This is a genomic window from Halorubrum xinjiangense (assembly GCF_900102375.1).
GTDB classification, from domain to species: domain Archaea; phylum Halobacteriota; class Halobacteria; order Halobacteriales; family Haloferacaceae; genus Halorubrum; species Halorubrum xinjiangense.
Window position 1 is genome coordinate 219,584 of sequence record NZ_FNBO01000004.1, and the last position, 43,173, is coordinate 262,756.

General features: G+C 63.2%; 42 protein-coding genes and 1 pseudogene (1 of these 43 running past the window's edge). 24 read left to right on the forward strand and 19 right to left on the reverse strand.

Going from position 1 to position 43,173, the window contains the following annotated elements; all coding sequences use genetic code 11:
* Both F3H13_RS07000 and F3H13_RS07005 read left to right on the forward strand, forming a co-directional pair.
* Positions 1–186 carry the end of an NOB1 family endonuclease gene (locus F3H13_RS07000; protein WP_007345155.1) on the forward strand. It extends 273 nt beyond the left edge of the window, so the window shows 186 of its 459 coding nt (coding positions 274–459); its start codon lies beyond the left edge, outside the window; it ends in the stop codon at positions 184–186.
* 95 nt (positions 187–281) lie between these two features.
* Positions 282–1,382, forward strand: a complete 1,101-nt coding sequence (locus F3H13_RS07005; RefSeq protein WP_149798320.1) for a DUF2891 domain-containing protein — start codon at positions 282–284, stop codon at positions 1,380–1,382.
* Here F3H13_RS07005 and uppS read toward each other — a convergent pair.
* Entirely contained in the window at positions 1,379–2,374 is a 996-nt protein-coding gene (gene uppS / locus F3H13_RS07010; RefSeq protein WP_149798321.1) for a polyprenyl diphosphate synthase, read from the reverse strand. The two genes, F3H13_RS07005 and uppS, sit on opposite strands and share 4 nt — an antisense overlap.
* 60 nt (positions 2,375–2,434) lie before the next feature.
* On the opposite strand from uppS, the gene lwrS reads away from it, so the two are divergent.
* Positions 2,435–2,818, forward strand: a complete 384-nt coding sequence (lwrS, locus tag F3H13_RS07015; RefSeq protein ID WP_149798322.1) for an LWR-salt protein — start codon at positions 2,435–2,437, stop codon at positions 2,816–2,818.
* 89 nt (positions 2,819–2,907) lie between these two features.
* Positions 2,908–3,561: an HAD family hydrolase gene (locus tag F3H13_RS07020; RefSeq protein WP_149798323.1), complete on the forward strand. Its 654-nt coding sequence runs from the start codon at positions 2,908–2,910 to the stop codon at positions 3,559–3,561.
* Positions 3,562–3,607: 46 nt separating this feature from the next.
* Here F3H13_RS07020 and F3H13_RS16515 read toward each other — a convergent pair whose 3' ends face one another.
* Complete coding sequence (locus F3H13_RS16515; protein ID WP_262488592.1) at positions 3,608–3,742, reverse strand: hypothetical protein; 135 nt, start codon at positions 3,740–3,742, stop codon at positions 3,608–3,610.
* A 228-nt stretch (positions 3,743–3,970) separates the two neighbouring features.
* On the opposite strand from F3H13_RS16515, the gene F3H13_RS07025 reads away from it, so the two are divergent.
* Together F3H13_RS07025 and F3H13_RS07030 are read left to right on the forward strand one after the other, a co-directional pair.
* Complete coding sequence (locus F3H13_RS07025) at positions 3,971–4,276, forward strand: PadR family transcriptional regulator (protein WP_149798324.1); 306 nt, start codon at positions 3,971–3,973, stop codon at positions 4,274–4,276.
* Between the two features lie 25 nt (positions 4,277–4,301).
* Entirely contained in the window at positions 4,302–4,823 is a 522-nt protein-coding gene (locus tag F3H13_RS07030; RefSeq protein ID WP_149798325.1) for a CopG family ribbon-helix-helix protein, read from the forward strand.
* 31 nt (positions 4,824–4,854) lie between these two features.
* Here the strand turns inward: F3H13_RS07030 and F3H13_RS07035 are convergent, their stop codons facing one another.
* The gene (locus F3H13_RS07035; protein ID WP_149798326.1) at positions 4,855–7,104 is read right to left on the reverse strand and encodes an AAA family ATPase; all 2,250 of its coding nucleotides are present in this window, start codon (positions 7,102–7,104) and stop codon (positions 4,855–4,857) included.
* A gap of 697 nt (positions 7,105–7,801) precedes the next feature.
* On the opposite strand from F3H13_RS07035, the gene endA reads away from it, so the two are divergent.
* Entirely contained in the window at positions 7,802–8,962 is a 1,161-nt protein-coding gene (endA, locus tag F3H13_RS07040; protein WP_149798327.1) for a tRNA-intron lyase, read from the forward strand.
* Between the two features lies 1 nt (position 8,963).
* Here the strand turns inward: endA and F3H13_RS07045 are convergent, their stop codons facing one another.
* The gene (locus tag F3H13_RS07045; RefSeq protein ID WP_149798328.1) at positions 8,964–9,461 is read right to left on the reverse strand and encodes a hypothetical protein; all 498 of its coding nucleotides are present in this window, start codon (positions 9,459–9,461) and stop codon (positions 8,964–8,966) included.
* 132 nt (positions 9,462–9,593) lie between these two features.
* Here F3H13_RS07045 and F3H13_RS07050 point away from each other — a divergent pair, with 132 nt between their 5' ends.
* On the forward strand, positions 9,594–10,196 hold the full coding sequence (locus F3H13_RS07050; protein WP_149798330.1) for an LURP-one-related/scramblase family protein: 603 nt from the start codon (positions 9,594–9,596) through the stop codon (positions 10,194–10,196).
* 108 nt (positions 10,197–10,304) lie between these two features.
* Positions 10,305–10,451 (forward strand): hypothetical protein, encoded by a 147-nt coding sequence (locus tag F3H13_RS16165; RefSeq protein ID WP_188128019.1) that lies wholly within the window; start codon positions 10,305–10,307, stop codon positions 10,449–10,451.
* A gap of 238 nt (positions 10,452–10,689) precedes the next feature.
* On the opposite strand, the gene F3H13_RS07055 is transcribed toward F3H13_RS16165, so the two are convergent.
* From F3H13_RS07055 to F3H13_RS07070, 4 genes and pseudogenes are all read right to left on the reverse strand, one after another.
* Positions 10,690–11,496 carry a CPBP family intramembrane glutamic endopeptidase gene (locus F3H13_RS07055; protein ID WP_149798331.1) on the reverse strand — a complete coding sequence of 269 codons (807 nt, stop codon included), beginning with the start codon at positions 11,494–11,496 and terminating at the stop codon, positions 10,690–10,692.
* A 319-nt stretch (positions 11,497–11,815) separates the two neighbouring features.
* A pseudogene (locus F3H13_RS16640) lies at positions 11,816–11,950 on the reverse strand (hypothetical protein); the annotation flags it as partial.
* A 135-nt stretch (positions 11,951–12,085) separates the two neighbouring features.
* A complete protein-coding gene (locus tag F3H13_RS07065; protein ID WP_149798332.1) occupies positions 12,086–12,538 on the reverse strand; it encodes a hypothetical protein in 453 nt (150 codons plus the stop codon).
* A 383-nt stretch (positions 12,539–12,921) separates the two neighbouring features.
* Positions 12,922–13,797: a DUF7351 domain-containing protein gene (locus F3H13_RS07070; RefSeq protein WP_149798333.1), complete on the reverse strand. Its 876-nt coding sequence runs from the start codon at positions 13,795–13,797 to the stop codon at positions 12,922–12,924.
* Between the two features lie 201 nt (positions 13,798–13,998).
* Between F3H13_RS07070 and F3H13_RS07075 the strand changes: the two genes are divergently transcribed.
* A complete protein-coding gene (locus F3H13_RS07075; protein WP_149798334.1) occupies positions 13,999–15,216 on the forward strand; it encodes an MFS transporter in 1,218 nt (405 codons plus the stop codon).
* A 636-nt stretch (positions 15,217–15,852) separates the two neighbouring features.
* On the opposite strand, the gene serS is transcribed toward F3H13_RS07075, so the two are convergent.
* From serS to F3H13_RS07090, 3 genes are all read right to left on the reverse strand, one after another.
* On the reverse strand, positions 15,853–17,223 hold the full coding sequence (gene serS, locus F3H13_RS07080; protein WP_149798336.1) for a serine--tRNA ligase: 1,371 nt from the start codon (positions 17,221–17,223) through the stop codon (positions 15,853–15,855).
* 124 nt (positions 17,224–17,347) lie between these two features.
* Positions 17,348–17,587, reverse strand: a complete 240-nt coding sequence (locus tag F3H13_RS07085; RefSeq protein ID WP_149798337.1) for a hypothetical protein — start codon at positions 17,585–17,587, stop codon at positions 17,348–17,350.
* Between the two features lie 95 nt (positions 17,588–17,682).
* Positions 17,683–18,210: a hypothetical protein gene (locus F3H13_RS07090; RefSeq protein WP_149798338.1), complete on the reverse strand. Its 528-nt coding sequence runs from the start codon at positions 18,208–18,210 to the stop codon at positions 17,683–17,685.
* A gap of 125 nt (positions 18,211–18,335) precedes the next feature.
* Here F3H13_RS07090 and F3H13_RS07095 point away from each other — a divergent pair, with 125 nt between their 5' ends.
* The 5 genes from F3H13_RS07095 (at position 18,336) to yciH (ending at position 24,827) form a co-directional block, all read left to right on the forward strand.
* Positions 18,336–19,712, forward strand: coding sequence for a dihydroorotase (locus F3H13_RS07095; protein ID WP_149798339.1), 1,377 nt, complete (start codon positions 18,336–18,338; stop codon positions 19,710–19,712).
* Positions 19,713–19,992: 280 nt separating this feature from the next.
* Entirely contained in the window at positions 19,993–21,036 is a 1,044-nt protein-coding gene (locus F3H13_RS07100) for an AAA family ATPase (RefSeq protein WP_149798341.1), read from the forward strand.
* 31 nt (positions 21,037–21,067) lie between these two features.
* On the forward strand, positions 21,068–22,198 hold the full coding sequence (locus tag F3H13_RS07105; protein WP_149798342.1) for a DUF58 domain-containing protein: 1,131 nt from the start codon (positions 21,068–21,070) through the stop codon (positions 22,196–22,198).
* Positions 22,195–24,480 carry a transglutaminase family protein gene (locus tag F3H13_RS07110; RefSeq protein ID WP_149798343.1) on the forward strand — a complete coding sequence of 762 codons (2,286 nt, stop codon included), beginning with the start codon at positions 22,195–22,197 and terminating at the stop codon, positions 24,478–24,480. Before F3H13_RS07105 ends, F3H13_RS07110 begins: the two co-directional genes overlap by 4 nt.
* 53 nt (positions 24,481–24,533) lie before the next feature.
* Positions 24,534–24,827 carry a stress response translation initiation inhibitor YciH gene (gene yciH / locus F3H13_RS07115; protein WP_004596695.1) on the forward strand — a complete coding sequence of 98 codons (294 nt, stop codon included), beginning with the start codon at positions 24,534–24,536 and terminating at the stop codon, positions 24,825–24,827.
* Between the two features lie 118 nt (positions 24,828–24,945).
* Here yciH and F3H13_RS07120 read toward each other — a convergent pair whose 3' ends face one another.
* Entirely contained in the window at positions 24,946–25,779 is an 834-nt protein-coding gene (locus F3H13_RS07120) for a geranylgeranylglycerol-phosphate geranylgeranyltransferase (RefSeq protein WP_149798344.1), read from the reverse strand.
* A 156-nt stretch (positions 25,780–25,935) separates the two neighbouring features.
* On the opposite strand from F3H13_RS07120, the gene F3H13_RS07125 reads away from it, so the two are divergent.
* The 3 genes from F3H13_RS07125 to F3H13_RS16170 all read left to right on the forward strand — a co-directional run bounded on the left by F3H13_RS07125 (position 25,936) and on the right by F3H13_RS16170 (position 27,936).
* Positions 25,936–26,979: a disk-shape morphogenesis protein volactin gene (locus tag F3H13_RS07125; protein ID WP_394349063.1), complete on the forward strand. Its 1,044-nt coding sequence runs from the start codon at positions 25,936–25,938 to the stop codon at positions 26,977–26,979.
* A gap of 114 nt (positions 26,980–27,093) precedes the next feature.
* Entirely contained in the window at positions 27,094–27,702 is a 609-nt protein-coding gene (locus F3H13_RS07130; RefSeq protein WP_149798346.1) for a helix-turn-helix domain-containing protein, read from the forward strand.
* Positions 27,703–27,768: 66 nt separating this feature from the next.
* A complete protein-coding gene (locus tag F3H13_RS16170) occupies positions 27,769–27,936 on the forward strand; it encodes a hypothetical protein (protein WP_188128016.1) in 168 nt (55 codons plus the stop codon).
* A gap of 30 nt (positions 27,937–27,966) precedes the next feature.
* On the opposite strand, the gene F3H13_RS07135 is transcribed toward F3H13_RS16170, so the two are convergent.
* Both F3H13_RS07135 and F3H13_RS07140 read right to left on the reverse strand, forming a co-directional pair.
* On the reverse strand, positions 27,967–29,202 hold the full coding sequence (locus tag F3H13_RS07135) for a TIGR04347 family pseudo-SAM/SPASM protein (protein ID WP_149798347.1): 1,236 nt from the start codon (positions 29,200–29,202) through the stop codon (positions 27,967–27,969).
* The gene (locus F3H13_RS07140) at positions 29,199–29,600 is read right to left on the reverse strand and encodes an Htur_1727 family rSAM-partnered candidate RiPP (protein WP_149798348.1); all 402 of its coding nucleotides are present in this window, start codon (positions 29,598–29,600) and stop codon (positions 29,199–29,201) included. Before F3H13_RS07140 ends, F3H13_RS07135 begins: the two co-directional genes overlap by 4 nt.
* Positions 29,601–29,890: 290 nt before the next feature.
* Between F3H13_RS07140 and F3H13_RS07145 the strand changes: the two genes are divergently transcribed.
* The 5 genes from F3H13_RS07145 (at position 29,891) to F3H13_RS07165 (ending at position 35,057) form a co-directional block, all read left to right on the forward strand.
* The gene (locus tag F3H13_RS07145; protein WP_149798349.1) at positions 29,891–30,577 is read left to right on the forward strand and encodes a hypothetical protein; all 687 of its coding nucleotides are present in this window, start codon (positions 29,891–29,893) and stop codon (positions 30,575–30,577) included.
* A 227-nt stretch (positions 30,578–30,804) separates the two neighbouring features.
* The gene (locus F3H13_RS07150) at positions 30,805–31,626 is read left to right on the forward strand and encodes a tyrosine-type recombinase/integrase (protein ID WP_223174385.1); all 822 of its coding nucleotides are present in this window, start codon (positions 30,805–30,807) and stop codon (positions 31,624–31,626) included.
* A gap of 269 nt (positions 31,627–31,895) precedes the next feature.
* Positions 31,896–32,585 carry a P-loop NTPase family protein gene (locus F3H13_RS07155; protein WP_149798351.1) on the forward strand — a complete coding sequence of 230 codons (690 nt, stop codon included), beginning with the start codon at positions 31,896–31,898 and terminating at the stop codon, positions 32,583–32,585.
* Positions 32,585–32,866: a hypothetical protein gene (locus F3H13_RS07160; protein WP_149798352.1), complete on the forward strand. Its 282-nt coding sequence runs from the start codon at positions 32,585–32,587 to the stop codon at positions 32,864–32,866. The genes F3H13_RS07155 and F3H13_RS07160 overlap by 1 nt, the downstream gene beginning before the upstream one ends.
* Positions 32,850–35,057: a type B DNA-directed DNA polymerase gene (locus tag F3H13_RS07165; RefSeq protein WP_149798353.1), complete on the forward strand. Its 2,208-nt coding sequence runs from the start codon at positions 32,850–32,852 to the stop codon at positions 35,055–35,057. Before F3H13_RS07160 ends, F3H13_RS07165 begins: the two co-directional genes overlap by 17 nt.
* Before the next feature lie 2,574 nt (positions 35,058–37,631).
* Here the strand turns inward: F3H13_RS07165 and F3H13_RS07175 are convergent.
* The 4 genes from F3H13_RS07175 to F3H13_RS07190 all read right to left on the reverse strand — a co-directional run bounded on the left by F3H13_RS07175 (position 37,632) and on the right by F3H13_RS07190 (position 41,562).
* Positions 37,632–38,330, reverse strand: a complete 699-nt coding sequence (locus F3H13_RS07175) for a TraB/GumN family protein (protein ID WP_149798354.1) — start codon at positions 38,328–38,330, stop codon at positions 37,632–37,634.
* Between the two features lie 287 nt (positions 38,331–38,617).
* Positions 38,618–38,800, reverse strand: a complete 183-nt coding sequence (locus F3H13_RS07180) for a ribbon-helix-helix domain-containing protein (protein WP_149798355.1) — start codon at positions 38,798–38,800, stop codon at positions 38,618–38,620.
* 53 nt (positions 38,801–38,853) lie between these two features.
* Positions 38,854–40,218, reverse strand: coding sequence for a restriction endonuclease (locus F3H13_RS07185; protein WP_149798356.1), 1,365 nt, complete (start codon positions 40,216–40,218; stop codon positions 38,854–38,856).
* A gap of 141 nt (positions 40,219–40,359) precedes the next feature.
* Positions 40,360–41,562, reverse strand: coding sequence for a HEAT repeat domain-containing protein (locus F3H13_RS07190; RefSeq protein WP_149798357.1), 1,203 nt, complete (start codon positions 41,560–41,562; stop codon positions 40,360–40,362).
* Positions 41,563–41,962: 400 nt separating this feature from the next.
* On the opposite strand from F3H13_RS07190, the gene F3H13_RS07195 reads away from it, so the two are divergent.
* Positions 41,963–42,286: a hypothetical protein gene (locus tag F3H13_RS07195; protein WP_223174386.1), complete on the forward strand. Its 324-nt coding sequence runs from the start codon at positions 41,963–41,965 to the stop codon at positions 42,284–42,286.
* Positions 42,287–42,299: 13 nt separating this feature from the next.
* Here F3H13_RS07195 and F3H13_RS07200 read toward each other — a convergent pair whose 3' ends face one another.
* Positions 42,300–43,121, reverse strand: a complete 822-nt coding sequence (locus tag F3H13_RS07200) for an IS5 family transposase (RefSeq protein WP_149798359.1) — start codon at positions 43,119–43,121, stop codon at positions 42,300–42,302.
* Positions 43,122–43,173: the final 52 nt, after the last annotated feature.

A 43,173-nucleotide genomic window follows, 5' to 3' on the forward strand; every position in this document is an offset into this window, starting at 1 on the left:
GACGACTACGCGATGCAGAACGTCGCCGAGCGGCTGGACCTCCCGGTCGAGGCCATCGCCCGCGACGGTATCTCCGAGGAGCGGGAGTGGCGCTTCCAGTGTGTCGGCTGTAACCGCACCTTCGACGAGAACAAGGAGCGCTGCCCGATCTGCGGGAGCGACCTCACGCGGAAGAACCCTGCCTGACCGCGTCCGCGACGCTTTCTGCGAAACGCGAACCCGCATGCTGGCGATTCGCACGCCACCGACCGATTGAACAGGCGCCCCGCAGACCCTTCGGCATGAACGCATTCGAGGAGCTGTCGCCGGGCGCGCTCCGGACCGGGCGGGCCGACGCGCTGGACGACGCGGTCGCGACCGCCCTGGCCGCCCACCCGCTCGACGGGGTCGAGACCGAGTACCCGCACTACCAGGGGACGGTGGAGGGACCGGAGGCGCCGCCGCGTCCCGCGGAGACCCACCCGGTCTTCTACGGCTGCTTCGACTGGCACTCGGCGGTCCACAGCCACTGGGCGCTCGTGCGGTCGCTGCGACTCGCCGCCGACCACCCGGACGAGGCTGAGATCGCGGCCGGAATCGACGAGCGGCTGACCCCGGGGAACGTCGCTCGCGAGGTCGACTACCTCGACGAGAACCCCGGCTTTGAGGAGCCGTACGGCTGGTCGTGGCTACTTCGTCTCGCCGCCGAGCTCGCCCTATGGGACGACCCGCGTGCCGACGCGTGGCGCGAGGCGCTCCGCCCGCTTGAAGACCGGGTCCGGCGCGGGACCCGCGAGTCGTTCCTCGACGTCGACCGCCCGCACCGCGTCGGCACCCACGGCAACACCGCGTTCGCGCTCGCCGGCGTCCTCGATTACGCGCGGATCGTCGGCGACGACGACCTCGAATCGGAGACGGAATCGACGGCGCACCGCCTTTACGCCGACGACACCGCCGCGGTCGTGGGCGCGGAGCCGGTCGGCTGGGACTTCCTCTCGCCCGCGCTCGTCGAGGCCGACCTCATGCGACGCGTCCTCGACCCCGACCCGTTCGCGGCGTGGCTCGACGAGTTCGTTCCCGACCTCACCGCGCCGCCCCACGACGCACTGCTCGCGCCCGTCGACGTCGAACCCGACGAGGGCGACGGGGCCGCGATACACCTGATCGGGCTGAACGTCTCCCGCGCGTGGTGTCTGGCCGGGCTGGCCGACGCGCTGGACGGCCGAGACGGATCGACGGCAACCCGGCTCCGTGACCCCCTCGACGCCGCCGCGCGCCGCCACGCCGAGGCGGGGGCCGCGGACGTGCTCACCGACGACTACGCGGGATCGCACTGGCTCTCGTCGTTCGCGCTGTACCTGCTGACGCGCAACGAGGGCGGGATCGCGCCGGACGCCGCTTAGTCGGCTCCCGACGAGTCCCGCGCGTCGCCGTCGATCTGACCGGCGGCGTCGCCGTCGGCCGAGCCGACCGGGTCGCCCTCCGCGATGCCGAGGGCGTCGTCGGAGAGGTCGCCGCGGTCGAGCCGTGGGACGCGATCGCGGAGCCGCGAGGCGGCGGCGCGGGCCTCCGCGAACTCCACCTCGGCGAGCGCGCGCACCAGCGCGATGGCCCGCTCCGCCCGGGCGCGCTGCCACGACTCCTCGCGCGACTCGTAAGTGCGGATCGCACGCAGGAAGTCGGCCTCGGAGAACTCCGGCCAGTACGGCGCACAGAAGTAGACGGCCGCCTCGTTGCCGTTCGCGTGCCACGGGAGGAAGTTCGAGGTCCGCTCGTCGCCGCCGGTGCGGACGATCAGGTCCACGTCGCGGATCGGCCGGTCGTACAGCCGCGACTCGACGGTCTCGACGTCGACGTCCTCCGGAGCCATCTTGCCCGCGTCGACGTCGCGGGCGATGGCGCGGGCGGCGTCGAGCAGCTCGGTCCGGCCGCCGTACGCCAGCGCGACGTTGAGCGTGAAGCGGTCGTTGCCGGCGGTGCGCCGCTCCGCGTAGTCGACCGCGTCGCGGACGCGCGGCGGGAGGCGGGGCACGTCGCCGATGGCCCGGACGCGCACGCCCTCCTCGTGGACGCGGTCGGCGTCGGCGAACTCGCGCAGCTTGTGCTCCAACAAGTCGAACAGGGGCTCTAACTCCTCGTCGGGGCGCTCGAAGTTCTCGGTGGAGAAGGCGTAAAGAGTGAGCTCCGAGACGCCGAGGTCGGCGCACCAGTCGAGGACGCGCTCGGTGGTGTCCGCGCCGGCGCGGTGGCCGTCGGGGGCGTCGCCGCCGCGCTCGCGAGCGTACCGCCGGTTCCCGTCCTGAATGACGGCGACGTGGTCGGGGACGTCGTCGATCTCGCGGCGGAGGTGTCGCCGGTACGCGCGCCCGACGAGGCCGCGAAGTCGCTGCCACATGGTCCGATATCACGCCCCCGAGCGGTATACCTTTATGGATCGATCCGGCGACCGGCGAACATGGAGGCCGCCTACGTCTTCCGCGTCGCCGTCCGGCTCGACCCGACGGACGCCGCCGTCGACCCCGACCGCTTCGAGACGACGATGGAACTCGCGGCGAGCGAGCCCGGGACCGACGGCTGGCTGTTCTTCCGCGACCGCCTGTGGCGCGGCGAGATCGGCGACGAGCCGGCGTTCCGGCGACTGGCGGCTGAGCGGCTGGGACTCGCGAGCGCGGCGGGCGTCGAGGTCGCCGCCGCCGACTTCCGGGAGCTGCGCACCGACGAGGCGTACCTCGACGCGCTGAAGGACGCGATCGCCGCGGACCTGAACCGCTTCAACGCCGACTCGGTCGACGAGGTCCTCCGCAAGTACCTCGGCTCGTCGGTCCACGTCCGGAACTGAGCGGGAGGCCTCGGAGCGGAGCGGAACCGGTCGACCGCCTCGCTCGAACCCGCAACGCACTTGCCCGCCCCCGGCGTACGGGACGATCCGTGACCGTCGCCGACTACGATTTCCACCTGTTTGACCTCGACGGGACCCTCGTCGACGCCGAGTGGGAGTACACCCGCGCGGTGTTCGACCGGGTCGGCGACCGGCTGGGCCGCGAGTTCTCGGACCGGGAGGCGCGCGTCCTCTGGCACGGGCTCGGCGGCTCTCGCGCCGAGACGCTCCGCGGGATGGGGGTCGACCCCGACGCGTTCTGGCCGGCGTTCCACGCCGTGGAGGACCCCGTCGCCCGCGCGGAGGCGACGTACCTCCACGACGACGCCGCCCGCCTGCTCGACCGTGTGCGCGAGGTCGGCGGGCCGACCGGGCTCGTCACCCACTGTCAGGAGTTCCTCGCCGAGCCGGTCCTCGACCGCGTCGACCTCGGCGGGCGCTTCGACGCGGTCGTCTGCTGTACCGACCAGACGGGGTGGAAGCCCGAGCCGGACCCGATCGAGGCCGCGATGGAATCGCTCGGCGTCGATCCGGGGCGACACCGCGGCTACTACGTCGGCGACGGCGAGAGCGACGTGGCGGCCGCCTGGAACGCCGGCCTCGACGCGGTCCACGTCGAGCGCGTCGGCCACGCCGAGCGCGGGCGGTGCGTCCTCGGCGACCGACGCGTGAGCCGCCTCGACGAACTCGTCGAGCCGAGCTGAGCGCCGGGCGGTGCCCCCTCTCCCGTCGTCGATCCGGCGACCGCTCTCAGGACCCCGAAGCGGCCCGGATTCGCTCTTTGCCGCACTTCGGGCAACGCTCGACGACCTCGTCGGGGTCGATCACCACCGCCCGCCGCTCGTACCGGTGCCGACAGACGAGTCGTTCGATCGTCGTCTTCATACGAGGAGGTACCCCCACCGCGAGGCAAGAAAGTTCCGTAACAAGTGTTTATACAAATATAATACACCAATCACTTGGGTATTTCTTCTTAATATAAACGAATATCTGATAAGTAGCCGAATATTTGATATATCTGATCGTATCTGATCGCATCTTCGGATTCACCGTCCGTCCGCGTCGGCGGGCCGCGACCGAAACGGTGGTGTGGCGGCGGCGAAAAACGGGCGTATGACGAAGTGGTTCCACAGCGGCCGGCGCCGCGACCTCTGCGCGCTGCTGTACGACCACGGCGAGCTGCGCGCGCAGTCGGCGAAGAGCCGGCTCGAGTCCCACTACGACGAGCGGATCGACCCGGGATCCTTCTACGGCACGCTCTCCGCGCTCGTCGAGGCCGGGTATCTCGACCGGCGGACCGAGGGCATCGCCGACGTGTACGCGCTCACCGACGCGGGCGAGACGGCGCTGCTCGACCACTACGCGTGGCTCGGCGAGCGGATCGAGGGAGGCGACGGAGCCTCGGACCTCAAGGATTAACAACTTCGCCGGCGTGAGTTAATACATGACTGTCGTTAGCGTCTCCATGCCGGAGGAGTTACTCGATCGGATCGACCACTTCGCGGACGAACACGGCTACACCGGCCGCAGCGAGGTCGTCCGCGAGGCGTCCCGGAACCTCCTCGGCGAGTTCGAGGACGCCAAGCTGGAGGACCGCGCCCTCATGGCCGTCGTGACGGTCCTTTTCAACTACGAGACGACGAACGTCGAAGAGCGGATGATGCGGCTTCGCCACGAGGACGAGGGGATCGTCGCCTCGAACTTCCACAGCCACGTCGGCTCGCAGTACTGTATGGAGCTGTTCGTGTTGGAGGGCGGCCTGGAAGAGATATCCTCGTTCGTGGGGAAGGTCCGCGCGACGAAGGACACGCTCACGGTCGATTACAGCGTTACGCCCGTCGACGAGTTCGGCGCCGGCGCGCTCGGCGAGGGACACGCGCACGCCGGACACGGGGGCGGCGAGTCCGGTGAGGGCGAGACGGAGGCGGACGGAACAGACGAGAGCGCGACCGCCGAGGACGACTAGGGCGGACCGAACGGAGCCGGCGTTCCCCTTCTCAGGCGGTCTCGGGGCGGACGGACTCGAGCGCCGCGTCGAAGTCCGCGTCGGTGACGCCGACCTCCTCGGCGTGGTCGTTGGCGGCCTCGCCGTGCTCGTCGGCGACGCGCTCGATGGCGCGCATCGCGGCCGCCCGCGTCAGCGAAGCAATCTCCGCGCCGGAGTACCCCTCCGTCTCGTCGGCGACGCGCTCGAGGTCGACGTCGTCGGTCAGCGGCTTCCCGCGGGTGTGGACCTCGAGGATCTTGCGGCGCGCCTCGCGGTCCGGCTCCGGCACCTCGACGTGCGTCTCTAAGCGCCCGGGCCGGAGCAGCGCCGGGTCGAGCGCGTCCCGCCGGTTCGTCGCCGCGAGGACGACGAGGTTCGGGTTGTCGCTGGCGCGGTCGAGCTCCGTCAGCAGCTGCGAGACGACGCGCTCGCTCACGCCGGAGCCGTCGCCGCCGGCCGCGTCGCGGTCGGTCGCGACCGCGTCGATCTCGTCGAAGAAGATGATTGCGGGCGCCGCCTGACGGGCGCGATCGAACAGCTCGCGGACCGCCTTCTCCGACTCCCCGACGTAGCGGTCGAGGAGTTCGGGACCGGCGACCTGGATGTAGTTGACGCCGCTCTCGCCGGCGATGGCGCGCGCGAGCAGCGTCTTCCCGGTCCCCGGCGGACCGTACAGCAGGACCCCTGTCGGGGGGTCGGCGCCAGCGGCGTCGAAGAGCGGGCCGTACGACAGCGGCCAGGTCACGGCGCGTTCGAGCTCCTCTTTGGCGTCATCTAAGCCGCCGACGTCGGCGAAGTCGGTGGTCGGCTGCTCGGCGACGTACTCGCGCATCGCGCTCGGCTCGACGTTGGCGTGGGCGGCCTCGAAGTCCGCTTTCCCGACCGTCACGTCGGTCAGCGCGCGCGAATCCGACTCACGGGCGCGCCGGAGCGCGGTCATCGCCGCCTCCTGCGCGAGCCCCTCGATGTCTGCGCCGACGAAGCCGTGCGTGCGGCCCGCGATCCGGTCTAAGTCCACGTCGTCCGCGAGCGGCATCCGGCGCGTGTGGACGTCGAGGATCTGCCGCCGGCCCGCCTCGCCGGGGACGCCGATCTCGATCTCGCGGTCGAACCGGCCGCCCCGTCGGAGGGCGGGGTCGATGGTGTCGACGCGGTTCGTCGCGCCGATCACGATCACGTCGCCGCGGGCGTCGAGCCCGTCCATCAGCGAGAGCAGCTGGCCGACGACGCGGTTCTCCACGTCCCCGCCGTCGTCGCGCTTGCCCGCGATCGAGTCGATCTCATCGAAGAAGATGATGGCGGGGGCGTCGTCGCTCGCGCGCTCGAACACCTCGCGGAGCCGCTCCTCCGACTCCCCTTTGTACTTCGACATGATCTCCGGGCCGTCGACGGTGATGAACGTCGCGTCGACCTCGTTGGCGACGGCGCGGGCGATGAGCGTCTTCCCGGTCCCCGGCGGCCCGTGGAGGAGGACGCCCTTCGGCGGGTCGATGCCGAGCCGAGTGAACACCTCCGGCTCGGAGAGCGGGAGCTCGATGGTCTCCCGTACGAGCTCCAACTCCTCGTCTAGCCCGCCGATGTCCTCGTAGGTCGCGCCCGCGGTGTGCTCGGCGGGCGGGGAGTCGCCGGCCTTCGGGCGGGCGTCGTCGCTGGCCGGGGCGCTCCGCGAGTCAGCGCCGGTCGCGGCCCCTCCGGCTCGGTCGCTTCCGGCGTCCGTCTGGGCGTCGGCGCGGTCGCTCGCGGCTCCGACGTCGCCCTCGTACTCGACCGACACGTCGGTCGAGGCAGTGATCCGGACGGTGCCCGCGGGCGCGGTCCGCGCGACGACGAACCGGAGGCCGCCCAGCCGCTCGACGTGGACGGCCTCGCCCTCGGTGACGGGGCGGTCGCGGAGCTCGCGGGAGAGCGCGCGTTCGACGACCTCGCGGCTCACGTCGACCTCGGCGAGGCGGCCGGGCGCGGCCACCGTCACGCGGTCGGCGTCGGAGACGTCGACGGGGGAGATAGTGACGGTGTCGCCGACCTTCACGCCGGCGTTCGCGCGGGTGTCGGCGTCGATGAGGACGGAGCCGTCGGGGGCGTCGGGGCCGCCCGGCCACACCTTCGCGACGGCGGTGCGCTCGCCGCGCACCTCGACCGTGTCGCCGCTGAGGAGGGCGAGCCGCTTGCGGGCCGACTCGGGGAGCCTGGCGATGCCCCGGCCCGCGTCCCGCTTCTCGGCGGCACGCACCGTGAGACGGAGCCCTGCGGTGTCGTTCATACCACCCGTTCTCGCCGGCGGCTCTTTATCCTTGTCCGGCGCCGTGGTGAGTCGGTTCCCGACCGTGAATGTGATCCAAAACGGCCGTGAGGGGTAACGGCGACTGCTTTTAAAAGCGGTTGCGGTGGCGCGTGCCTGCGAGGCCGCTCCGCGGCCGAGCAGCACGCGCGAGGGACGCCGCGAACGCCCGCAGGGCGTGAGCGGCGAGGCTGGGGAGGCGTGAGGCTGCGGTGCTGTGCGGTGCGGGTGGGACTCAAAGGGGCAGCCGGGAGGGCGGCGCAGACGACGTAAGCACCGGAGTGAGGGAACGAACGGAGTGAGTGACCGAGCGAGGAGCGCAACGAGTGTGCGCCGCCCTCCCGGCTGGGGCTTTGGAGGTGTTAGGCGTCGATCCACATTCAGTCATTTATAAGCGAGCGGCTGGGGCTTTGGAGGTGTTCGCCGCCGCTCCGTCAGCACTCATTTATAAGTAAGCGGCTGGGGGTTTGGAGGTGTTTGCCGCCGCTCCGATAGCGCTTATTTATAAGTAAGCGGCTGGGGCTTTGGAAGCGGTTCCGGTAGCGTCGCCGATCGATTATAAACAGTCGACGACATCTCCCATATTCATTTATAAATAGCCGCCTCTCTGACCAAATCCACCACAGTCGCGCCAGTACCGACCGCAACCCCCTTCCCTCGGCCGCCCGGCCTGACGGGTATGCAACCGACGGGACACCTGCGGGGCGACGCGGTCCGCGTCGGCGGGGACGCCCGCCAGCGCTTCTACGACGCCCGGGGGTACGGGCGGCCGCTCGACGGGAACGAGATCGCGCTCTCGCGGGTCGAGGCCGCGCACCTGCTGTTCCGCGGCGACCTCTCGGGGATCGAACTGGGCGAGAGTTCAGATCCGGTCGGCTTCGAGCGCTTCTTCGTCGCGAGCGCGGCCGCGGCCGACCGGTTCGCGGTGCGCTTCCTCGTCTACTCGGACCTGCGCGACCGCGGCTTCTACCTCTCGCCCGCCCGCGAGCCGTGGCCCGGCGGGAGCGACGCCCCGAGCGACGCGGTCGACTTCGTCGCCTACGAGCGCGGCGAGACGCCCGACACGGGGAACGTGAAGTACCCGATCCAGGTCGTCGGCGAGCGGGAGTCCGTCGCGGCCGCGGACCTCGCGGGACGCACCCTCGCGGTCGTCGATGAGGAGTCCGACATCACCTACTTCGCGGCCGAGTCCGGCGGCATCGAGGGCGCGACCGACTACGAGCCGCCCGCCGGCCTGACCGGCGTGCTCCTCGCCGACCGCGTCGTCGTCTGGGACGCCCCCGAGGACCTCTACGAGCGCGGCTTCTACGGGCGCCCGCTCACCGGTCGCGCGGCCGACGTCGAGGGCGCGCTCCAGCTCTCCCTCGTCGAGGCCGCGTCGCTGGCCGCCGACGGCCGCCTGTCGCTGTCGGCGTCCGTCGGGGTTGGGGACGTGGACGGGAAGACTGGTGACGCCGCCGCCCGGATCGTCGCCCGCGGCCGCGACGTGGAGGGCGAGCGCTTCGACCGCCGGCTCGCCGTTTATAAGCGCCTCCGCGCGGCCGACGCGGTGCCGAAGACCGGCTTCAAGTTCGGCGCCGACTTCCGGACGTACCTCGACGTGGAGACGGTCGAGGACCTCCCGCACTCCGAACACCTCGTGCGCGTGGTGGGGCCGGACCACGAGTTCTCGCCCCGCGAGCTCTCGCTCGACGTGCGCCTCGCGGGCGGCGTCCGCAAGGAGATGGTCTTCGCGCTGACCGCGGTCGGGGGCGGGCGCCCCGATAACGACGGTGACGACGGCGACGCGCCCCCGAACGCCGACGTGGAGTGGCTCTCGGTGGATCGGCTGACCCCGTAGCTCACTCCGCGATCTCGAAGGGGACGACGTAGGTTCGGTCGTTCGCCCGGAGCGAGAAGACGTACTCGCCCGACCGGTGTAGTACCGCGTCGCGGCGGTCCGACGCGTCGGGCGCGGTCGGGTCGTGGCGGAGCTCCCACGTCTCCGTCTCGCCCGGAGCCAGCTCCCGCACGGTCAGGTTGTGGGTGCCCGCCGGGGCGTTCGCGGCCGTCTCCCACTCGGGGGCGTCCGCTCCCCGTGCCGCGGCGTTCCGGAAGACGGCCCACCGGTCCGGATTGACCGGCACCGTCCCGTTCCCCGCGTTCGTGGCGGTGATCCGAACCGTCTCGGCGTCCCGTTCGAGGGACAGCGAGAGGCCGCCCGCCCGCTCGTCCGGACACACCGGGTCGTCGACCCGCTCGCCGTCCGGTCCAATCGCGGGACAGTCCGGGGCGCCGCCCGACAGGCAGCCGGCGATGACGACGAGGCAACCGATAGCGACGAGCGCGAGCCGTGACATCACCCGCACGACGGCCCGCCGTTCAAAAAGGGGTGTCGGAGGCTACAACGAACCCTTGAATCACGGCCTCCAAGCGCGGGCGCCGCCGAGAGAGCAGGAGGTTTTTTCGGTCGCTGACGCGCTTCGACACCCATGGACGATCCCTCCACGTCCGACGCCGAGTCGGCCAAGTACGACATCTCGACCGTCGACCTCAGCGACGACCGCTACGAGGTCAAACAGTCGCTGGTCCGGAACAAGTACACCGTCCGCGACAGCGCCGGCGACGTCGTCCTCCGCGGGAAACAGAAGATGTTCAAGCTGAAAGAGGAGTTCCCGTTCGTTACCGGCGACGACGAGGACGCCTTCTCGGTGAAGGCGGGCGGCATTATCGACGTGGGCGGGAACTACGCCATCGTCGACGCGGGCACCGGCGAGGAGGTCGTCGTCTTAGACGAGGACTACTCGCTGTTTGTCGAGAACTGGACGATCCGCGACCCCGAGACGGGCGAGGCGCTGGCGACGATTCAGTCGAAGAACAAGCTGCTGTCGGGGCTCCGCCACCTCGTCGGCGCCGCGAACCTGATCCCGAACAAGTACGAGATATTCGACGCCGGCGGCGGTCACGTCGGCGACATCGAGGGGCAGTTCTCGATGCGGGACGCCTACACGGTCACCGTCGACGACGCGAGCGACGTGCCGAAGGAGGCGGTGATCGCGGCCGCGTGTATCCTCGACGCCTTGGAGAACCAGTAGCGACGGTCGCGGCGTTCGAGCGGGATCGGTCGCTGCCCACGCAAGGAGACACACAGACGCGCTTCAGCGATAATAAACGAAATGGGAAAAGAAGAACACGCACGCGAGATGGTCGTTAGCCTGTACCTCAGCGAAACCATCGGCTTCGACGCACTCGCCGAATCTGTCGGCCGACAGGACGCGGAGGCCGTTCGAACCTCGAAGGAACTGCTCGACGACGGCGAGGCGCTCGCTGACGAACTCGCGGATATATAAATAATCGATTTTACGACCGAGGGCCGGATTCCCTCGTACCGGTTTGCCACCGATAGAATATTTATCTGTTTGATTTCGGAGATAGGATCTCCTTGAGGGCGTCATAGAACGGTTCACTACCTCACTGACCGACCCGTGAATCGCTCGGTACAGAGGCTACATTCAGCAGTCGCTCTCCGCGACAGAGTTGGACCGGTGGCCACCTCGTGCTGCTTCAATTACTCAATAATCCTCTGCTTCATCCCGGTGTAACGGCGGATGTCGGCACCATCGTCCGTCCGTGTAGGAGTGCAAGGGCCAAGACTATCACCCACCACAGACCTGCCCCAACGACGATGGGTATCAGCCCTGTTCCGTCCAGCACGCCACCAGAGCCGGCTATAATCGGACCTAAGTTCACGGTTCCATGCATCAGCATCAACGGGAGAACGCTTCCATCGGTGACGTTCACGAATGCCCCAAATACGATGGATGTACCAATTATGAACAGAGTATACTGGGCGAAGAAGGCCGGTTCGAGGGAATACTGCTCGTGGCCGATGAACAGCGGGAAATGCCAGACCCACCAGAGGACGCCGATACTGAACCCAGCGGTCAATACGGACATCGACTCCTGAACGCGTGGCTGGAGGAATCCACGCCAACCGATTTCTTCGACACCGCCGAACAGGAGCATCTGGGCAAGAACGAACAGGACGATGATAGGCAGGCTCTCGGGTGGTGAATACGATACGGATCCTCCTCCGAGTGAACGGACGACAGGTTGGATGTTCGTGATGAACAACGGGACGAAAAGCGCGATACCAAACAAAGCCGGATGAAGTCGCCAGTCAAGCATGTGTCTGAGCCAGTCTCGAACCGGGACATCGCTGGCCCAGACAACCACGAGCGCAGCTATCGGAACGCCCCATTGTCGTCCTAGAGTGACGGGAAGTACTTCACCCCAGTTGAAGATGTAGTAGAGTGCATCCCATGTCCACGTCCAGCCGAAGGCGACGAGAACGAATGCCGCTATCTCGTGTGTCCGAGTCCATTCTCTGAGCATGTTATATGGCTGTCATTAGCTATCAAAAATGTTGGTGGATGCTATTAATCAATATCCCAATCCATTCTCGCATACGCTTCGATCCTCCGAAGGGGAAGATCGAAGACAGGTGAACTGACCGATATGCGGGAGTAGTACGCGGTCAATAGGCAAGCTGATTTGATTCGGTGGTCTCTACGGAACCAGCTATGCGATCCCGAACGCGACCACACCAAATACGCCCAGATATTATTGATTAAATGTAACAACCACGCACCCGTGAGATTGTTGAACCGGAGGCGCAGGAGTGTCGGGAACACCGACCACGTGGCCATCGCAATCACGCCTGCGATTCCAAGCAAGGCGACGTGAATAACCCAAACGCAGGGATCGCGACGCCACCAGCCGCAACCGGCGACCAGCCCCGGCCGAGCAAACTTCCCAGAACGAACCCTCGAAACAGGACTTCCTCAGCAAAGGGGGCACAATACGGCTCCGAATACTACCGGCCCCACGATAACTGGATTCCTAAGAGTGTCTTCATACCCTCACCTACCTCCGTTGTGATTTCACGGAGATACCGATTAATTTTCGGAGTGTAATCATCCCATCAGATTCCGTTTGATCGATGGCGTGCGAACATGAGCGGGAGGCTTGCCAGACCACCCACAAGGGCAGCGATACTCAGTACAAGTAGTATAAGAAATGCGTTCATCGGAACGATCAGCATCTCAAACCCCCAAACAGCCACAAACACAGTCGCCCACACGAGACCCGCAAGCAGGGCAGTAGCAACACCAACGATCACTCCGTGGCGGTACTGGCTTGCATCCCGTTGTTCCACGATCTTCCACCAAGTTCCTGCCCCGAAGACTAACGCTGGAATTGCAAAAACGAGTCCGGGATTCGTTACTGATAGACTGATTGCCTCTGCAAGCACAGACAATATAGAGTAAAGAAATGATGATAAGATGAGAGCTATACTGAACATATAAATTCCTGTAAAGACGGACCATACCATCCCTGATTTTATGTTGGAATCTTCTTGGAGGGTAGTTGCCATAAGCGGAAGTAGAAACAACACCTGAATGAATTTTCTCCTTTGAGACCGACTGGTTCAGTTGTTCTCTCTAGAAACAAGGAGTCTTATTCGTCCAATAAACACGCACACTGAGCAGTAGGTTCGAGGCATTACTACCGAGATAAACGAACTATTGAACTGCGTCTAAACAAGGTCCCCGTGGTTCTATTCTCTGGCCTCTCTAAAGAGGGAGTTCTCTGCGGGTCATTGACTGAGAGCTATAAGTCAAGGAGCGGGTCGCAACCCCGGCTCTCAACCCTGGGAGCATAGTCAACGAACGGGAAGAGACACCAAACTATCCAAAACCAGATAATCTGTTTGACACTGGTGTTGCGACAATGACGCTAGCTGTAGAAGGGGCTGTTTCAACGTTTGTCGGTATTGACCACCTCAAATGACTCATCCACGGTGATTTGCAACTCGTCATCATCAAGTGGGACGCTAATTTTTATCAGGTCTTTCTCTGGTCGGTGTACTTCTTGGTACTCTTTAGAGAGGGCCCACTCAAACTCCCAGATGAAGGACGACCGGATGTCATAGCCACGATTCCAGTAGAACGATACGACCAGGGGGTGTTCAAGAAGCAAGCATCCCACCGGGAGGTAACCACTCATCCAACACTGCGTACAGTTGAGGGTACACCGTACGTCAACGTTACCGATTGCCGGGTCACCTTGTTCCTCAGCAAACCCCATTTCCATTCGACCACCACATTCCGGACAGACACCAGTAGAGGACAGCATATTCCATGATCGAGCCCACCGGTCAAACGCAGCCTCTAGGTCGCCATCTCGGTGGCTTGCAATGGCACCGGGAGGGAATGGCATATGAACAATCGATGTTTCGCAGTTCGTACACGATATATCGAATTCTACATCGTTGTAGGTCAACTCAAGAGCATCGTCACCGCAGTTTAAACACGCACCGTTCACCGAGCGTGATTCAAGTTCAACGGTCTCATTATAGGTCCCTCCCGCAATTGCACTCGCCGCCTTCCGGCCGGCATACGAAAGTCTGTACGCGGCCTGGTCTTTTTCTACGAAATAGCCGACGAGCTGCTGAAGGTGGTAGTTGAACCGGCCACTATCTCGAACGCCTACACGTGATTTCAATGACGAATACGACATCTTTCGCTCTCCGTTTTTAAACCCTTCTTGGAGAGTTTGAATGATAGACGCGCGTATATCGTTCCCCACGAGCTCAAATGCATCTTCTGGCGGAATGGGCTCGTCGGATGGCATTATCATACCCATAGAACACCAAAGGTTAACACCTGCGGTGTTTCGGTGTGGAATCCTTCAGATTCCTCACCGAAACTCAGTTCACAGACTACTTAGGGGAATTCAGGCAGTTTTGTCCAATCGCAATGGAAGCCGCGTTCAGCGCTGGACCCGTTGGAACACTCCAAGAGAACGGTATCCTGTACAGTGGTGGTGAAATTGATGCATAATAGCATTATTCGCCGATATTACATTCACCGGGCACTTCTGACAACGGGATTTTTCTGGCCAGTATTTCCACTCTTGCTGCGATCACGTGAAATTTCATTTGCAGGTATAGGTGCCCTCTTAGCTATCGAGGCAGGAGTCATGCTGATTTCCGAGATCCCCACTGGATATCTCGGTGATGCACTCGGCCGCAGAAACAGCCTCATCGCTGGAAGCAGCTTAATGCTCGTCGGGGTAGTTGGATACATATTCGCCCATCAATTCTGGGCCTTTGCCGCCATCTACGTCACCTTTGGTATCGCACGGACGTTCTGGTCTGGAAGTGGTGACGCCTGGCTCTATGATTTGTTAGGTTCAAACGACACTACTGATGAATTCACTCGAATTCGCGGTCGCGGCGAATCAGTGACTCATTGGGCAAGTACGGCCGCGATGCTGACGTCCGGCGTGCTCTATCTTATAAATCCGATAATTCCGTTTGTCGTCTCAGCAATAATCGTTGCTGCCGATATCATCCTATTGACGACGCTACCAGCAACAGGGGGAGGAGAAGAAAGTCGAGTTACGGTGCGCGAAGCTGCCCCAATAATATATCAAACTCTGACAAAATCCAATATCTGGTCGTTCGTTGCCGTCGCAGCCATCTTTTTCGGCATCGAGGCCACGGTAAGCGAGTTCGTGCCAAGTGTGACGACAGCCGTACTCGGAAGGACAATCGCAACCCCGACACAGGGAAGTTCGACCGGTGTTGCGTTTCTTGGCGTGTTCTTTGCTGGCTTCACCGCTACATCAGCGATCGCCAGCATGTATGCTGGAAGCGTACGCGATAAATTGGGCGCTCCTCTCTCACTCGTGGGTGCAGGGTTCCTCTCAGCGCTCCCCCTAATTGGAGGACTAGTCTTCCCACCGATCGCTCTTCTCGGATTCTTCGCCATCAAGACGACACATGCTCTCGCCTTACCAATTGTCAACGGGTATGTCAACGATCACACTGAAACCGGTGGGCGGGCCACCACGCTTTCAGCTATGTCGATGCTGTTCAGCATTGCAAAAATGCCTTTGCTAATTGGCATCGGTGCGCTCGCAGATGCGACAGACGTATTCATCGCAGTCGGCGCGCTTGGAGTGATCTTCGTTACATTAGCCGCGGGAATTCTAGCAATCGAGTTCCCAGTTGACGTCACCCCAGAACAAAACACCACCGCTGATTGAGTTCAGTAATCTGATTACGTTCCTCTCAGCGTCGAGAAGGCCGTGAGGGCCGGGGCATTGGAATATTTCGATTTACAGTTAACTGCTCTGTTGCATCCGATGACTGTACGGGGATCACGATCTCTGAAGGCGCAATTACCCTGCTCTTTGTCGTCAAGGAGTCGGATCGATCCCTCCTGTAATCTCCAGCCTCGCCCTCTCTGCCAGGACCCCATCTTTGAATTCTCTCGGCAGCGCTCCTGAACTGAGCACAGAGTGACCCGACATCGACGCCTTCTGCGGATTCAACAGAGCAGAGATGTGTACAATGTAGTCGCCAATCATTCACCGCACGTGTTACCTTCGCCGGATACCTTCAGGGGCAGTATGCCTACAATGGCTTATGAGGCTGCAGTAACTCGCACATTAGCGGCTTTGTTGAAATCCTCAGTACAACCCACCGAACCGGAACCGGTCTTTGAGTCCACCATCGCCTAACACGGCTTCTCGATGTGGCCAGCGCTCCTGGTTCATTCGCAGATCAGCTCTGATAGTTGATTTATCGAATCATGGGTGAAAATCAAACCCTTGCGAATAGTTCTATGACACCCTCCCTCCTTTCCAATCTGTCCGGAGACGACGCTGACGCGTCCTCTCCTATTCTCCGCCCAGCTTCGACTCGCCGACCGCGTCGTGGCCCTCGATGACCGCCGTCCCGCCCATGTACGGGCGCAGCGCCTCGGGGACGGTGACGGTGCCGTCGTCGTTCTGGTAGTACTCCAAGATCGCGACGACGATCCGCGGCACGGCGAGCCCCGAGCCGTTCAGGGTGTGGAGGTAGTCGGCCGACTCGTGGTGCTCCTCGCGGTAGCGGATCCCCGCGCGGCGCGCCTGGAAGTCCTCGAAGTTCGAGACGGAGGAGACCTCCAGCCAGCGGCCGCCCTGTTCTGGACCCTCGTCCATGTCGTCCGCGGGCGCCCACACCTCGACGTCGTACTTCTTCGCCTGCGTGAACCCGAGGTCGCCGGTACACATCTCCAGGATGCGGTACGGGAGTTCGAGCCGCCGGAGCACCTCCTCGGCCTCGTCGACGAGGCCGTGGAAGCGCTCGTCGCTCTCCTCCGGTCGCACGAAGTTCACCATCTCCACCTTGTTGAACTGGTGGACGCGGACGATGCCGCGCGTCTCGGTGCCGTGTTCACCCGCCTCCTGCCGGAAGTTCGGCGTGTACGCCTGATATTTAAGCGGGAGGTCCTCGCCCAGCAGGATCTCGTCGCGGTGGAGGTTCGTGACGGGCACCTCCGCGGTCGGGAGCAGCCAGAGGTCGTCGTCGTCATATTCGTCCTCGTTCGACCCCTCCACGCGGTAGGCGTCCTCGGTGAACTTCGGCAGTTGGCCGGTGCCCCGCATCGACGCGGAGTTGACTGGGATCGGCGGGAACACGTCCTCGTACCCCTGCTCGCGGTGGACTTCGAGCATGAACTGGATGAGCGCGTGTTCGAGGCGGGCGCCGTCGCCCTTCGCGACGTAGAAGCCGCCGCCCGCGACCTTCGCCCCGCGCTCGAAGTCGAGGATTTCGAGGTCCTCCCCCAGGTCGTAGTGCGGCTCGACCTCGCCCGGAATATCCCGGAGGTCGTCGAACCCCTCGCGGCGCACCTCGACGTTCTCCGACTCGTCTTCGCCGACCGGCACGGAGTCTTGGGGGATCTGCGGCAGTTCGAGCAGCGACGCTTCCAGTTCGGCCTCCAGTTCGTCAGCGCGCTCCTCGATCTCCTGGAGTTCCGATTTGAGCTCCTGGGAGCGCTCGATGGCTTCCTGGGCCTCCGCCTCCTCGCCGGCCGCCTTCAGCTCGCCGATCGTCGAGGAGACCTCGTTGCGCTCGTGGCGCAGGTCGTCGCCGCGCTGTTTCAGCTCCCGCCACTCCTCGTCGACGTCGAGTATCCGGTCGAGGTCCACGTCGACGCCCTTGTTTTCGAGCGCCTCGCGGACGACCTCGGGGTTCTCCCGGACGAACTGTCGAGACAGCATTTATCGGGGATTCCGCGGGGCGACCCAAAACCGTATCGGAGCGTCGGCACCGGTTGACGCGGGCGGCTCGCGCGGCGGACCGGGGAGAGGAGGTCGGATCCGAGCGACGCGTCGCGCGGCCCGGTCAGGGGATGAACGCGAAGTTCGCGATCACCATGAGCAGCGCGAGCGCGGCGACGACGACGCCCATCACGCGCATCATGAGTATTCGGGTGTCGCTCGGCTCGATACGCCCCGTCGAGCCGTCGGGCGACCGAGTCTGCCAGCTCGTCAGCTTTCGGGGGAACGCCGCCATCGCCAGCGCGCCCGCGGCGACGAGGAGGGGGACGGCGACGAAGAACAGCCGGAAGGGTGCGGGGAGCATGCGCGGGGAAGTGGCCGCGCGAGTCAACAAAGCGTTACGGAATCGAGCGGTCTTAGGGGAGCCGCGACGGTCTCGGCCCGGGGAGCGCGCCGCGGTCAGTAGCCGCCCGGCAGCGCCATCCCGATTGCGAGTGCGACGAGCGGCACCGCGGCGACGACCGCGTACCACAGGCCGGCGCCGACGAGGAGGAGCCACGTGGAGTAGCCGTATCCGGTCGGGTCCCAGTCGACGCCGAGCCGCGGGAGGCCGATCACGGAGACAGCGGGCGCGACGAGGGCGACGAGGATCCCGCCGAACAGCGCGGTGTCGAGGAACCCCTCGCTCCAGCCGGGGCCCGCCGACTCGACGAGCCAGACGGTCAGGAAGACCCCGACGACGTAGGGGACGGAGAGGCCGACCGAGACGGCGACGTAGGAGGGCAGGACCCGCCCTCTCGGCGGGAGCGCGCGGAACAGCGCCCGGAGGCGCTCGGCGGCGAGGAACGGCGCGCAAAGCACCGCGGCGACGAGCCCGGGGAAGAGGAGCAGCGCGAGGGTCCACAGCCATCCGACTGCGGTACCGACGAGCGCGGGGACCGCGGAGGGCGGGACGACAGACGGGAGCGCGGTGAGAACCGGGACCATGCGCGAGAGAGTCTCCGCGGGCGACAAACGTCTTGTGGTGGCTCGCAGCGGGCCACCAAGAACGCCTCGCACGCGCGGCCGGAACCACCAGCGTTTATCCCGCTCGCCGCGACCGGTCGACAACGATGCTCATCACGGGCGCGACGCTGGCCGACGGCCGGGTTCGAGACGTGCGGATCGGCGACGACGGACGGATCGACGCGGTCGCCGAGGGGCTCGGCGCCGACGCCGGCGAGCGCGTCCTCGAGGCCCGCGGGAGACACCTCCTGCCGGGCGCGGTCGACGTCCACGTCCACTTCCGCGAGCCGGGCGGGAGCCACAAGGAGACGTGGACCTCGGGGTCGGAGAGCGCGGCCGCGGGCGGCGTCACGACCGTCGTCGACCAGCCGAACACCTCGCCGCCCACTGTCGACGGCGCGGCGTTCGACGAGAAGGCCGACCTCGCCGCCCCGTCGCTCGTCGACTACGGGATCAACGGCGGCGTGACGCCCGACTGGGACCCCGAGAGCCTCTTCGACCGCCCGCTGTTCGCGCTCGGGGAGGTGTTCCTCGCGGACTCGACCGGCGACATGGGGATCGACGCCGACCTGTTCGCCGAGGCGCTCGACGCGGCCGCGGCCCGCGACGTCCCCGTCACTGTCCACGCCGAGGACGCGACGCTGTTCGACGAGTCGGCGCTCGACGGCGACCTCGGCGGCGTCGGCACGGCCGCGACCGCCGACGCGTGGTCTGCCTACCGGACGGCCGACGCCGAGGTCGCCGCGGTCGAGCGCGCGCTCGCGGCGGCCGCCGACCGCGACGCGCAGGTCCACGTTGCGCACACCTCGACGCCGGAGGCGGTCGACGCGGTGAGCGAGGCCCGCGAGGGCGGGGCGGAGGGAAGCGACGGCGACGGGGCCGACGCCGGCGGCGCCGCCCCGCGTGTCACCTGCGAGGTGACGCCGCACCACCTCTACCTCTCCCGCGAGCGGTCGCGGTCGCTCGGGACGTTCGGGCGGATGAACCCGCCGCTCCGCTCGGAGGAGCGGCGCGAGGCGCTGTTCGCCCGGCTCGCCGAGGGCGCCGTCGACGTCGTCGCGACTGACCACGCGCCCCACACGGTCGAAGAGAAGCGGCAGGGGCTCGTCGACGCGCCGAGCGGCGTGCCCGGCGTCGAGACGCTGTACCCCCTCCTCCTCGAATCGGCGCGGAAGGGCGAGCTGTCGCTCGAACGCGTCCGCGACGTCGTCGCCGCGAACCCGGCGGAGATATTCGGCCTCGACCGGAAGGGACGGGTCGAGGAGGGGCGCGACGCCGACCTCGTCCTCGTCGACACCGCCGACCCGCGGGAGATCGAGGCCGCCGCGCTCCACAGCGCCTGCTCGTGGACCCCCTTCGAGGGGCTGCGCGGCGTCTTCCCTGAGGTCACTCTCGTCCGCGGCGAGGTCGTCTACGAGCGCGACCCCGCGACCGGGGCGGCGTCGTTCGGCGAACCCGTCGGGCGGAACGTCCGAGAGTCGTAGCCGCACGCTGCGGGGGCCTCGTGCGGTCGCCGCCGAAGCGCCGAATCCACGAAGAGCGGAATCCCCCAAGCGCCGAATCCACGAAGAGCGGAATCCCCCAAGCGCCGAATCCACGAAGAGCGGAATCCCCCAAGCGCCGAAATCAGCCGTGAGGGACGGACCGCCGCCGGCGGAACGCATATCCCGCTGCTCGCCGTATCCGGGGTATATCGATGACCATGGGGAGCACTCGCACGGTCGTCTCCGGACGGGAACCCGACCCGGACGAGGCCGACAGACCATGACGGACCCCGGAGAGTCGGGACCGGTGGGGGCCGGTCCCGCGGAGTCGGCTGCCGCGGAGTCGGCCGACGACGACGGGGAGGCCGGGGGGACGACGGCCGCGGCCGCGGCGTTCGAACCGGAGACTCCGGCCGACGTCGCCGCGCTCGCGGACCGGATCGCGGGCGAGGTCGAGGAGGTGATCGTCGGCAAGCGCGACGCGGTCGAACACGTCCTCGTCACCGTGCTGGCGCGCGGGCACCTCCTCGTCGAGGACGTGCCCGGCGTCGGGAAGACGACGCTCGCGAAGTCGGTGGCGCGCTCGATCGACGGCTCGTTCAAGCGCGTCCAGTTCACGCCCGACCTCCTGCCCTCCGACGTCACCGGCGTCAACGTGTTCAACCGCCGGACCGACGAGTTCGACTTCCAGCCCGGCCCGGTGTTCGCGAACGTCGTCCTCGGCGACGAGATCAACCGCGCTCCGCCGAAGACGCAGTCGGCGCTGTTGGAGGCGATGGAGGAGAACCAGGTGACCACCGACGGGACGACCCGCGCACTGCCGGACCCGTTCTGCGTGATCGCCACGCAGAACGACGTGGAGCCCGGGCAGACGTACGAGCTTCCCGTCGCGGAGGTCGACCGCTTCACGAAGAAGATCCGGCTCGGCTACCCGGACACCGAAGAGGAGGTCGCGATCCTCGGGCGACTCACCGGCGACCACCCGGTCGACTCGGTCGAGCCCGTGGCGACGGTCGCGGACGTCCAACGGGCCCGCCGGATCGTCGGCGAGATCGAGGCCTCGGAGGCGGTCCGGGAGTACGTGGCCCGGCTCGCGGTGTTCACCCGCCAGAACGCGAGGCTGGGGGCGAGCCCGCGCGGGAGCCTCGCGCTGATCCGCGCGTCGCAGGCCCGCGCCGCGCTCGACGGCCGAGGGTACGTGATCCCCGACGACGTCCAGGCGGAGGCGCCGACCGTGCTCTCACACCGAGTCCGAACCGAGTCGGGCGGGACCGACGGCGCGGACGTCGTCGCCGACGCCCTCGACCGGATCCGCGTGGAGTGACGACGATGACGCCGACACCTCCCTCGCCGCGATGACGCCCGCACTCACCCGCCGGGGACGCGTCGCCGGCGTCGTCGGCCTCGTCGCGGCCGCCAGCGCGCTCGCCGCCGGCGGGCGCGCGCTCGACGCGATCGTGATCCCCGTTGCCATCGCGCTCGCAGCCGGCTACGTCCAGGTGTCGCGCGTCGATGCCCCCGCGGTCCGGCACGTGACGCCCGCCGACGGGTTCGTCGGGGAGACGCGCGAGGTCGGACTGGAGTTCGGCCCCGACGCGGTCCGGGACGGGAGCGCGGCTGGCCCCTCATTCCTCGCCGACATCCGGGTCCGCGTCGACGAGGGGCTCGACGGCCCGACGGCGCCAATCCGGGCGTCGGTCGGCACGGAGCCGGTGTCGTATCACGTTACGTACCGCGAGCGCGGCGAGCGGACGCTCGGTCCGGTCGAGCTCACCGTCACGGACGTGTTCGGGCTGTTCGAGCGCGAACTGGTCGCCGACGAGACCGCCGCCGTGACGGTGTACCCGCCTCGCGACCCGATCCCGGCGCGGTTCCGACGCGGCCTGTACGCGGTCGACGCGGTCGACGTGAGCCGGCGACGAGAGGAGTTCGACCGCCTCCGGGAGTACACCCGCGGGGACGCGGTCCGCGACGTCCACTGGGCGACGACCGCCAAGCGCGACGAGATCGTCGTCAAGGAGTTCGCGGCCGAGACCGCGCGGAACCGCGTGACTATCGCGGGCGGCACCGAGGTTCGCGGCGGCGAGGAGCTCTCGGGGTTCGGGGACGCCGACCGCCCCGTAAGTGCGATCGCCGCGGACGAGCTCGCGCGGGCGACGGCGAGTCTCGCGCTGGCGCTGCTCGACGACGGCGTCCCGGTCGACGTCCGCCTCCCCGCCGGGCGCGTCTCGGCGGCCCCTGGCGGGCGCGGGCGGCGCGAGGTGCTGGAGCTCGCGGCGCGGACCGGCCCGGGAACGGTGACTGACGAGGCGGCCGACGTGACGGTCGTCGCCGAGGCCGACGGCGCGCGGTTCCGCACGGGCGACCGGTCCGTCTCGTTCGCCGACCTGCGCCGCGCGGCGGACGGTGAACACGAGGGGCGCGACGGCGCCGAGCCGAGTCGGGGCGACGAAGCGACGGGCGGACGGGAGGTGGCGTCGCCGTGAGCCGCGACTCGTCCGCCCGGGAGCGCCGTTCCCAGAGCGGATCGCCCGCGGGCGACCGCCGAATCGCGGATCCGCCGGTCGTCGGCGTCGCGGTCGTCGCCGCGACGTACCTCGCCGTGTTCTTCCAGCTGACCAACGTCGTCGGCGGGACGGCGCGGACCGCGGCGGTCGTCGCGGTCGCGGGGCTCGGCGGGCTCGCGCTGGCGCAGGCCGTCGGCGAGCGGACGGCGCTCCTGCTGGCCGGGGCGGCCTTCGTCGCGGGGCTGTCGGGGTACCTCGTCGCGGTCCCCGAGAGCCAGCGCGCGCTGTTCACGGTCCGGAGCGTCGCCTTAGACATCCTCGCGCTGTCGACCGGGCTCTCCGTGCTGCGGCTGGCGCTCGCGGACGTCTGGGTGCTCGCGGTGGTGCCGGTGCCGACGTTCCTCGTCGGCTACTTCGCGGGGCGCGGGCGCCACGTCGCGGCCGCGACGGTCGCGGGCGGGACGCTCGGCTTCCTCGTGCTCACCGGCGACGCGGACACCGGCGCGGCGGTCGCGGGCGTCGTCGGCATCGCGCTCGCTGTCGGCCTCTCGACGCTGTCGACGCCGGGCCGGCGCCGCGGCCACGCCGGCACGTTCGCCGTGGTGGTCGCGGCGATGGTCGTCGCGAGCGCGACGGTAACCGTGATCCCGGCGGGCGCGGCGGCGCCGCTGGGGATCGATCGCGGAACGACATCGCTGGAGTCGAGCCTGAGCGGCGACGACGAGCTGGAGGTGATCGGCTCCACGCGGCTCTCCCCGGAGGTCCGGTACACGGTTGAGAGCCCGATCGAGCGGAACTGGCACACCGGGGCGTACGACACCTACACCGGGGACGGCTGGGTCAGGACCGGAGAGCGGTCCGCGCTCGGTGACTCGCTTTCCGGCCCGCCCGGTCCGAGCGAGTCCGTCTCCGTCTCGATCACCGCGGAGACCGAGTCGACCGCGCTGCCCGCGCCGTGGAAGCCGACCGCCGCCGCCGCGTCGGGCGGGGGGACGGTCGAGCTGGACGAGCGCGGCAGCCTCCGGCTCGCGGAGCCGCTCGAACCGGGCGAGGAGGCGACCGTTGAGAGCCGCGTCCTCGACGCCGACCCCGCCGCGCTCCGGAACGCCAGTACCGACTACCCGACGGCGATCGAGGAGCGGTACACCCAGCTCCCGGAGAGCACGCCCGACCGAGTCGGGGACCGGACCGAGGAGATCGTCGCGGCGGCGGACGCGGAGTCGCCGTACGAACAGGCGGCCGCGGTGGAGGCGTACCTGCGCTCGGAGTACGACTACTCGCTGACCGTCGAGCGGCCCGAGGGCGATATCGCCGACGCGTTCCTCTTCGAGATGGACGCCGGCTACTGCGTGTACTTCGCGACGACGATGGCGGCGATGCTCCGGTCGCAGGGGATCCCCACGCGGATGGAGACCGGCTACACCTCGGGCCAGCGGGTTGGCGAGGACGAGTACGTCGTACGAGGACAGAACGCCCACGCGTGGGTGTCGATCTACGTGCCGGACCAGGGCTGGGTGGCGTTCGACCCGACGCCGTCGGACCCCCGCGACGAGGCGCGGCAGACCAGGCTCGCGGAGGCGCGCGCCGACGGGGCGGAGAACGTCGACACCGAGGCGTCCACGCCCAACCAGACGCTGGAGGCGGGGCCCAGTACGGGCAACCCGGACTCGCTCGGCGACGAGTCGGAACCGAGCGAGGACGGAAACGACTCGACCGACCCGGAAACGGCGGAGGAAAACGCAACGAACGGGACGGAGAACGTCTCGGAGGCGGCTATCTCTCGGCTCGAAGGCGCGGAGGCGAACGACGTCGAGGCGCCCGGCACGTCCAGCGACTCGGGAGGCGGCGGGCTCGTGCCGACGCCGGGCGCGGAGACGGTGGTGTACTGGCTGCTCGTCGCGGCGCTCGGCGTCGCGGGCGCTCGGCGAACCGGCCTCGCGAGTCGAGCGAGCGGACGAGTCGCCCCGGTGTTGCCGCGGCGGCGAGGGGATCCGGCGGCGACCGCCGAGCGGGCGTTCGCGGACCTCGAACGGCTGCTCGCGGGGCGGTACCGCGAGCGGCGGCCCGGGGAGACGCCGCGGAGCTACGTCGACGCGGTCCGGACGCTCGGCGCCGACGAGCGCATCGAGACCGTCGCGGCCGCGTACGAGCGCGCCGCCTACGCCGGGTCCGTGACGCGCGAGGAGGCCGACGCGGCCCGCCGGGCCGTCCGCCGGCTCGCGCTCGAACGGTTGCCGCTCGTCGGACGGTTCGTCCGCTGACGGGGGGCTTCCCGACACTATTTAATACGGGCGTCTTGTAGATTCGGGCTGTAATGTCGGAAGTCTGCTCGACGTGCGGACTGCCCCAGGAACTCTGCGTCTGCGAGGACGTCGCGAAGGAGTCCCAGCAGATCAGCATCCGCATCGACGAGCGCAGGTACGGTAAGGAGGTAACGGTCATCGAAGGATTCGACCCCAAGGACGTGGATCTGAGCTCCCTCTCGTCGGATCTCAAGTCGAAGTTCGCCTGCGGGGGCACCGTCGAGGACGGCGCCATCGAACTCCAGGGGAACCACTCGGGTCGCGTGGAGGACTTCCTCCGCGACAAGGGTTTCAACGTCGCGTGACCGTCACCTGACCGTCCGCCGTCGAGCGCCGCTTCGTACGCGCGGTTCTTTTTAAACTGGACCCTCTCGGCGAGCGGCCGCTACGTCCGTCTCGCGCCGCCCCCTTTCGGGGTCGCGCTCACGCGATCACGACGGCCCGGCCGACGACGAACGCCGCCGCCGCGAGGAAGGTGCCGTATTTAAACCGGCGCTGCGCCGCGGCGGGGTCGGCGAAGCTCTCGTAGGTCGCGTACAGCATGACCGCGTCGGCGACCCCGACGACCGCGAGGTACGCCGCGCCGAGCGTTCCCGTGAGGTACGGCAGCGGGCTGACAGCGACCGCGACGACGAGCGCGGCCGCGCCAATCTGCAGCGCCGTACGCTCGCCGACCGCGATGGGCAGCGTGGTGAGCCCCTCCTCGCGGTCGCCGGCCACGTCCTCGACGTCTTTGATCACCTCGCGCGTGAATGTCGAGAGCCCCGCGAGCGCGGCGAGGACGAGGACGGCGTGGGGGTTCCCCACGGCGGCCCCGCCGAACAGGAACGTCGAGCCGACGAGGTAGGCGACTAAGGCGTTGCCGAGCCCCGGCGTCCCCTTGAAAAGGCTCGTGTAGGTGACCAAGGCGACGAGGTTCACCGCGGCGATGGCGATCGCGAGCGGCGGGAGGGTGACCGCGGCCGCAACGGCGACCGCGAACCAGCCGACCGCGGTCGCGAGCGCGGCCCGCGGCGAGACGGCGCCTCGCGGGATCGGCCGGTCCGGGCGGTTGACCGCGTCGACCTCGCGGTCGAAGTAGTCGTTTATCGCGTTGCCCGCGGCGACCGCGAAGACGGTCGTCGCGGCCGCGAGCGCGGTCGAGAAGGCGGCGCCGCCCGCGCCCGCGACGAACGCGCCGGTGGCTGTGAGCACCCCGGCCGCGACGCAGTTGCCGAGGCGCGCGAGTTCGACGATGCCACGGAGCGTGTCTCGCACGTCGTCCGCGTACTCCCGCCCGCGAGGAATAAACGGTGCGGGATCGGTCCGGCGGCGCGCACAGATTCCCTGTCCCGAAGGTGTTCGCCCGGTCCGCGCGGGGGCCCGATCAGTTTGCCACGAATGTTTATCACCCCCGAAATGAAATACTCGCGTATGGCTAAAGGCCTAGACGTTGGCACGATGAACATCCTCTCCGGGCGACAAGAGGGCGCGGAGACGGTGTTCGTACAGCAGCGAAACTCGTTCGTCGAGATCGAGTACAGCGACATGGCCGAGCAGATGCTCTCGCGCAGCGAAGTCCTCCACATCCGGAAGGACGACAAGGTGTACGTCGTCGGCGACGACGCCCTGAACTTCGCGAACATCTTCAACAAGGAGACCCGCCGGCCGATGCAACACGGAATCCTCTCCAGCGAGGAGGCGTCGGCCATCCCGATGATCAAGCTGATCACCGAGCAGGTGGTCGGCGAGCCCTCGAAGCCGAACGAGCGGCTGTTCTACTCCAGCCCCGCGGACCCGATCGACTCGCCGCTCACGACGCTGTACCACGAGAAGACGCTCGAATCGATGCTCGGCGACATGGGGTACGACCCCGAGCCGATCAACGAGGGGATGGCGGTCATCTACTCCGAGCTGGCCGACAACAACTTCACCGGGCTCGGGATCTCCTTCGGCGCGGGGATGACCAACGTCTGTCTCGCCTACTACGCGGTCCCGGTCATGAAGTTCTCCATCGCCCGCGGGGGCGACTGGGTCGACGAGCAGACCGCGCAGGCGACGGGGACCCCGGTCGACAAGGTGACGAGCATCAAGGAGGACGACTTCGAGCTCGACTTCCGCACCGACGTGGGCGGCGTCGAGGGCGCGCTCGCCATCTACTACGAGAACCTCCTCGACTACGTCATCGAGAACATCACCCGCGAGGTCGACGAGGAGGACGTCGAGGAGGGGCTCGACGTCCCCGTCGTCGTCACCGGCGGCACCTCCAGCCCGAACGGCTTCGAGGACCTGTTCGCCGACCACCTCGCGGACGCGAACATCCCGTTCTCGATCAGCGGCGTGCGCTCGGCCGACGAGCCGATGTACAGCGTCGCCAGCGGCGCGCTCGTCGCCGCGCGCTCCGAGGAGGGCGACGACGAGTCCGGTGGCGCCGACGAGCCCGCGGCCGAGGAGGCCGCCCCCGAGTCCGAAGACTGAGGCGACGACGCGGCCGCGTCCGACCACCCGCTTTTTCGGAACCGACCCGGACCGTCGCGCCGGATCCCGAGAATCCGCCGAAGAATAAAACCGACACCGTCCGTAGCGACTGTCATGTCAGACGCCGCCGGCGCCGACGGGGACCGCCGCCTGCGGGTCGACCTCGACGTCGACCCGGCCGAGGGCCGCGGCTGTCCGATCGTCTCCGAAGCCGACGAGGCAGCCGAGGTCGCGGTCAACGCGGTCGGCGACGAATGCGTCGTCGACGTGACGACGCCGGGCGGCGAGGTGCGCCGCGGGACCGGCGAGGTCGACGCGGACTGCCTCTGTCACGCGTTCGCACGGCTCGGCTGCGCGCCCCACTTCCGGCGCGTCGAGGACGGGACGATACTCGTCACCGCGTACGTCGACGACCGCGGCGCAGTCCGCGAATTGGTCGAGGAGCTCCGCGGGGTCGCTGACCGCGTGCGGCTGGTCCGCCTCGCCGTCGTCGAGGGGCCAGACGCGACCGAGCAGGTCACCTTCGACCTCTCCGCGCTGACGCCGAAGCAGCGCCGCGGGCTCGAACTCGCGGTCGTCCGCGGCTACTTCGACGACGACCGCGACGTGCGCCTGAGCGAGCTGGCGGACGAGCTCGAGATTAGCAAGTCCGCCCTCTCCCAGCGGCTCCGCACCGCGCAGGCGAAGCTGGTGACGGACGTCTTCGACGGCGCAGAGCCGTGAGTCCCTCTTGAAACAATACACCGGTAAAGCGGGACGCCGAGGGGCCGCGGGCGTCTCCGTCCGCCCATGAGCGACGACGACCCGCCGGCCGTCGAGCCGGTCCGAGACGACGTCACCGTCGAGCTCGTGCGCGACGCCGTCGGCGTCGCCCGCGGCGAGGTACCAGCGGAGCGCTTCTCGGCGAAGTACGGCACGGGAGGGGAGTCCGGGGCCGCCAGCGACGGCGGGGAGTAGGTGACCGCGACGAGCGCGGCCCCAAACGGATCAGTCGTCGGCGGGAGCCGAGCGGTCGGCGGCGTCGATCCGCGCGAGCGCCTCCTCGCCGCCGCGCTCCGATTCCGTGAGGTAGCACTTCGGATCGGGCGCGAACGGGTCGCCGTGCGCCGAGAGCGCGCGGAGCCGCGAGCCGCCCCGGCAGATCGACTGGTACGCGCAGTCGGCGCAGCGCCCGGAGAGGCGCTCCTCCCGCTCGCGGAGTCCGGCGAGGAGCGGGTTCGACTCGTCGGACCAGATGGCGCCGAACGAGCGGTCGCGGACGTTGCCGGGAGAGTACCCCTGCCAGAACTGCGTGAGGTGGACGTTGCCGACGGGGTCGACGTCGGCGACGCGCTCGCCGGTCGGGTCGCCGCCGTTGCGTTCGAGGTACCGGTAGATCAGGTGGGCGCGGTCGGTCCCCATCTCGCGGTCGGCGTACTCGACGAGGTGGCCCGCGTCGGCGTAGTTCCCGACGAGCAGCGTCTCTATCTCCTCGCCGGCCTCGTGGTACTCGCGGGTGAGATCACAGAGGTCGGTGACCGCCCGCCGGGTCGCCTCGGGCGAGAGGTCCACGTTCGAGATGTCGGCGCCCCGGCCGCCGTAGTCGAGGTGGTAAAAACAGAAGCGGTCGACGCCGACGTCGACGAGCAGGTCGACGACGCCCGCGAGGTCGTCGACGTTGTGCTCCGTGATCGTGTACCGCAGCCCCGTCTTGAGCCCCACGTCGAGGCAGGCCTCGATGCCGCGGACCGCGGCGTCGAACGCGCCCTCCTCGCCCCGGATCCGGTCGTTGCGCTCGGGGAGCCCGTCGACGGAGACGCCGGCGTACTTGAGCCCGGCCGCCTTCAGTTCCCGGGCGCGCTCCCGGGTGAGCAGCGTGCCGTTCGTCGAGAGGACCGGCCGGACCCCGCTGTCGTCGGCGTACGCGATGAGCTCGGCGAGGTCCTCGCGAACGAGGGGCTCGCCGCCGGAAAACAGTATGACCGGAACGCCGAAATCGGCGAGGTCGTCGATGAGCGCCTTCCCCTCGGCGGTGGATAGCTCGTTGGGCGCACCCTCGGTGTCCGCGCCCGCGTAGCAGTGTTCGCAGTAGAGGTTACACCGCTTCGTGGTGTTCCAGACGACAACCGGCCGTTGCTGCTTCTCCTCCGTGATCTGTGGCTCCTTCGAGCCGTCGGCCGCGTCGTAGCGGAGCCCGTCGCTCTCGGCGTCGAGCCCGCACAGCAGCTTGCTGACGGAGATCATCGCGACCCCTCCGCGGGCGGCTCCGCGGCGTCTTCACCGTCGTCGACCGGCGCGCTGCCGCACGCGACCGTCGGCGTCCCCTCGGTCTCCTCGTAGACGCGCGGCTCGTCGGCGTCGTCGGACGCTGCTGAATCGCCCGGCCCTTCGGGCTCGTCGCCCGCGAGCGACTCGGCGGAGTACCGGGACACCTCCGCGGCCGGACACACCCACACGTCGCGGGCGTACCACGCGAAGAGCTTGCTCGCCTCCTCGTGGGCGACCTCCGGCGTCGGCGCGGCGACAGTGCCGACGTGGCGGAGCGGGTCCGACTCCTCCTCGCGGACGAACACCTCAAACCGGCGACCGTCGGCCGACCGGGGCCCGTTCGCGTCCTCGGTTCGGTCCGTCTTCTCGACCATACCACCGATACGGACGGCCTCCCGAACGGGGTTTCGCGCGTTCTCACGGCCGCGAAATTCGCCCGAACCTGTTCGGGTGACGGCGGCCGTGCGGCACGGTCTCCGGGAGAGACAGGCGGCGAGCGGCGGACTTATCGCTACCGAAGCGGGAGAGATGCGAGGACCGCAGGCGGCGCGATCCCGCGTGAGAACGGCCTGTCACCGCAGGAGAGAGCCGCTTAGATGACGCGGTTCTAGGTTCTGTTGTAATACTCACGTTTAACACAAATCCCTCCATAGACTATCGTATAATGACAGACAGAAGCGAAATAGTCGGCGTCCGACTCACACCAGCAGAGCGTGAAAAATTTGAGGACTTCTTGCGTGAAGAAGACGAGTTCGACAGTATAAGCCGATTCTTTCGTGTCGCCGCACATCGGCATATGGCAACTGCTAACGAAGATGTATCCATCGATCCTGAAGAGATCATTGACGCCGTGGATTCAGCAGTAACACCCATCTCAGAACGACTCGAAAGGGTTGAAGATCATGTCCTATCGATCGATTCGAGCGTCACGAACGATGATAAAATCGACCTTCTGGCACAGGATCTTTACTCATCACTGCCAACACACTCGAAAGCTGACGGACTGCCGGATTTCGATAAGATCAAAGAATTCGATGCACCGAGCGACTTAGCGCTCGCTCAGGGTATCTCGACGCCCGAGATTTGGGCAGAATATTACGACGAGGAACTCGCGGATGTACGCCGCGCCTGCGCTCGAATGTTAGAGTACTACCCGGAGGTGAATTACATCCAAGACAGGGCAGGAGAGTCAAAGACGCATGTTCCTGTCCATAACGACGTTGGCCAGACCAATACATCAAGGCAAGTCGATTCGATTGCCGGTCAAAACAGTTCGTCAAGCCGGCCGCAGAAGACACAAGAGCAGGGTCACAGTACCGTTCGTCGTTACTACAAGGAATCTGGTGACTGACTGTGCCACCACGATACAAGCCGATTGAAGACTGCCGATCTGAAATTAAGCAGTACAGCGGACAGTTAGACACTGGGACTGATGACGACAACCCAGATCTACGTAGCACAGGAAGTACTAATAGATACAAACAGGATCTCCGATGGTACGATCACTGGTTGGACGATGCGGAAGTAGATTCACCAGCGGACATGACGCCTGCTCAAGCTAACGAGGTTGGACAGGTATTGTCGAAGGAGTTCAACGGGACGACCGATTTGTATCGATGGGATCGAATAAATGCGTTCCACGACTGGCTAGTCAGAATGGGCCTTGCCGAGTCAAACCCGTTTGAGCGGTGGAACGAGGACAAAGACGAAACATTTGGATTTACGAAGCGGTCCGAACAGTCGAGTCGGTTGAAAGACGGAGAACAGTACGCTGTCTCGCAAGAAGAGATACGAGTAATGGAAGAGAACGTAGGACGGAATCGCGTTCGGGATCAACTGGTCATTAGGCTACTGTGGCAGACAGGCCTACGAAGAGGGGAGGTATCAGGGCTGACGCTTGATGACGTTGATCGGGATAAACGGGAGATAACGATTCGAGAGTCGGTTGCAAAGAACGGCAAGGAGAGAGTAGTAGCATATCAACAATCACTAGACGGCCTGCTGAGAGAATGGTTAGACCGTGGGTACCGAGCTGAAAAGGCAGCGACTGCCGAACACACTCGACTGTTCGTTGGTGAGCGGGGAGCGCCACTGTCGGGAGACCGTATCAACGAGATTGCCATCGAGGCTGCCGATGAAGCAGGAATTAACCGGAAAATCTATGCAGACGCTAATGCTCCCGTTGATGAAGACGGAAATCCGATTCCGAACAGATGGCTAATCAGCGCACACAACATTAGACATGGATTTGGGACCTTCATGGTAAACGAAACCGATGCGGGACTTTGGGAGGTGTCCAAAGCAATGGGTCACTCTTCGGTGAAAATAACTGAGCGAATATATGTCGAAGATGATCCCCGAGCGGGGCTAGATCATCTTCATAAGTATGGGCCAAAGTGAGTTATCCCACACTACCATACTCAGCGATATCTACCGTCTCCTAAATCCGAATTCACTCGAGCAGTTCCGTTGAAATCCTCGGAAGCGGATGAGAATGGTCGGTTCTGTTGGAATCCTTAGAGCGTGGTGTGTTCGTATTCTGGGGGTACTCTGCTCCGGTTACGGCCAGCACAAACAAAACAAGAGCCAATTCTCGTGGTGGTTCCACTTTCAGTTCCACTGTGCGTGTATGGCTCACGCCTTTGAATATCACGAGGCAGGTGTAGAGCATGAGCGCGTCTCGACGACAGCCACGCGTTGAACTACCAGAGCTTGATTCGGGCCTCACATTGATAGACGTAGATGTTGACCCCGGTGTGACGCCGGTACAGTCACTGCTGCTTGACCGTGTGTTCGCTGGGACGGGAGATGCGTATTGGGTTGACGCGGCAGGTACCGCACAGACAACACGGCTACGTGAACTGGCCCCTGATCAGCGGTACCTCGATAGGATACACGTCGCTCGGGGATTCACGGCGTATCAACAGACGTCGTTGCTCGACCGGCTCGCTGGCGAGCAGGTAACGAGTCCCAGTGTCGTGGTTGTGACCGGAATCGATCGATTGTACCGTGACAGCGATTCCTCGACGAAGCACGCCAAGCAGTTACTCGTTCGGTCGATCGCAGCGCTCGCCCGTGCTGCCCGCGTCCATGATGTCCCCGTCATCGTGACACGATCACGCGAAGATGACTTCAGGAAACTGGTCGTGAATGCGGCGAAGACGCATCTGTACTGCCAGAAGACGCAGTTTGGACCGCGGTTCACCGATGCGGCAGGCGACGTCGACGCACTCGTGTACAACCTCGGAGACGGGTGGGTACAGACGACGCTCGCCTATTGGCAGGAAGTGCTTGCCCACCGAGCCCAGAGGTACGACTCACCAGTCGTGAGTGAGGAAGCAGTCTCGCGGGTCATCTGATGGGACGAACCAATCCGACGTACCGTGATACGCTGCGAGCGATTGAGGAGCGTTGGGGGCCGTATCGACGGACGCTGCGCCGCCGCGATCAACCCCGGTTCGACCAGTTGTTCGTGTACGCACGCAACCACGCTGACGCGGCAGGGATGTTGAACCACGAGGACCGATTCGCGCCCTTGTTGGTGAGCATCGCAATCGAACAGGAACGCCGAATCGATGAGCTCGAAGAGCGCATCACCGAACTCGAAGGACCCACCAGTCCCGATGGTGCTGACAGTTGATTTCCGCTCTTCCGGAGATGTTGTCCGTTGGGCGCTCACAGACGACGGCGTCGCTCGGACAGTCCATGAGGAGTACACGCCGACGTTGTTCGTCGGTGATGCCGTCCGTGACCTGTACGGGCGGCGTGGTGGCTCGACCCCGACACCACCAGACCGTGATGGGCTGTCCGACTCATTACTTGACCTTCGAGCATTCCTGTCCGGGCAGGACGCGGTCACCGACATACGGTGTGAATCCCATCGGCAAACATTCCGGACTGATCCGCGACCGCTGCTCCGGATCGATGCCGCGGATATTGACGCCGTGCGACGCATCACGCAGCGCGTTCAGCAGTTCAACCACCCGGCCGAGTACACGTGTTACAACGTCGATCACACCCGACAGTTCCGGTACTGCCTCGAAACAGATACCTCAGCCAACCCAGACCAGTCTGTCCGGTCGCTCCGATCGCTCACCCTCTCAATCCCAGCCCACAAATCCGGACACGCTGCCCTGACACACCTCACAATCGACGGTGACGCCGCCGGGCCCACGCCCGAAGCCGCCGTCAACGCCGTTGACCGCAGCGTTCGTGAACGAGATCCTGACGTCATCGTCGTGTCTACGGCGGATCTCATCCCACTCCTGTTTGAGGCCGCCGACACGCACGACGTGCCACATTTCGAACTCGGCCGCGCGTCCGGGTACACGAAACTCGCAGGAGAATCCACATACACGAGTTACGGGCAGGTGGGACATTCCCCAGCTCGGTACACGGTTCCTGGCCGAGTCGTGATCGATGAGTCGAGTACGTTCTTCTACCACGAAGCGGGACTGGCTGGGTGCCTCGACCTTGTTGGTCGGGCTGGGCTGCCACTTGAAGAGCTTGGCTGGGCGTCGATTGGGCGTGTCCTCATTGCGCTGCAGATCCGCGCTGCCCGCGATCGTGATGTCCTCGTTCCGTGGCAAGCGTGGCGGCCGGAACTGTTTAAACCGGCCGCAACACTCGATGCCGCCGACCGCGGCGGGACAACATTCGCACCAGCAGTCGGTGTCCACGAGGACGTCCACGAACTCGATTTTGCGTCGCTGTATCCGAACATTATTCGAACCCGCAACATCTCTCCGGAAACCGTTCGGTGCGGGTGTTGCGATAGTGACGACGTCCCCGGCCTCGGATACTCGATCTGTGAGGCCGACGGGTATCTCCCGACAGTGCTCGGCCCGCTGATCGACGCGCGCAGCCGCATCAAAGACCAGATAGCGGAAACGACCGACGACCCTGAACGTGACCGGCTCGAATCAGCGTCGTCAGCGATTAAATGGATTCTCGTCTCCTGTTTCGGGTACCAAGGCTTCTCGAACGCGAAGTTCGGCCGGATCGAATGCCACGAAGCAATCAACGCGTTCGCCCGCGAAATCCTCCTCGATGCGAAAACGGCGCTCGAAGACGCCGGGTGGCGCGTCCTCCACGGCATTGTGGATTCTATCTGGGTCACCCCTGTCTCGGATCGTGACCAACGCCCGCTTGCTACAGTCGCCGCAGAGATCTCTGACGAGGTGGGCATCACCCTCGAGCATGAGTCCGAATTCGACTGGGTCGCCTTTTGTCCGATGCGGAACGGTGAGAGTGGCGCATTAACTCGATATTTTGGAAAGCGACGGCACAAAGACCGCCCGTCAACTGGCGAGGTTGGTGACGCGATCAAAATGCGCGGTATCGAAGCCCGGCAGCGAAGCACACCACCGTGGGTCACCACCGTCCAAGAAGACGCGCTCCGCGTGTTCGATGCGACGCGCTCACCAGAAGCCGTGTGCGATGTCCTCCGTCGGCACCTCACCACGTTACGTCACGGTGACGTAGCCACGGACGACCTCTTCGTGGCGAACCGAGTCTCGAAACACGCCGAGGCATACACTCAGGAGACGCTCACCGTCGCGGCGCTCCGCCGCGCGCAACATCACTGTACCAGTCTCGCACCAGGGCAAACCGTCCGCTACGTCGTCGTCAATGACGACGGACGCGGCATCGACCGCGTTCGACTCCCATTCGAAGACACCCAGTCATACGATGTCGGCTGGTACGAGGCAGCCGCTCTCCGCGCCGGTGAAAGTATTGTCTCCTGCGTTGGCTGGGAAAAAGAGAATATTACGAACTACCTCGCAGACTCCACTGACACGACACTTGATAGTTATCTTGGAGACGATTAGCTAGTGTCTGCCTTCGAATGAACCATTTCACTCTGTAAGCTCTGTTCTCTCGGGAACGGGGATGACATACACGTAATAATCGAGATAATGGCTATTCAAAACGGAGCCGAAGAGTCAGAAGCACTCAACACTGCGGTCGGGGCACTCAATCACGAACCTAATTCTCTGAACCGCTGAGACAGATACGAAGTGGCTGTCTCTTTGTCGATAATTCCCTCAACAGTCATATTGAGAACACACTCAATCAGTATCTCGTTTCGTACCGCTCGGTCTTGACCCACTTCGTGTACATTACTCGACTGCCGGGAAGAAACACGACCTTCAGTGCCTTGATCGACAAGGTCAGACATAGGGAATCTCTCATTAACTCCTACTTCAGAGAGTTGGACAATTTCATCTTCTCCGATGGGGAGACAATGAGGGTTGGAATGGGTTCGAAAGAGTTTCTCGGAGCACATTGGAAGCCAGCGCTCACACGAAAGACAATATCTTCGGTATTTGTTTCCGGCACGAGGCTGCTGTTCGATCAAACTACTACGGATGGGTGTGATGTGTAGAAGCTATCAAAATGGGATTTGACTTGAGCAGTTGCTGATGGCTGGGATCGACTGAGTAAACAATCACTTCTACCAACTACATATGTTGACAAGTATATGTTATCTTCCAAGCCAATCACTCTTGGCGAATGAATGAGTGTCGCCCCCAGCGGAAATCACTGAAAACACACGTGAGGTAAATCCTACAAATCAACCACTATACCACCATGTATCTTCGGGCGATTTTGGGTGGTATAGAGCAAGGCCAAATACAAATAAAGGCTTTAAAATTGTCCTCCTTGCTTCTAAAGCTCTTAGAAACAAGGCGATCAAATTTGACTATTCTTTCTGCCGAGGCCGGATTGCGAGTTTCTAATTACTTTCCGAAACAGCATCCCGGAAATACAGCTATGGAAAGGCCGCCATTTCTTGGTTCATTACCATTCAAGAGCGTATAGACATAGACAGTAATTCTCCTTACGAGAAGGTCGGAAATTCATAATTAGTTTCTTCATCGAAACAGCAAAATATCAGTCACAGCGAAAGAGTGAGATCTAATTAGTAGTCGCTATGGATAACACAAAATCAATGGACTACAAGCGGGTTACAAAATGTTGTTATATAATGCGAACCTGACGACTATCTCACACAAATTATTATTCATACTTTAATTGATATCACACGTCCAAATAGGCTAATTAGAATTAGAGGTGAGATTGTAAAAGTCACATCCAAGGGATTCCTAGAAATTAATTAGTTTGAACAATGTGTTTGGAGAATTCGATGGACTGTATTGGTAATTAGAAATCGAAATGAAACTATGAAAAAACAGCCGGCTTTCTTGGCAACATAATATGTTTTCTAAATGGTATTTGAGAGTCTGAAGGGTATTTCAGAATCAATTTTTCTTCGTTCAGAAATGATACCGCTTTGGTAATAGTGGATCTAGTTGCTCGTATTTACACCAGATTTCGGTGATGAGTAACTAGCACTGTCGATTATATTTAGTAATATAGTCGTGCTGACAGGCTGGTCCTCAGACTCACAATACAGTATGGTCGTGCTGGCAGTCTACTTCGCATACTATCTAAGCAATATAGTCGTGCTCACAGTCTGCTCATCAGACTCTCAAAGCGATATGGTCGTACCGACAGTCTGTCCCCAGACCATCCGTTGTAGTTTAGCGGCGCGTTGAGGCGGTGTTTGTGCGGATAGTTGAGCAAGACGGTGTTGAGTCGAATCGCTGATGAAGTGTGATCGGAGAACTGAACGGATGTTCTTCTGTCTCGGATGATGAGATCTGTGTCACTCTCTGAAGGCGGCGCACTCACTCCGGTGAGTGCGTCGCCGATCCAAAGCTGTCGCTACTACCTACCTCTGAGCTGACCGGCTTGTCAGGCGAGTTTCTACCAGAACTCGCCTGACTCAACCTGCTCACGTAATCTTGGTCGATGTGGATTTGGATCCCGTGACGACCACAATAGCAATTCGTCGAGATCTGGCAGTTCATACCCCAGATCTAGCATCAGGTACAGTTAGACCAAAAAATTACAGCACCCTACCCTCACCTTCGCGTAGATCCCTTCCAGGTGATACACTCGAAACACACCTTAGTAGCTACTTATTCAGAGGTTAGTTGTCCATGACAAAATACAGCGGCTCAAATGAGACGCCATCAGCACCAACAACCAACTCATCACTAGGTGACATCTCCTGTGGGTTTCTAGCGAGCAACCAATTCTGCGTAGTGAGCCGCCGCTCAAACGAGACGACGTGTGATCGGTGGCAGGGAGCCTCGTTTTCACCGTACTTGCGACCACAGACAGAGCACTTCCGCTCTACAAAATCATTCAGTTGCGGCTGTATATCTTGATAATCTCCGTCCGTTTCGCTTCGAGTATTGTCTGACATGCTGAAGCTAAATATCTGATCAAATTTAAAAGCCTGCCCTGTGGGAAAGTTGTGCTGTTGAATGCTCGTTCGTCTATGTAGCCACAAAGAAGTGGAAAATCCGGCTGATGATGAGAACCGAACGCGTCTAGTCCGCACTAGACCACGGAGAATCGCGCGGAAATAACCGGTAATGAGCGAGTGGTGGTACTTCGATGAGATCGTCGGGAATCTCAGAAGGGGTGCTTAACAAATCAACAACACCAGTCAGATGCTGAACACCAACCGCAGCAACAATAGTGTCGATATCCTCACCGCTAATGAGTGCGTGTAAATGACCCGCCATCACAGCGTCTCGATCAGCTAGCACAGCTGTGAACGCGTCAGGAACCCGTGCTTGTGTTGCCGCTCGCCACTCCCGAATTGTCGACAAGTCCAACTCGAAATACGTCGCCCTCGTCAATTCGTCCCGGGAGTCGATGACTCCAAGGTCAGTGAATATCTCTCTGTCAAGTCGTTCAAAATCGGCAGAATGCTCATATTCTTGTGTATCGATCCCAGCGAGAAGCAGATCATAGAGTCTATCCGTCGCATACGCAGCAGCCTCAAGCTCATCCCGCGGCGGCCAGCGAGCATCCTGTACATCCGGATGATACTGCGAGATCGCGTCACCACACGCCTCGACCGCAACCACATCAGGATCATACCGCGTTATCGACCCAGTCAAACGAGCAATCGTCAGTGGATGGCCGTGTAACCCGCCAAGCACGTGTACCCCACCGACTCTGACAGCTGTGTCACAATTTGTGAATCCGGTCTCCCGAATCTTCCGTGTTTGCTCACTCATCGACGTACCCTCGGTTATCCTGTGAGTGGAATAGATACCGTACAGATATGGCACTACTACAATGCGTTTCTCGCTTTGACTCGTGTCGGCTAGGATAATACTTCACACGGATAATAATCGAGAACCATAATAAAGAATTGGAAAGTTGCGACGCCTCATCCCACGTTCTGGTAGATAGCGACACTTGGCATTAGAAAGAGTACGTCGGTCAACACAATTCTCAGTCACAAGTGTGAGGAAATCACCTATCACCTCAAGCACCTGTGCGACGAGTTCAGGACTCCCGTTTACTCGGTTGCCTCCGGATCCACTCGTCCGTGTCGTTCATCGATTTCATCAAGCATATCGAGCGTTTTGCGGATCGATGTACGGATCGCGTCGCTTCGATTGACGAACTTCACATCGTCACCGACGTGCTCGTCGAGGTCATCGAGCAATTCTTGAGGGATCTCAACGCTGACCTTCGGCATACACTCGTATTCGCAGAGGAATATCTTCAGCGTGTCGCACAGTTGAACGCGGATTAGAGCCCACCGACGCTCGCAAGTAGTCCGAGAAGCACAATCGTGACAAGCAGGACTGCGCCGACGGCGGGTATCGTGTTCTCCATGGCTTTCTTGTAGAACGGCATCGCATCATACTTCGTTCGGAATTCGTCTCGATTCGTCTCGTCGTAGAAGTACTTCGTTTTGAGCGCAAACCGCTCGGTTACGGCACAGCCGGTACAGACTGGTGTTCCTTCCAACCGCTCAGTTTTGCTGTGCGAGTCGCAGCTAATGCTCCCGCAGTTCGCACAGAACGTGTAGGTGGTGTCCGTTCCGGAGGTGGCACAGTGAACGCACTGGTGGATACCGTCTTCACTGGTGACGCGTGAGGGGCCGGCCGCAAAATATTCGTACGGGTACGAGTATTCTTCGAGCTTGGTCGTGTGCCGGACTTGTGGGAGGTACACCGGCTCGATTGATTGGACAGAGATGTCGGATTGATTCGGTTCGCACGTTTTCGTGTACGTGACGTTGTTATCTCCCGTATAGGAGACAGTCGTCGTGTGATGGTCCTTGAGTCGGTCAACGGCCCATTCTTTGTACTCGGTCTGGGTTTGCCCGAAGCGTCGCTCTTCAACTGTATCGAATTGATTCGCAAACCGGTCCGCGTCAAGATCAACAGTCGCGTGGAGGTTCTCTAACACGAGGGTTGAGACATCACCGGACGTGGTCTGAGGGTGCCCGTGTTCGGCGTGGACGACGAACCGAGATCGTTCGTTGACCCGGTGAATCACGCCGACCGACGTCTCGAAGACCGCGTTCGTGTCCGCCGTCACAGCGATGACCGGTTGGAACGTAACTTGCGAGTGCGGTGTGGGAAGATTCGCTGACTCGATGTTGTCGATGTCATTGAACGCTTCCTCGACAGGTACGGTCACCGAGGTCGCCGGGTCGTACGGTCGGAGCGTTTCGTCGCACAGGATTTCAATCCGACCGTTGTAAAGATCGAGTCCAATTTCGTCAGCGATCTCACGCAGGTCTTCACCATCGATGAGTTCGATTGGATACGGATCACCATTCTGCTGAAGTTGCTGGGCATACTCGGTCGCCGGGCCAGTGAACCGTCCGGTCGTGACCACCATTCCGCGTTTCGGCCCGTCGAAATTGAACGTCGCAATCGCCGAGTGTAGTTTCTGTACGACTGGCCGCCCGACCGTTCCCGTGTGCTTACACTCAACGACAACCCCTCGCCGGGTTCCATCAACGACCTCTTCCATCAAGATGTCACGCCCTTCATCAGCCGTCCGTTCAGCTTGCCGCACGTTTTCGTAGCCGACGTTCCGGAAGATGTCCTCTGTAACGTCCTCAAACTCAAATCCGGAGAGATCATCCAAGACGGCCATCAGGTGTCCCCCGATTGTACTCTGTAGACAGTAAAATTTCTGTTGAGCCCCCCGTCAAGAGCGACATTCTGCCCCATATTCAGTCAGTAGACACGCTCCGGTGACTGGTGGTGTACCACGAATAGGTCCACCCGTCACGGCTCAGTCTTCGATACTATCGGCGGCCAACCGTGCGACTGACCGGACGTCGTCGTCGGGGTCAGTTGCGGCAACTTCGCGTACCGTCTCCAATGCACTCGTCGCGTTGACCCGTTTGAGCGCCCAGCAGGCGTTGAACCGCGTATTAGCTAACTCCCTCTCGTCAAGCACAGCGAGTAACTGTTCTGTGGCCGGACTCACCGTGTCAGGATGTTCATCTGCGACACGGGCGAGAATTGATGTTGCGTTGTATCGCACCTGCTCATCCGAGTCCTCCATCAACTCGATGGCGTCCGGGACCCATGGTTCCACCTCTGTTGGATACTCGTCAGCGAGGTCAGCGAGTACCCCAGCTGCATTCGATCGAAGCGTCAGCTCTTCTGCTGAGAGAAACTCTGCGGCGGTCGGTATCACTTCGACCGTAATGTTCGCATGCTCCTTGCTGAGTTGACCAATCGCGGTGAGTATCGACACGTGTGCACGTCCCGGTTCGGTTTCCAAGAACAACTCTAACTTTGGAACAACATCGACCAACGCGTCAGGCTGTGAACGCCCAATCGCAGCCAGAATCCGTGCTGCTGTGTCCGTATCTGTCGACTCATCACGGAGGAGTGCGGCGAGCTGTGGCACGGCATCAGTTACTGCGGTCGAGTCATGCTCTACGAACATGACGAGAAATTGTAGTGCCTCATTCCGCAGTAACGAATGTGTGGAGTTATCTACGAGATCTACTGCCGATTCGACACCTGCTCTCGTGTGTTCCGGATCTGACTCACCAATTTGTGTGAGTACGTTGAGTGCCTCGCCCTGTACCGCAGGAGGACCGTAATTCAGTAGATCTGCCAGTAACGCAACAGCACTCCCACACTCACTAGGTGCTACTGCTGCCATGTTAGCGAGGTCCGCAAGCGCCACGCGTTGTGCTTTCCCACCTGACGACTCAATCTCTGAAATAACCTCCTCTATTCTCGCCGGATCCGGTGTCTCAGGAACTGCAGTGAGATCCTCCTGCGTGTACGTGTTCCCATCTCGATCAACGAGACTGTACTCCGTCAATTCTTGATCCGGTCGCACCGACATCTCAGACAATTTCAACCGGTTCGTGTGTGTGAGCGGCATCACTCGTTCGTCCGGTGGTTTCAGCATATCCCACTCGACCTGTTGATATCCGACCTCAGGACACGCGTTTTTCAGTGGATCTCTCATTGACGATTCTTTCTCACTCGATAACTTGTCACAGAGCGGATTAAATACTGTTCTGAGTTACTCTTCGAACCCAGGCCCGACGGTGAACAAATCCGATGCGCAGGGAAGCCGGTTGTGTTGACACCACTGACAATGTTCACTTGCAGTGTATCGACTGAATGCGAATTCGGTAATCCGGTTCATTAACTCTGTTACATCTTTTTTAGGGTGTCATAGAACTATTCTCAAGGGTTCTTTTCATACTGTTGAGTCCGAATCACCGGTCAGAACCAGCGTGCGATTACTAAGATTAGGCCTTGTTGAAATCCTATTCTTCAGACACATTCTCGCCTGAAACAGCCGGTCGATGAGAATTGCGAAAAGAATAAACTGTTTCTCCTTGGAATATAACTCTCTCAACGTGATCGATCAGGAGTTACGGAGGAATCTCTGTAGGGTGGGACTCATCGTTGTTGCTTTCTTCGGAGCGGTTTTTGTTTCCGTCTACCTCGATTCGTATTTCCTCAGCGCCCTCTTCTCGTTAATCTCCGTCGCTGGTGTGTTCCTGCTCTTGAAGTTTCAGAAAGTGTACTCAGTCATTATGATCGTTGTTGGAGTTCTCTCACTTGCGTTCGCCGTTCTCGGCTATCTGAATCTCGGTCTCGTAAATATGCCCGTTCTGTATGCCCTCCTCGCGGTACTGGGAATCGTTCGTGGCGGTCAGGCGTATCGAGCAACGGAATAACTGTATAGACCGTTCAGAGCGACCGGTCGAGATTATGAACGAGACAAGCGATAGTGAGTTCACGGAACTGTTTCCACCATCGTCGTGAGCGGACGAACGCACCGTACTTTCGCTTGAGCGTTGAGTTCACAGTCTCGGATTGACTCCGCTGGCCGTAGAGATCAGCGTCTAAGCGTGCGTTCCATGCCTTGTGGAGTGATGTGAACTCACGATGCTTAATCAGTGGCCGAACCTCGTGTTGCCGGGCGAGCCGCCTGATCTTCTGGTCGTCGTAGCCCTTGTCACCGAGCAGAATATCAATGTCTTCGGGATTGCGCTTGATCAACGACGGAGCGATCTGGCTATCGTGTTTTCGTGTCGTCGTTACGTGTAAATCGAGAATTGCGTTCACCTCCGTATCGACCAGCAACGTCACCTTGAGCTGCTGAATCGTGAGTTCGGCTCGTTTCGTGTAGTGTTTTGAGGCGTGACTGCGGTCGAATCCTGACGCATCAACTCCAACGACACCGCTCGTCGGAAGTAGCGTCGCTGAGAGAGTCAATATAGCACGCCAGACAGCCATATCAAGCCGGTTGAACGCCTTACAAAGCGTTGATGGCGTAGGAAGTTCAGCTAATCCGAGGGCGTGACGAATGCGTGGCATCTCGATTAGTTCGTCAAGCAGGCCACGATAGGTCGTGTTCTTCCGAACTTTGAGGCACAGCAAAACAACGTGCTGGGGAAGTGTATAGCGATGTTTGGAGAACTTCGAGGAGTATCGAGAAACCACTCGGCGTGCCAAATGGATCGCCTTCTCAGTAAACCGGAGAATCTGCGACTTCGGGAGGGCCTTCATCTCGTCGAATTACACGGCGAACATGTAACTCTCTGAGGATTTCAACAGAGCC

Excerpts from the sequence above, each read along its gene's own strand:
- F3H13_RS07190 (WP_149798357.1), bottom strand. The coding sequence starts at position 41,562 with ATGAGAGATCCACTGAAAAACGCGTGTCCTGAGGTCGGATATCAACAG.
- F3H13_RS16515 (WP_262488592.1), bottom strand. The coding sequence starts at position 3,742 with ATGAAGACGACGATCGAACGACTCGTCTGTCGGCACCGGTACGAGCGG.
- F3H13_RS07145 (WP_149798349.1), top strand. The coding sequence starts at position 29,891 with ATGACAGACAGAAGCGAAATAGTCGGCGTCCGACTCACACCAGCAGAG.
- F3H13_RS16170 (WP_188128016.1), top strand. The coding sequence starts at position 27,769 with ATGAGCGACGACGACCCGCCGGCCGTCGAGCCGGTCCGAGACGACGTC.
- F3H13_RS07100 (WP_149798341.1), top strand. The coding sequence starts at position 19,993 with ATGACGGACCCCGGAGAGTCGGGACCGGTGGGGGCCGGTCCCGCGGAG.
- F3H13_RS07135 (WP_149798347.1), bottom strand. The coding sequence starts at position 29,202 with ATGATCTCCGTCAGCAAGCTGCTGTGCGGGCTCGACGCCGAGAGCGAC.
- F3H13_RS07095 (WP_149798339.1), top strand. The coding sequence starts at position 18,336 with ATGCTCATCACGGGCGCGACGCTGGCCGACGGCCGGGTTCGAGACGTG.
- F3H13_RS16165 (WP_188128019.1), top strand. The coding sequence starts at position 10,305 with ATGGTCGTTAGCCTGTACCTCAGCGAAACCATCGGCTTCGACGCACTC.
- F3H13_RS07045 (WP_149798328.1), bottom strand. The coding sequence starts at position 9,461 with ATGTCACGGCTCGCGCTCGTCGCTATCGGTTGCCTCGTCGTCATCGCC.
- F3H13_RS07175 (WP_149798354.1), bottom strand. The coding sequence starts at position 38,330 with ATGAGTGAGCAAACACGGAAGATTCGGGAGACCGGATTCACAAATTGT.
- uppS (WP_149798321.1), bottom strand. The coding sequence starts at position 2,374 with ATGTGGCAGCGACTTCGCGGCCTCGTCGGGCGCGCGTACCGGCGACAC.
- F3H13_RS07025 (WP_149798324.1), top strand. The coding sequence starts at position 3,971 with ATGACGAAGTGGTTCCACAGCGGCCGGCGCCGCGACCTCTGCGCGCTG.
- F3H13_RS07185 (WP_149798356.1), bottom strand. The coding sequence starts at position 40,218 with ATGGCCGTCTTGGATGATCTCTCCGGATTTGAGTTTGAGGACGTTACA.
- F3H13_RS07070 (WP_149798333.1), bottom strand. The coding sequence starts at position 13,797 with ATGCCATCCGACGAGCCCATTCCGCCAGAAGATGCATTTGAGCTCGTG.
- lwrS (WP_149798322.1), top strand. The coding sequence starts at position 2,435 with ATGGAGGCCGCCTACGTCTTCCGCGTCGCCGTCCGGCTCGACCCGACG.
- yciH (WP_004596695.1), top strand. The coding sequence starts at position 24,534 with ATGTCGGAAGTCTGCTCGACGTGCGGACTGCCCCAGGAACTCTGCGTC.
- F3H13_RS07035 (WP_149798326.1), bottom strand. The coding sequence starts at position 7,104 with ATGAACGACACCGCAGGGCTCCGTCTCACGGTGCGTGCCGCCGAGAAG.
- serS (WP_149798336.1), bottom strand. The coding sequence starts at position 17,223 with ATGCTGTCTCGACAGTTCGTCCGGGAGAACCCCGAGGTCGTCCGCGAG.
- F3H13_RS07165 (WP_149798353.1), top strand. The coding sequence starts at position 32,850 with ATGGTGCTGACAGTTGATTTCCGCTCTTCCGGAGATGTTGTCCGTTGG.
- F3H13_RS07030 (WP_149798325.1), top strand. The coding sequence starts at position 4,302 with ATGACTGTCGTTAGCGTCTCCATGCCGGAGGAGTTACTCGATCGGATC.
- F3H13_RS07140 (WP_149798348.1), bottom strand. The coding sequence starts at position 29,600 with ATGGTCGAGAAGACGGACCGAACCGAGGACGCGAACGGGCCCCGGTCG.
- F3H13_RS07155 (WP_149798351.1), top strand. The coding sequence starts at position 31,896 with ATGAGCGCGTCTCGACGACAGCCACGCGTTGAACTACCAGAGCTTGAT.
- F3H13_RS07065 (WP_149798332.1), bottom strand. The coding sequence starts at position 12,538 with ATGGCAACTACCCTCCAAGAAGATTCCAACATAAAATCAGGGATGGTA.
- F3H13_RS07180 (WP_149798355.1), bottom strand. The coding sequence starts at position 38,800 with ATGCCGAAGGTCAGCGTTGAGATCCCTCAAGAATTGCTCGATGACCTC.
- F3H13_RS07090 (WP_149798338.1), bottom strand. The coding sequence starts at position 18,210 with ATGGTCCCGGTTCTCACCGCGCTCCCGTCTGTCGTCCCGCCCTCCGCG.
- F3H13_RS07055 (WP_149798331.1), bottom strand. The coding sequence starts at position 11,496 with ATGCTCAGAGAATGGACTCGGACACACGAGATAGCGGCATTCGTTCTC.
- F3H13_RS07005 (WP_149798320.1), top strand. The coding sequence starts at position 282 with ATGAACGCATTCGAGGAGCTGTCGCCGGGCGCGCTCCGGACCGGGCGG.
- F3H13_RS07200 (WP_149798359.1), bottom strand. The coding sequence starts at position 43,121 with ATGAAGGCCCTCCCGAAGTCGCAGATTCTCCGGTTTACTGAGAAGGCG.
- F3H13_RS07085 (WP_149798337.1), bottom strand. The coding sequence starts at position 17,587 with ATGCTCCCCGCACCCTTCCGGCTGTTCTTCGTCGCCGTCCCCCTCCTC.
- F3H13_RS07160 (WP_149798352.1), top strand. The coding sequence starts at position 32,585 with ATGGGACGAACCAATCCGACGTACCGTGATACGCTGCGAGCGATTGAG.
- F3H13_RS07105 (WP_149798342.1), top strand. The coding sequence starts at position 21,068 with ATGACGCCCGCACTCACCCGCCGGGGACGCGTCGCCGGCGTCGTCGGC.
- F3H13_RS07075 (WP_149798334.1), top strand. The coding sequence starts at position 13,999 with ATGCATAATAGCATTATTCGCCGATATTACATTCACCGGGCACTTCTG.
- F3H13_RS07125 (WP_394349063.1), top strand. The coding sequence starts at position 25,936 with ATGGCTAAAGGCCTAGACGTTGGCACGATGAACATCCTCTCCGGGCGA.
- F3H13_RS07050 (WP_149798330.1), top strand. The coding sequence starts at position 9,594 with ATGGACGATCCCTCCACGTCCGACGCCGAGTCGGCCAAGTACGACATC.
- F3H13_RS07130 (WP_149798346.1), top strand. The coding sequence starts at position 27,094 with ATGTCAGACGCCGCCGGCGCCGACGGGGACCGCCGCCTGCGGGTCGAC.
- endA (WP_149798327.1), top strand. The coding sequence starts at position 7,802 with ATGCAACCGACGGGACACCTGCGGGGCGACGCGGTCCGCGTCGGCGGG.